Source organism: Bacillus sp. FSL W8-0102 (assembly GCF_038007225.1).
In the GTDB taxonomy this organism is placed as follows: domain Bacteria; phylum Bacillota; class Bacilli; order Bacillales; family DSM-4216; genus Bacillus_O; species Bacillus_O smithii.
Map to the genome: position 1 here is coordinate 1218530 of NZ_JBBOWT010000001.1, position 57671 is coordinate 1276200.

58 protein-coding genes, 1 tRNA gene, 1 pseudogene and 2 riboswitches (2 of these 62 running past the window's edge) are annotated in these 57671 nt (G+C 41.2%); of the genes and pseudogenes, 46 read left to right on the top strand and 14 right to left on the bottom strand.

Annotated features, from left to right (window positions below; translation table 11 throughout):
• Window positions 1-1223, top strand: partial view of a DEAD/DEAH box helicase gene (locus tag N1I87_RS05905; RefSeq protein WP_048623695.1) — the 3' portion only. The gene continues 88 nt to the left of window position 1, outside the view; the window shows 1223 of its 1311 coding nt (coding positions 89-1311); its start codon lies off the left edge, out of view; its stop codon occupies window positions 1221-1223.
• Window positions 1224-1306: 83 nt separating this feature from the next.
• Window positions 1307-2200 (top strand): deoxyribonuclease IV, encoded by an 894-nt coding sequence (locus N1I87_RS05910; protein ID WP_340395979.1) that lies wholly within the window; start codon window positions 1307-1309, stop codon window positions 2198-2200.
• A 112-nt stretch (window positions 2201-2312) separates the two neighbouring features.
• Here the strand turns inward: N1I87_RS05910 and N1I87_RS05915 are convergent, their stop codons facing one another.
• Window positions 2313-2573, bottom strand: a complete 261-nt coding sequence (locus N1I87_RS05915) for a DUF2624 domain-containing protein (protein WP_003355373.1) — start codon at window positions 2571-2573, stop codon at window positions 2313-2315.
• Window positions 2574-2885: 312 nt separating this feature from the next.
• Here N1I87_RS05915 and N1I87_RS05920 point away from each other — a divergent pair, with 312 nt between their 5' ends.
• The gene (locus tag N1I87_RS05920; protein ID WP_003355372.1) at window positions 2886-3308 is read left to right on the top strand and encodes a Fur family transcriptional regulator; all 423 of its coding nucleotides are present in this window, start codon (window positions 2886-2888) and stop codon (window positions 3306-3308) included.
• 54 nt (window positions 3309-3362) lie between these two features.
• Here the strand turns inward: N1I87_RS05920 and N1I87_RS05925 are convergent, their stop codons facing one another.
• The gene (locus N1I87_RS05925; RefSeq protein ID WP_270584035.1) at window positions 3363-3926 is read right to left on the bottom strand and encodes a 5' nucleotidase, NT5C type; all 564 of its coding nucleotides are present in this window, start codon (window positions 3924-3926) and stop codon (window positions 3363-3365) included.
• Window positions 3927-4178: 252 nt separating this feature from the next.
• Here N1I87_RS05925 and N1I87_RS05930 point away from each other — a divergent pair, with 252 nt between their 5' ends.
• Window positions 4179-4565, top strand: a complete 387-nt coding sequence (locus tag N1I87_RS05930; protein WP_003355370.1) for a DUF4190 domain-containing protein — start codon at window positions 4179-4181, stop codon at window positions 4563-4565.
• A 41-nt stretch (window positions 4566-4606) separates the two neighbouring features.
• Here the strand turns inward: N1I87_RS05930 and ispG are convergent, their stop codons facing one another.
• Entirely contained in the window at window positions 4607-5701 is a 1095-nt protein-coding gene (gene ispG / locus N1I87_RS05935) for a flavodoxin-dependent (E)-4-hydroxy-3-methylbut-2-enyl-diphosphate synthase (RefSeq protein WP_390895381.1), read from the bottom strand.
• 105 nt (window positions 5702-5806) lie between these two features.
• Window positions 5807-6130 carry a hypothetical protein gene (locus N1I87_RS05940; protein ID WP_341100987.1) on the bottom strand — a complete coding sequence of 108 codons (324 nt, stop codon included), beginning with the start codon at window positions 6128-6130 and terminating at the stop codon, window positions 5807-5809.
• A 279-nt stretch (window positions 6131-6409) separates the two neighbouring features.
• Between N1I87_RS05940 and N1I87_RS05945 the strand changes: the two genes are divergently transcribed.
• From N1I87_RS05945 to N1I87_RS05965, 5 genes are all read left to right on the top strand, one after another.
• A complete protein-coding gene (locus N1I87_RS05945; protein WP_003355366.1) occupies window positions 6410-6892 on the top strand; it encodes a DUF456 domain-containing protein in 483 nt (160 codons plus the stop codon).
• 52 nt (window positions 6893-6944) lie between these two features.
• Window positions 6945-7018, top strand: a tRNA-Ile gene (locus tag N1I87_RS05950).
• 345 nt (window positions 7019-7363) lie between these two features.
• Entirely contained in the window at window positions 7364-7972 is a 609-nt protein-coding gene (sodA, locus tag N1I87_RS05955) for a superoxide dismutase SodA (protein WP_003355365.1), read from the top strand.
• A 103-nt stretch (window positions 7973-8075) separates the two neighbouring features.
• On the top strand, window positions 8076-9290 hold the full coding sequence (locus N1I87_RS05960; RefSeq protein WP_341100993.1) for an MFS transporter: 1215 nt from the start codon (window positions 8076-8078) through the stop codon (window positions 9288-9290).
• Between the two features lie 353 nt (window positions 9291-9643).
• Entirely contained in the window at window positions 9644-11794 is a 2151-nt protein-coding gene (locus N1I87_RS05965; protein ID WP_341103291.1) for a peptidoglycan D,D-transpeptidase FtsI family protein, read from the top strand.
• 167 nt (window positions 11795-11961) lie between these two features.
• Here the strand turns inward: N1I87_RS05965 and N1I87_RS05970 are convergent, their stop codons facing one another.
• The gene (locus tag N1I87_RS05970) at window positions 11962-12450 is read right to left on the bottom strand and encodes an endolytic transglycosylase MltG (RefSeq protein ID WP_341100996.1); all 489 of its coding nucleotides are present in this window, start codon (window positions 12448-12450) and stop codon (window positions 11962-11964) included.
• 91 nt (window positions 12451-12541) lie between these two features.
• Window positions 12542-12916 (bottom strand): helix-turn-helix domain-containing protein, encoded by a 375-nt coding sequence (locus tag N1I87_RS05975; RefSeq protein WP_341100998.1) that lies wholly within the window; start codon window positions 12914-12916, stop codon window positions 12542-12544.
• 375 nt (window positions 12917-13291) lie between these two features.
• Between N1I87_RS05975 and N1I87_RS05980 the strand changes: the two genes are divergently transcribed.
• The 11 genes from N1I87_RS05980 to N1I87_RS06030 all read left to right on the top strand — a co-directional run bounded on the left by N1I87_RS05980 (window position 13292) and on the right by N1I87_RS06030 (window position 22816).
• Window positions 13292-14659: an ISLre2 family transposase gene (locus N1I87_RS05980; RefSeq protein WP_341101002.1), complete on the top strand. Its 1368-nt coding sequence runs from the start codon at window positions 13292-13294 to the stop codon at window positions 14657-14659.
• Window positions 14660-14884: 225 nt separating this feature from the next.
• A complete protein-coding gene (tnpA, locus tag N1I87_RS05985) occupies window positions 14885-15283 on the top strand; it encodes an IS200/IS605 family transposase (RefSeq protein WP_003352529.1) in 399 nt (132 codons plus the stop codon).
• Between the two features lie 11 nt (window positions 15284-15294).
• On the top strand, window positions 15295-16407 hold the full coding sequence (locus tag N1I87_RS05990) for an RNA-guided endonuclease InsQ/TnpB family protein (RefSeq protein WP_003353586.1): 1113 nt from the start codon (window positions 15295-15297) through the stop codon (window positions 16405-16407).
• Window positions 16408-16856: 449 nt separating this feature from the next.
• Window positions 16857-17315, top strand: coding sequence for a DUF4912 domain-containing protein (locus N1I87_RS05995; protein ID WP_341101006.1), 459 nt, complete (start codon window positions 16857-16859; stop codon window positions 17313-17315).
• Window positions 17316-17671: 356 nt separating this feature from the next.
• The gene (locus tag N1I87_RS06000) at window positions 17672-18790 is read left to right on the top strand and encodes a glycosyltransferase family 4 protein (protein WP_341101008.1); all 1119 of its coding nucleotides are present in this window, start codon (window positions 17672-17674) and stop codon (window positions 18788-18790) included.
• Between the two features lie 57 nt (window positions 18791-18847).
• On the top strand, window positions 18848-19444 hold the full coding sequence (locus N1I87_RS06005) for a hypothetical protein (protein ID WP_341101012.1): 597 nt from the start codon (window positions 18848-18850) through the stop codon (window positions 19442-19444).
• A gap of 49 nt (window positions 19445-19493) precedes the next feature.
• The gene (gene rpmG, locus N1I87_RS06010) at window positions 19494-19643 is read left to right on the top strand and encodes a 50S ribosomal protein L33 (RefSeq protein WP_003355353.1); all 150 of its coding nucleotides are present in this window, start codon (window positions 19494-19496) and stop codon (window positions 19641-19643) included.
• Between the two features lie 122 nt (window positions 19644-19765).
• Window positions 19766-20335: a 5-formyltetrahydrofolate cyclo-ligase gene (locus N1I87_RS06015; RefSeq protein WP_082142316.1), complete on the top strand. Its 570-nt coding sequence runs from the start codon at window positions 19766-19768 to the stop codon at window positions 20333-20335.
• Window positions 20322-21101, top strand: coding sequence for a DUF92 domain-containing protein (locus N1I87_RS06020; RefSeq protein ID WP_327823990.1), 780 nt, complete (start codon window positions 20322-20324; stop codon window positions 21099-21101). Before N1I87_RS06015 ends, N1I87_RS06020 begins: the two co-directional genes overlap by 14 nt.
• A gap of 217 nt (window positions 21102-21318) precedes the next feature.
• Window positions 21319-21513, top strand: coding sequence for a hypothetical protein (locus N1I87_RS06025; protein ID WP_003355350.1), 195 nt, complete (start codon window positions 21319-21321; stop codon window positions 21511-21513).
• Window positions 21514-21622: 109 nt separating this feature from the next.
• Entirely contained in the window at window positions 21623-22816 is a 1194-nt protein-coding gene (locus tag N1I87_RS06030) for a rhomboid family intramembrane serine protease (protein WP_341101016.1), read from the top strand.
• A gap of 59 nt (window positions 22817-22875) precedes the next feature.
• On the opposite strand, the gene N1I87_RS06035 is transcribed toward N1I87_RS06030, so the two are convergent.
• Window positions 22876-23748, bottom strand: a complete 873-nt coding sequence (locus N1I87_RS06035) for a hypothetical protein (RefSeq protein WP_341101018.1) — start codon at window positions 23746-23748, stop codon at window positions 22876-22878.
• A 289-nt stretch (window positions 23749-24037) separates the two neighbouring features.
• Here N1I87_RS06035 and N1I87_RS06040 point away from each other — a divergent pair, with 289 nt between their 5' ends.
• The 4 genes from N1I87_RS06040 (at window position 24038) to N1I87_RS06055 (ending at window position 28717) form a co-directional block, all read left to right on the top strand.
• Window positions 24038-24253 carry a YqgQ family protein gene (locus N1I87_RS06040; protein WP_048623687.1) on the top strand — a complete coding sequence of 72 codons (216 nt, stop codon included), beginning with the start codon at window positions 24038-24040 and terminating at the stop codon, window positions 24251-24253.
• Window positions 24250-25236: an ROK family glucokinase gene (locus N1I87_RS06045; protein WP_341101019.1), complete on the top strand. Its 987-nt coding sequence runs from the start codon at window positions 24250-24252 to the stop codon at window positions 25234-25236. The genes N1I87_RS06040 and N1I87_RS06045 overlap by 4 nt, the downstream gene beginning before the upstream one ends.
• Before the next feature lie 147 nt (window positions 25237-25383).
• Window positions 25384-27240: an LTA synthase family protein gene (locus tag N1I87_RS06050; protein WP_341101021.1), complete on the top strand. Its 1857-nt coding sequence runs from the start codon at window positions 25384-25386 to the stop codon at window positions 27238-27240.
• Window positions 27241-27529: 289 nt separating this feature from the next.
• Window positions 27530-28717, top strand: a complete 1188-nt coding sequence (locus N1I87_RS06055) for a M14 family metallopeptidase (protein WP_003355343.1) — start codon at window positions 27530-27532, stop codon at window positions 28715-28717.
• A gap of 132 nt (window positions 28718-28849) precedes the next feature.
• On the opposite strand, the gene N1I87_RS06060 is transcribed toward N1I87_RS06055, so the two are convergent.
• Entirely contained in the window at window positions 28850-29020 is a 171-nt protein-coding gene (locus N1I87_RS06060; protein WP_048623684.1) for a DUF2759 domain-containing protein, read from the bottom strand.
• A gap of 186 nt (window positions 29021-29206) precedes the next feature.
• Here N1I87_RS06060 and N1I87_RS06065 point away from each other — a divergent pair, with 186 nt between their 5' ends.
• The 5 genes from N1I87_RS06065 (at window position 29207) to N1I87_RS06085 (ending at window position 36546) form a co-directional block, all read left to right on the top strand.
• Window positions 29207-29842 (top strand): MBL fold metallo-hydrolase, encoded by a 636-nt coding sequence (locus tag N1I87_RS06065; RefSeq protein WP_341101023.1) that lies wholly within the window; start codon window positions 29207-29209, stop codon window positions 29840-29842.
• Between the two features lie 512 nt (window positions 29843-30354).
• Entirely contained in the window at window positions 30355-32781 is a 2427-nt protein-coding gene (nirB, locus tag N1I87_RS06070; RefSeq protein ID WP_341101025.1) for a nitrite reductase large subunit NirB, read from the top strand.
• Window positions 32782-32795: 14 nt separating this feature from the next.
• The gene (gene nirD / locus N1I87_RS06075) at window positions 32796-33119 is read left to right on the top strand and encodes a nitrite reductase small subunit NirD (RefSeq protein ID WP_340395967.1); all 324 of its coding nucleotides are present in this window, start codon (window positions 32796-32798) and stop codon (window positions 33117-33119) included.
• The gene (gene nasC, locus N1I87_RS06080; protein WP_003355338.1) at window positions 33116-35257 is read left to right on the top strand and encodes an assimilatory nitrate reductase catalytic subunit NasC; all 2142 of its coding nucleotides are present in this window, start codon (window positions 33116-33118) and stop codon (window positions 35255-35257) included. The genes nirD and nasC overlap by 4 nt, the downstream gene beginning before the upstream one ends.
• A 68-nt stretch (window positions 35258-35325) precedes the next feature.
• Complete coding sequence (locus N1I87_RS06085; protein WP_003355337.1) at window positions 35326-36546, top strand: nitrate/nitrite transporter; 1221 nt, start codon at window positions 35326-35328, stop codon at window positions 36544-36546.
• A 152-nt stretch (window positions 36547-36698) separates the two neighbouring features.
• Here the strand turns inward: N1I87_RS06085 and N1I87_RS06090 are convergent, their stop codons facing one another.
• Window positions 36699-36941, bottom strand: a complete 243-nt coding sequence (locus tag N1I87_RS06090; protein WP_327796981.1) for a DUF2626 domain-containing protein — start codon at window positions 36939-36941, stop codon at window positions 36699-36701.
• A 403-nt stretch (window positions 36942-37344) separates the two neighbouring features.
• Here N1I87_RS06090 and N1I87_RS17990 point away from each other — a divergent pair.
• The 4 genes and pseudogenes from N1I87_RS17990 (at window position 37345) to phnE (N1I87_RS06115) (ending at window position 41867) form a co-directional block, all read left to right on the top strand.
• Window positions 37345-39094 (top strand): annotated as a pseudogene (locus N1I87_RS17990) (hypothetical protein).
• A 387-nt stretch (window positions 39095-39481) separates the two neighbouring features.
• Window positions 39482-40252 (top strand): phosphonate ABC transporter ATP-binding protein, encoded by a 771-nt coding sequence (gene phnC, locus N1I87_RS06105; protein ID WP_341101037.1) that lies wholly within the window; start codon window positions 39482-39484, stop codon window positions 40250-40252.
• Window positions 40252-41037 (top strand): phosphonate ABC transporter, permease protein PhnE, encoded by a 786-nt coding sequence (gene phnE / locus N1I87_RS06110; RefSeq protein WP_341101040.1) that lies wholly within the window; start codon window positions 40252-40254, stop codon window positions 41035-41037. Before phnC ends, phnE (N1I87_RS06110) begins: the two co-directional genes overlap by 1 nt.
• Window positions 41038-41111: 74 nt before the next feature.
• A complete protein-coding gene (gene phnE, locus N1I87_RS06115) occupies window positions 41112-41867 on the top strand; it encodes a phosphonate ABC transporter, permease protein PhnE (RefSeq protein WP_341103293.1) in 756 nt (251 codons plus the stop codon).
• A gap of 139 nt (window positions 41868-42006) precedes the next feature.
• On the opposite strand, the gene N1I87_RS06120 is transcribed toward phnE (N1I87_RS06115), so the two are convergent.
• Both N1I87_RS06120 and N1I87_RS06125 read right to left on the bottom strand, forming a co-directional pair.
• A complete protein-coding gene (locus tag N1I87_RS06120) occupies window positions 42007-42252 on the bottom strand; it encodes a hypothetical protein (RefSeq protein ID WP_341101041.1) in 246 nt (81 codons plus the stop codon).
• A 547-nt stretch (window positions 42253-42799) separates the two neighbouring features.
• Entirely contained in the window at window positions 42800-43735 is a 936-nt protein-coding gene (locus tag N1I87_RS06125; protein ID WP_341101046.1) for a phosphate/phosphite/phosphonate ABC transporter substrate-binding protein, read from the bottom strand.
• A 123-nt stretch (window positions 43736-43858) separates the two neighbouring features.
• On the opposite strand from N1I87_RS06125, the gene N1I87_RS06130 reads away from it, so the two are divergent.
• The 9 genes from N1I87_RS06130 to N1I87_RS06170 all read left to right on the top strand — a co-directional run bounded on the left by N1I87_RS06130 (window position 43859) and on the right by N1I87_RS06170 (window position 51318).
• A complete protein-coding gene (locus tag N1I87_RS06130) occupies window positions 43859-45232 on the top strand; it encodes an IS1380-like element ISGsp2 family transposase (RefSeq protein WP_044899598.1) in 1374 nt (457 codons plus the stop codon).
• 589 nt (window positions 45233-45821) lie between these two features.
• Window positions 45822-47396: a bifunctional metallophosphatase/5'-nucleotidase gene (locus N1I87_RS06135; RefSeq protein ID WP_341101047.1), complete on the top strand. Its 1575-nt coding sequence runs from the start codon at window positions 45822-45824 to the stop codon at window positions 47394-47396.
• 107 nt (window positions 47397-47503) lie between these two features.
• Window positions 47504-48583 (top strand): competence type IV pilus ATPase ComGA, encoded by a 1080-nt coding sequence (gene comGA, locus N1I87_RS06140; RefSeq protein WP_341101048.1) that lies wholly within the window; start codon window positions 47504-47506, stop codon window positions 48581-48583.
• Window positions 48534-49583, top strand: coding sequence for a competence type IV pilus assembly protein ComGB (comGB, locus tag N1I87_RS06145; RefSeq protein ID WP_341103295.1), 1050 nt, complete (start codon window positions 48534-48536; stop codon window positions 49581-49583). The genes comGA and comGB overlap by 50 nt, the downstream gene beginning before the upstream one ends.
• Window positions 49584-49601: 18 nt before the next feature.
• Window positions 49602-49916, top strand: a complete 315-nt coding sequence (gene comGC / locus N1I87_RS06150) for a competence type IV pilus major pilin ComGC (RefSeq protein WP_003355330.1) — start codon at window positions 49602-49604, stop codon at window positions 49914-49916.
• 2 nt (window positions 49917-49918) lie between these two features.
• Window positions 49919-50356 carry a competence type IV pilus minor pilin ComGD gene (comGD, locus tag N1I87_RS06155; RefSeq protein WP_048623680.1) on the top strand — a complete coding sequence of 146 codons (438 nt, stop codon included), beginning with the start codon at window positions 49919-49921 and terminating at the stop codon, window positions 50354-50356.
• A 39-nt stretch (window positions 50357-50395) separates the two neighbouring features.
• Window positions 50396-50710 (top strand): prepilin-type N-terminal cleavage/methylation domain-containing protein, encoded by a 315-nt coding sequence (locus N1I87_RS06160; RefSeq protein WP_327796984.1) that lies wholly within the window; start codon window positions 50396-50398, stop codon window positions 50708-50710.
• Window positions 50711-50720: 10 nt separating this feature from the next.
• Entirely contained in the window at window positions 50721-51149 is a 429-nt protein-coding gene (gene comGF / locus N1I87_RS06165) for a competence type IV pilus minor pilin ComGF (protein WP_270583211.1), read from the top strand.
• On the top strand, window positions 51142-51318 hold the full coding sequence (locus N1I87_RS06170; protein ID WP_341101049.1) for a hypothetical protein: 177 nt from the start codon (window positions 51142-51144) through the stop codon (window positions 51316-51318). The genes comGF and N1I87_RS06170 overlap by 8 nt, the downstream gene beginning before the upstream one ends.
• A 229-nt stretch (window positions 51319-51547) precedes the next feature.
• Here the strand turns inward: N1I87_RS06170 and N1I87_RS06175 are convergent, their stop codons facing one another.
• Window positions 51548-53011 (bottom strand): transposase, encoded by a 1464-nt coding sequence (locus N1I87_RS06175; RefSeq protein ID WP_328192315.1) that lies wholly within the window; start codon window positions 53009-53011, stop codon window positions 51548-51550.
• A 352-nt stretch (window positions 53012-53363) separates the two neighbouring features.
• Between N1I87_RS06175 and comGG the strand changes: the two genes are divergently transcribed.
• From comGG to N1I87_RS18000, 3 genes are read left to right on the top strand one after another with little or no spacing between them, the layout of a single operon-like run.
• Window positions 53364-53567: a competence type IV pilus minor pilin ComGG gene (gene comGG / locus N1I87_RS17995; protein ID WP_445285710.1), complete on the top strand. Its 204-nt coding sequence runs from the start codon at window positions 53364-53366 to the stop codon at window positions 53565-53567.
• A gap of 14 nt (window positions 53568-53581) precedes the next feature.
• Window positions 53582-54082, top strand: coding sequence for a shikimate kinase (locus N1I87_RS06180; RefSeq protein WP_270583213.1), 501 nt, complete (start codon window positions 53582-53584; stop codon window positions 54080-54082).
• Between the two features lie 46 nt (window positions 54083-54128).
• A complete protein-coding gene (locus N1I87_RS18000) occupies window positions 54129-54305 on the top strand; it encodes a YqzE family protein (protein WP_082142312.1) in 177 nt (58 codons plus the stop codon).
• Between the two features lie 72 nt (window positions 54306-54377).
• On the opposite strand, the gene N1I87_RS06185 is transcribed toward N1I87_RS18000, so the two are convergent.
• Together N1I87_RS06185 and N1I87_RS06190 are read right to left on the bottom strand one after the other, a co-directional pair.
• Window positions 54378-55163 carry a YqhG family protein gene (locus tag N1I87_RS06185; RefSeq protein WP_003355322.1) on the bottom strand — a complete coding sequence of 262 codons (786 nt, stop codon included), beginning with the start codon at window positions 55161-55163 and terminating at the stop codon, window positions 54378-54380.
• Window positions 55132-56832 (bottom strand): DEAD/DEAH box helicase, encoded by a 1701-nt coding sequence (locus N1I87_RS06190; RefSeq protein WP_270583215.1) that lies wholly within the window; start codon window positions 56830-56832, stop codon window positions 55132-55134. Before N1I87_RS06190 ends, N1I87_RS06185 begins: the two co-directional genes overlap by 32 nt.
• Before the next feature lie 172 nt (window positions 56833-57004).
• Window positions 57005-57093: riboswitch (glycine riboswitch) on the top strand.
• 3 nt (window positions 57094-57096) lie between these two features.
• Window positions 57097-57169, top strand: a riboswitch (glycine riboswitch).
• A 65-nt stretch (window positions 57170-57234) separates the two neighbouring features.
• Here N1I87_RS06190 and gcvT point away from each other — a divergent pair.
• Window positions 57235-57671, top strand: the 5' portion of a protein-coding gene (gene gcvT / locus N1I87_RS06195; protein ID WP_270583216.1) for a glycine cleavage system aminomethyltransferase GcvT. 661 nt of this gene lie beyond the right edge of the window; 437 of the gene's 1098 nt are visible here — the first part of the coding sequence; its start codon is at window positions 57235-57237; its stop codon lies beyond the right edge, outside the window.

Below are 57671 nucleotides of genomic sequence, written 5' to 3' on the forward strand. Positions count from 1 at the left end.
TACAGGAAAAAATGATCCCTTTGATCTTGAAAGGGGAGAGTGCGGTCGGCCAGTCGCAAACGGGGACAGGGAAAACGCACTCCTATTTGCTGCCGATTTTGGAAAAAATTGATCCAGAAAAACAAGAGGTGCAAGCTGTCATAACGGCTCCGACGAGAGAATTGGCCAGTCAAATTCACCAAGAAATAGTATCGATTACGAAGTTTTCTGAGAAGACGATCACCGCCCGTTGCCTAATAGGCGGAACGGATAAACAAAAAGATATGGAAAAGTTAAAAAAACAGCCGCATCTTGTGGTTGGTACACCTGGAAGGATTCGTGATTTGATTACAGAGCAGGCTTTATCCGTTTATAAAGCTCAAATTCTTGTGGTGGATGAAGCGGATTTAATGTTGGACATGGGGTTTATAGTGGAAGTGGACCAAATTGCCAGCCGAATGGACAAAGATTTGCAAATGCTTGTTTTTTCTGCAACCATTCCGGAAAAATTAAAGCCTTTTATAAAAAAATATATGGAAAACCCGGAATACGTTCAAGTACAGCCTAAAAAAGCGTCGGCAGAGACAATCGAACATATTCTAGTCCCTCTGAAAAGTCGGGAAAAAATCGACTTGCTTTATCAGCTGCTGATTGCCTTTAACCCCTATCTGGCTTTGGTTTTTACCAATACGAAACAAATGGCAGATGAAGTGGCAGATGCGTTAGCAGCAAAAGGATTAAAAACGGGAAGAATTCATGGCGATTTAACTCCCCGCGAAAGAAAGAAAATGATGAAACAAATCCGCGACCTTGAGTTTCAATATATAGTGGCCACAGATTTGGCTGCTAGGGGTATTGATATTGAGGGAGTCAGCCATGTAATAAATTACGAATTGCCGCAAGATCTCGATTTTTATATTCACCGTTCAGGACGGACCGGTCGGGCGGGTTTTTCAGGAATATGTGCTTCGATTTATACCCCAAGCGATGAAGATATTTTAAATCGTTTGGAGAAAAGAGGAATTCGCTTCTTGCATCGTGATATTCAAAAGGACGCCATTATAGAAATTCCGGATCGGAACAGAAGGAAAAACCGGGAGAAGATGGCGGATGAAACAGAATTAAAAGCGAAAGCCCTCGTACGCAAGCCTAAAAAAGTGAAGCCGGGTTATAAGAAAAAAATCAGACAGGAAATAGAAAAATTAAAGCGAAGAGAAAAACGATTGAAAGCGAAAAAGAAATAAACCTTTTGTTCGATGACACGAAAGCAGCAACACCATTGGTGAACCGCTGCATTTAAAGGATAAGGAAAAGGGAGCTGAAACGGATGTTGAAAATAGGGTCTCATGTTTCAATGAGCGGGAAAAAAATGCTTCTAGCGGCGAGCGAGGAAGCTGTTTCCTATGGGGCGAACACGTTTATGATTTATACCGGTGCACCGCAAAATACGAGACGCAAGAAAATAGAAGATTTAAATATAGAAGCGGGCCGCAAGCATATGGAGGAACATGGAATTACGGAAATCATCGTCCATGCACCTTATATTATTAATATCGGTAATGCCAAAAACCCGGATACGTTTCAATTAGGTGTTGATTTTTTACGCAGCGAAATTGAAAGAACAGAAGCGATCGGAGCTAAACAAATTGTTCTCCATCCCGGCGCCCATGTCGGAGAAGGATCGGAAGTCGGCATTAAAAAAATTATTGAAGGCCTAAACGAAGTATTGACTCGTGAGCAAAATGTACAAATTGCGTTGGAGACGATGGCTGGAAAAGGTTCGGAATGCGGAAGGACATTTGAAGAATTGGCGATGATCATCGATGGTGTGGTTCATAATGACAAGCTTTCCGTATGCTTTGATACGTGTCATACACACGATGCAGGATACCCGATTGTCGAAGATTTCGATGGAGTGCTTGAGGAATTTGACCGAATCATCGGCATTGATCGTTTAAAGGTGCTGCATGTGAACGACAGCAAAAATGAAAGAGGGTCCCGTAAAGACCGCCATGAAAATATTGGCTTTGGTCATATAGGCTTCAAAGCTCTTCATTATATAATTTATCATCCACAATTAGAAGATGTGCCAAAAATTTTGGAAACGCCGTATGTAGGGGAAGATAAGAAAAACAAAAAACCACCGTATAAATTTGAAATCGAAATGATCCGTAGCCAAAAGTTCGATGAGAATCTTCTGCAAAAAATTGCAGACAGCTGATTAGAGAACAGAGAACTCCAAAGCCCTTTTCGATAAGCCGCAAGCGGGGAATATAAAGGCAAGGAAAAGGGCCAGGAGTTTTTCGCCTTTATCTTTGCTGTTTTCATCACCGTCATTCTGAGTTCATAAACAATATAAACAGCTCATTGATTTCTTTCGCTTTTTTCGGTCCGATGATTTTAGCGATTTCCTTGATTAGCTGAGTCCGCTGCTTATCATCAAACAAGTCGATTTTTTTTCCGCGCAAATGCGCCGCAATCGCATCTGCTTGTTCTTTCGTGATCGAAATTTTGAACTGTTTTCCCCATTTATAAAGTTCTGTTCCCGTCATGGTGCTGATTTTATGATTGATCATCGTTTGAATAAATTTCAACGCCCATCACTCCCTGATTCACTATATGCGTCAACTTGAAAATTGTGTCTATAAAAAGGGAATGGAACGGAGAATTTTCATTTTCGTTTACTTATTGGCGTTTTTCATGTATACTTCACTTATCTATAAATCGGAATCATTCTGAAAAATGAGAATGAAAATCGCCCTGAAAGCGATGATTAAAATCAAATAAAATTCGTTAAGCATATACGTTTAAAAATATTCATAGTTTTTTTCTGGCATTAGAACGGTTATTTATTTTGTCCATGAGCTCGGCAGCATACGGAAAATGACACAGTGGGGGTGCAATGTATGGAAGTAGCAGAAGCCATTTCGATTTTGAAAGAAAAAGGATTTAAACATACGGATAAAAGGGAGGATTTGCTTGCATTATTTGCCAAGCACGATAAGTATTTATCGGCCAAAGAAGTGTTGGAGATGATGAAAGGCCGTTATCCGGGCGTCAGCTTTGACACGATTTACCGGAACTTGGCTTTATTTGTCAAAATCGGAATATTAGAAGATACGGAACTAAACGGAGAAAAATTGTTTCGGTTTTCTTGTTCTGCCATGGAGCATCATCACCATTTTATTTGTCTATCTTGCGGAAAAACAAAGGAAATTCATATTTGCCCGATGAATTCGATTCAAGAAAATTTGGACGGATATGAAATTGCAGATCATAAATTTGAAGTGTATGGAACATGTCCAGAATGCAGAAACGGCGAAAAATAAGGATTTTTCCCTTATTCTTCGCCGTTTTTTTGATGGGTTCGTACGTACTCACTGTTAAAATAATCGTTTTACAATATCATTTGCTTCTTTCCATGAGTCGACCCGCATCACTCCTTTAGGGACCGGCTCCTGGTTGTAAGGGGTATTGAACAAAATAACCGGAATATCCAATTCTTTATGGATTGAAACAGCATTGTCATGCTTATCCTCAAAAAATATATCCACTTCATGTTTTTTAGCGGCTTCAATTTTGTGGTGAGTCCCGATCAATTCAATGTGATCATAGAGGATGTCGTTCTCTTCAAACCATTTTTTTGTAATATCGAACGCATGATCGCCTCTTGCGCTGATAAAGAACAGCTGAAAACGTTTTTTCCATTCTGTTAATACTTCTTTTGCTCCTTCTGCAATCGGGGAAAGTTTATATATGAGCGGTTCTTTTTCCGTGTACCATTTGTTAAAAATGTCTTCCGGGATATTTAATGCTTCTGTTAAATCATATTTTGTAATATCTTTTAAAGTGATGTTTAATTGGAAGTCTTGGTTGATAAAAGGAATTAAACTGTCAGGGGATGTTACTGTACCATCGATATCTATGCCAAACCGTTTTTTTTTCATTTCTCTCTGCTCCTTTGATTCATCCTGCTTTTTTCTGTTGTCGCTTTTCACGGTAATCCGTTGCAAATAAAAGTGTATCATACTTTATTTTTATAAGATACAAAAGGTTTTTCAAACCGAATAGGCAGGAAAGGTGATGTTGATTAAAATGTCTTTCCTTCAAGTTTATTACCAAAAGCACCAACCATTCACGGAAGTAATGAGATGTCTGTTCGGTAATATTATAAATGTTCCTGTAACATGGAACTTCAAATGAGCATCCATATTCCGTATGAAAAGCGGGGGATTGCATTGGACGAAGAAAAACAAGGTACAGAAGAAAACGAATATAAAAATACGGATCATAAAGAGGAAACGGCTGCAGAAATTGCCGCACCTGTAATAGATGATCGAGAGGATCATACAGTTCGTGAACGTGAACGGGATGGCGATGAGGAAAACTCCGGAAGTTATATCGGCATCGCCGCGCTGGTGCTTTCCATTATTTCTCTGTTTACTATGCCTATTTTATTTGGCGTTGCCGGCATCATCGTCGGTTTCATGGCCAGAAGAAGAGGGGCGGAGTCGCTTGGAATATGGGCGATCGGCATTGGAGCTGTTGCAGTCGTGATGGGACTTTTTGTCCTTCCGTTCTTTTAGCATTTTACAGAAAAAAGAGGCTGGCTTAAGCCGGCCTCTTTTTATGCATTTTGTTCTTGCTTTTGTTTTTGATAATATTCTTCTGCAATGGCATCGATTTCTTTTTTCAACTCTTCAACCATTGTTTCTTCAGGTACTTTTCGCACGATTTTTCCTTTTCGGAACAGCAGTCCTTCACCGCGTGCTCCCGCGATGCCTATATCTGCTTCTCTTGCTTCACCAGGACCATTGACGGCGCATCCAAGAACGGCCACTTTAATCGGGGCTTTAATTTTTTGAATATATTCCTCGATTTCGTTTGCAATGCTGATTAAATCAATTTCAATTCGGCCGCATGTCGGGCAGGAAATTAATGTCGCCGCATTGGAAGAAAGACCAAATACTTTTAATAATTCCCGGGCAACCTTTACTTCTTCAACAGGATCGGCGCTTAAAGAAACACGCAAGGTGTTTCCGATGCCTTTGCTAAGAATGGCTCCTAATCCAGCTGCGCTTTTGACGGTGCCGGCAAAAAGTGTTCCAGATTCCGTAATTCCTAGGTGAAGCGGATAATCAAACGTTCTTGCTGCCTTTTCATATGCTTCGATCGCTAAATTGACATCGGAAGCTTTTAAAGACACGATGATATCGTGAAAGTCGAGGTCTTCTAAAATGCGAATATGGTGCAGTGCACTTTCCACCATTCCATCAGCGGTAGGATATCCGTACTTTTCAAGAATTTTTTTCTCAAGACTTCCTGCGTTGACGCCGATTCGGATCGGGATCCCTCTTTCTTTGGCTGCTTTGACAACCGCTTCTACTTTTTCCCGTTTCCCAATATTGCCGGGATTAATCCGAATCTTGTCTGCTCCGCCTTCAATGGCTTTTAAAGCTAATCTATAGTCAAAATGAATATCCGCTACTAATGGGATATGGATTCTTTTCTTTATCTCGGGGATCGCATTTGCTGCTCGTTCATCCGGACATGCAACACGAACAATTTGGCAGCCGGCTTCTTCCAATTGATGAATTTGCCGTACTGTCGCTTCTACATCATGCGTTTTCGTGGTAGTCATGCTTTGAATAATCAATTCATTGCTACCGCCAATCGTTAAATTTCCCACTTTTACCGGCCGCGTTTTTGAACGATGTATAATTTCACCCAAGTGGATTCTCTCCTTTTGATATCATTAAATTAATAAGCTCTTTTCATTAAATAATTGTACCAGTCTTTGTTGAAATAGCAATAAATAAACTTAAGTTCACTCATATACGGGGAATTTATACGTTCTTCCAACCATAATGTCCTCCGGTTTCAGACCGTTGTTTAATGTTTCAAAGTCATGGATGACTTCGTCAATCGATACCGGCAAAGTTCCCTTTTGGATTCGTTCAGCGACCGACAGAACCGTATCTCCCGAGTGGATTTTGATTTCCTTATAAGGAATGGATGAATGGGCGGCAGGTGCTGATAATGAAAATGGGCTGGTTTTTGGTTGGCTTGACGGAAGAGTTCCAATTTTTAGATCATATCCTATGGCTATAATGACGACAACAAGAGCGAGTAACATTCCTAATCTTTTCATATTTGTCCCTCCGTAGTATACCTTATGACCGCTTTGTTCTTTTTATGAAGGGATAGAAAGAATGTTTTTCTGAAACCACGAATATTTTCTTTATGTTTTCTCTTTAAACTGCGTGTTTTTTTGTTGATCGGTGAAAAGGTTTTGAAGTATCGTCGTTTTCCGCTACAATAAATAAAGCATAATGATCTTTCTCTCATGTATGTTTTATTGGGGGCATAAAACTTTCTGTAAAGACATGAAATGAGAATGGTCGAAAGCAAAAAAAGGGAGGAGACTTTTTTGTCGATTCTTTTTTGGATCCTTATATGGATTTGCATCATCATTGCCTTTATCGGACTCATTTATCCGGTCATACCAGGAGTGCTATTTTTGATGGGCGCTTTCTTGCTGTATGGACTGTTTTTTTCATTTGAACCGTTTAGCTGGGTATTTTGGACGGTTCAAGGGATTTTGGTCGTTTTGCTGTTTCTTTCAGATTATATGGTCAATTACTTCGGGGTCCAAAAGGTTGGCGGTTCCAAAGCAGGAATTTGGGGAAGCACAATTGGGCTTATTCTCGGGCCTTTTGTCATTCCGGTATTCGGTATCGTGATCGGACCGTTTCTTGGCGCGTTGATTGGAGAATGGGTATTTCATCGGACTTCTTTTTCTCAAGCGGTGAGAATTGCTCTTGGTTCTGTTGTGGCCTTTTTTGCGTCCGTATTGACAAAAGGTATCATTCAGATCGCCATGATCGTGTATTTCTTCTGGCAGATTCATTGATGTCATTGACAGATCGATCATCAGGGTGTTATATTGTGGGGTGAAATGAGGAGGACCCTTAGCTCAGCTGGTTAGAGCAGACGGCTCATAACCGTCCGGTCGCAGGTTCGAGTCCTGCAGGGTCCATAGACTTTGTTTAGCCGCAAGTTCGTTGCGGTTTTTTTGTCAAAAAAATCGCAGCTTTAATTCAGGCGAGTATTGGGAATCCTATCATTGGTCCTTTCGCGAAGAAAGAATTTCAACAAAACAATCCAGCTTTAGATGAAAAGGAAAAAGGACAAATAGGGGGCGGGTACATTCCATTTTGGCAAGTGCTTGTCATATTTTTATGGGTAATGGCCAACACAAATTTTATGCAAACAAAAGCAAAAAAATTGAAAGTCCACACTATCTTTGGTAATGTAATAATTGGAAACGGTTGAATCACATGTTTCAAAATTTAAAAATGGATTACATAGGGAGGAATTAATCATGGCTTTTGAACTTCCAAAATTGCCTTATGCTTATGACGCTTTAGAACCACACATTGACGCGAAAACAATGGAAATTCATCATACGAAACACCATAACACTTACGTGACAAAATTAAACGATGCGTTGAAAGGAAATGATGAACTTCTCAGCAAATCTGTTGAAGAAGTGATTTCTAACCTAGATGCCGTTCCAGAAAATGTACGTACGGCTGTTCGCAATAACGGCGGTGGACATGCTAACCATTCTCTTTTCTGGACGATTCTTTCTCCAAACGGCGGCGGTGCTCCTTCAGGCGAATTGGCAGATGCTATCAACCAAAAATTTGGAAGCTTTGAGAAATTTAAAGAAGAATTTTCTGCTGCAGCAGCAAACCGTTTTGGTTCCGGCTGGGCTTGGCTCGTAGTGAACAACGGTGAATTAGAAGTAACGAGCACACCAAACCAAGATTCTCCATTAATGGAAGGTAAAACTCCTATTTTAGGATTAGACGTTTGGGAACATGCTTATTATTTGAATTATCAAAACCGTCGTCCAGACTATATCCAAGCATTCTGGAATGTAGTCAACTGGGATGAAGTAGCAAAACGCTACAGCGCTGCAAAATAATGATTGGATGACAAAGGCGAATCCTTTCAAAGGGATTCGCCTTTTCTTGTATAAGAGCCCCCTTTGTTTCAAAAGATAGGAGAGAGACAAAGGGGAGTTTTTTATGAGCAAACAGAACAAAAAATGGTTTGGTGATGTAGAATTAACAAAAGAATTGCTGATTTTATTAACGATCGGCGGATGCTATTCTTTAAGCGTGGCGCTTTCCAACACATTTGTAAACATTTATTTATGGAAACAGTCCGGAAAGTTTATGGATTTGGCGATTTATAATTTAATGGTGGTCATCTTTCAGCCATTAACGTTTATTCTCGCCGGGAAATGGGCCAAAAAAGTCGATCGAATCATGGTTTTGCGTATGGGAGTCAGTTTCTTGGCCCTTTTTTATTTATCTGTCCTTTTTTTTGGCGAACGGGCCCATGAATTTTTAGCTATTCTCGGCGCTTTGCTGGGAGTGGGATATGGTTTTTATTGGCTGGCGTACAATGTCTTAACGTTTGAGATTACGGAACCAGAAACCCGTGATTTTTTTAACGGATTTCTCGGAACGTTAAGTTCAGCCGGAGGGATGGTCGGTCCCGTTTTAGCCGGATCCATTATTTCACGGTTTGAGTCGTTTATCGGGTATTCCATTATCTTTGCCGTGTCGCTCGGCTTATTTACGATCGCTGTTCTTTTAAGTCTTATGCTGAAAAGAAGGCCGGCTCATGGTCAATATTTTTTGAAAAGGATATGGAAGGAGAGGAAAACGAATCAGAATTGGAACCGAATTACGATTGCTCATTTTTTCCAAGGTTTGCGGGAAGGCGTGTTCGTATTTGTTATTTCCGTTTTCGTCTTTATTTCGACGGGAAGTGAATTTTCGTTAGGTACCTATGGGTTGGTGAACTCAGGAATTTCTTTTATTGGCTATTCTTTAGCTTCGCGTCTGATCAAACAGGAATTTCGGAAGCCAGTGATACTGGCTGCAGGTGTGGTCCTATACTTGTCCCTTTTTTTGATTGTGTTTCATCCCACGTTCCCGAAACTTTTGATTTATGCAAGCATGATTGCCATCGCGTATCCCTTTCTACTTGTTCCGTATATTTCGATTACTTATGATGTGATCGGCCGTTCTTGGAAAGCAAGTGAAATGCGGGTCGAGTATATTGTGGTGAGAGAATTGTTTAACAATGCCGGCCGTATTTTTTCGGTTTTATGCTTTATATTCGCCATTCATTTTTTTCCTGAACAAAAAAGCATTCCGATCTTGTTGTTAATCGTTGGAGCTGGTCATACGCTGATTTATTTTTGTATTCGAAACATTCGCATCGAATAGTCAGTGCTCGTACTTAAGGACGGATCCTTCCATTTTCATTATGGAAAATACAATAAATAAGTCCATGAAAAGGAGGGGTCTGATCCAATTACGATATCTTGATTTATAATACACCATACATAACATAAATAGATGTAGATGTACGCACCAAAATGGACGTTTTCCGTTTTAATATTCGATTTTTCCATGATTTAAAAGAAAATCATCTATCATTTTACATGCTCTTTTTTATAGAAAAATGGCTTGGTTTTGTTTAAAATGATAAAGAGAAAAGAGTTATTGTAAAGAGAGGATTGTTCCCATTGAAAAAAGCAAAGAGAGCAAAAAGAACGCATGTACCTTTTCGGGTGAACATGTTGTTTTTTATTGTCTTTGTGTTGTTTTCTATTTTAATTTTTAGGTTAGGGGTTGTACAAATCGTTCAAGGGGAGGACTACGAAAGGAAGATTGAACGCACGGAGAATGTGACGGCCAATACAAGCGTTCCTCGCGGCATCATCTATGATCGAAATGGTCAACCGGTGGTGGAAAACCGCTCCAAATACGCCATTACGTATACAAGATCGAAAAATGCCGGTCCTAAAGAAATGCTGAAAACGGCCAAAAAATTGGCTGCTTTGATTCACATGGATACGGATAAAGTCACCGAAAGAGATAAAAAAGATTATTGGATCATGACTCATCCGAAAGAGGCGAAACAGAAGATTACGAAAGAAGAATGGAAAAAATATAAAGACAATCAATTGTCTGACGATCAATTATATCAATTGCAGCTGAAGAGAGTCACCAAAAAGGATTTAGCTTCCTTGACAAAACATGACTTAGAGGTATTGGCGATTTATAGTAAATTTAATTCTGGATATGCGATGACGCCGCAGATTGTGAAAAACAACGGAGTGACACCGAAGGAATATGCTTTGGTTAACGAGAATCTCGATTCTCTTCCTGGTGTGGATACAACCGTTGACTGGGACCGTTCCTATGCTTACGGGGAAACGTTAAAGTCGGTGCTGGGGAAAATTTCGTCTTCTAAAGAGGGGCTTCCTCAAGATATGCTTGATTATTATTTATCAAAAGATTACAGCCGTAATGACCGTGTTGGCAAAAGCTACATAGAATATCAGTATGAAGACGTTTTGCGCGGACAAAAAACAAAAATTAAAAATATAACAGACAAAGACGGCAACATCCTTGATTCCCAAGTTGTCAGCAAAGGGAAGCGGGGAGATGATCTTGTTCTGACAATCGATATGGATTTGCAAAAAGCGGTGGATGAGATCATTTCCCAAGAACTGTCAAGAGAAATTCCGGGAAGACGGTATTTGGACCGAGCTTTTGTCACTATGATGGATCCGCATACCGGTGAAATTTTGGCCATGGCCGGAAAAAAATACGAAATCGACAAAAAAACCGGTAAACCTGAACTTGTGGATTTTTCCCTTGGCAATATGACGACTTCCTATGCTATGGGGTCAGCTGTCAAAGGGGCCACATTATTAACAGGGTATATGACTGGTGCGATTCATCCGGGACAATACCTCGTGGATGAACCTTTAAAATTTAGAGGAACCCCCCCTAAGAGCTCATGGTTTAACCGCACCGGCGCCATGTCCATTAATGATTTATATGCTCTTAAGCGGTCTTCAAACGTTTATATGTTTAAAACGGCCATTGCCATCGGAAAAGGAACCTATCGTCCGAATCAAAGCCTTCAGATTGATATGAATGCCTTTAATGTCATGAGAAGCCATTACGCTCAATTTGGCTTAGGTGTGCCTACGGGTATCGATTTGCCGAATGAACAAGTCGGCTATAAAGGAAAGATCGATCCAGGTCGTCCTGGTTTGCTTTTGGACCTTGCGATCGGGCAATTTGATACGTATACGCCTCTGCAAATGGCACAATATGTTTCAACCATTGCCAACGGCGGCTATCGAATGGAGCCGCACATCGTAAAAGAAATTCGCGAACCAGTATCAGATTCCAAAAAGATTGGTCCAGTCATCAAAACGGTTGAACCAAAAGTGCTGAACAGAATTGATGCTAAAACCTCTTGGATTCAACATGTACAAGAGGGCTTTAGAGAAGTCATGCAGGATCCGCAGGGAACGGCTTACAGCGCTTTTCATGATGCGCCTTACAAACCGGCCGGGAAAACGGGGACGGCAGAAGGGGTATATGATGGACCAAAAAGCGAAGAATTTTTGAAAAGAGGTCAACAGCTGCCGATGGTTTGGAATTTGACGCTTGTTGGTTATGCTCCTTATGACAATCCGGAAGTTGCGTTTGCCGTCGTTGTGCCGTGGGTCTATGAAGGAAACGGAAGCTCGCAAATCAACTATCGTATTGGTCGTCGAATTTTGGACAAATATTTCGAACTAAAGAAAGAACGGGCGCAAAAACAATCTTCCGATGTCGTCGTGGACGAAATGCCAAAACAGGTCAACCAATCCAACGATAAGGCGAAGAGCAAAAGCTCCGATTCAAATAACAGCCAAGGATAATCGAAAAAGGGCCGAAACGAACAGTTGAGATGTTCGTCTCGGCCCTTTTATTATCACAAAAGCGATAAACGGGGATTGCGTGGATGAAGATCTTTTCTTGGCTCTTCTTATGTACAATATGGTCTATCTTATCGAAATCGGAAAAACACTGGATGGCTAAATATCGATTATTTTGACTTAGTAATGGTGTTGGCTATATCCTCCATCGTCATTTGCGAGTTTAATGAATACGTCCCGATTTGCAGTTTTTTGGAAAAGCCGTTTTGGTTCATGTACTCACTAAATTGATTGGCGCTATTGATGATTTTTTCTTGTTCCAAACGTTGGGCGATTTGATCTGGCGTCATTCCAGGCGATATCGTTAACCGGAACGAACGATTGGAATTAGTCATTTCTTTAGATGACTCATTCTTCGTCTTGCGAGATGTATCCGCCTGCTGTTTTTCGCGCTTCGAGCTATATGATTTTCGATTTATCGGCTGATTACTTGACTCTTTCGGGGAAGAAACCGTGTACCCCTGTTTTTTCAATGCGTGTATCATCTCTTGAGTGCTCATACTGGCTTCAGGTCGATAAAAAAACTGTACAAATAAAAATAAGGCCAATGCTGCTGAAAGCAATCCAAAAGCGAATGCACGTACTGTTTCTCTGCTCATTTCCATTCCTCGCTTTTTATTGTCTTGCGGGTTTTCGATTTTTTATTTTCAGAATCCGTTTCTAATCATCCGGATTCTTTGCATCCCGTCATCAAAAAATCATGTCCTTCTTATATTCATTGCTTTGATAGGGTTTTAAAATTTGTTTGATTTGGCTGAGAGAAAGGGAAGATTGTTTAGCGATTTGATCCATGCTCTTTCCTTGGAAATATAAGGATATCACTTGATTGCGAATGATTTCGTTCACTTTTTGACGGGAATTTTTCTCTTCGGAATAGGGATCTCCCATTAAAAGTTCCTCTTCCAAAACTTTCAGCTTCTTTTTCACCTGGTAATTTTCTTGAAGGAATTGAAGCGATATTTCTTCTAGCTGCTGTTCCATCGTTTTGAAACGACTTTTCATGAAGAAAGATAGAATGAATAAAAGGAGCGATGCGGCCAATAATCCCAAGATAAATCCATACATACTTTTCACCCCAAATCGATATAGATACTGTTAGTTATAGCATATTCCGCAAAATTCTTCCATACATCATTGTAGAATAAGAGTATCTAATAAACGAAGGGAAATTTAACGGATTTCCGAAAGAAGTCTCCCATCCTCAAGGAATGTGCAGGGCGTAGCCCAATGAGTAGGTGGGAGATGAGTGTGAGTAAAATGTTTGTGGGAGAAATTCTTAGAATTCCCCGATGAGGGGGTTGGGAACGTAGGTTCGCAATCCCCCTCATCGGGGCCACCAAGCAAAGTGCGGTAGGATCCCAAGCAGGAAACATGAAAAAAGGACTCTCTCCCTGGTAAGATGATCATTGTTCACACCATCAAACAGGAGGAGAGAGTCCTATGAATATTCAACAACATCTTACCACAAATTCGTTGACATGGAAAGAGATCGAACTTGATTTGTTTCGAGCCTTGCAAAACGCCTTCACCGAGCTGTTTACGGCTCTGTTGGAGGACATCGACCGACAATTGGCGGAAACCCGGGACAAGCGCCGGTACCACTTGAAAGACAAACGACGCACCACGATTCAAACCTTGTTTGGCGAAGTTACCTTTGAGCGAAACTACTATTTAGACCGAGAACAAAACCGTTACACGTTTTTGCTTGATTCCTTTTTAGCGTTTGATGGATCGCAGTCAATCAGCCCTTGTCTAGAAGAAACGGCGATGGGATTGGCTGTGGAGTGCTCTTCCTATCGCAAAGCGGCTCATACGCTTGCCCAGATGGTCGGGTATCCGGTGATGAGCCATGAGACGATCCGCCAGTTGGTGCTCGAGGCTGAAGTTCCGCTGCACTGCCCGGTTGACCAGCGATATGGACGGGTGCTGTTTGTGGAGGCCGATGGACTGTTTGTTTCTCGCCAAGGGAAGGGAAAACGGGCCAAGGAAGACAAGATCCTAACCGTTCACGAAGGGTGGAAGCGCAACGGCTCACGGATCGAATTTGTCAATCAGCGCCATTACGTCCATGAGGGCAAGGGGGAGGTGTGGGAAGGCTTCGAGGAATTTTTGATAAATGAATATGCCTATGATCCGTGTCGGGATCTTCTTGTCATCAACGGGGACGGCGCTCCATGGATTACCGCGTGCCGGGAGTATTTCAAGGGACGGGTCTGCTTCCAATTGGATCGATTCCACGTGGCGCGTGAGTTGCGCCAATGCCTCTCGGGCCATCCACGGTGGCAGGCGATTCGGCAAAAGCTGGCGAAGCAGGATGAAGAGAAGCTGCTTGTGGAACTGAACAGCGCCCTCGGCACGCTGGGGGACGAAGCGAAAGAACAACAGCTGGCTGCCTTGATCCACCGGATCGAATCGATGCCGGGATGCATCCGTGATTACCGGGAATGGCTGAAGGAGCAAGGAGTGGACACAACGGGCATGTATCCGATGGGGAGGGCTGAAAGCGTGATGAGCCAGCTGGCGTATCGGGTGAAATACCGCCGCAGTTGGACAGACAAGGGACTCAGGGCGTTTTTCAAGGCAATGATTGCCCGGATGGATGGGATTCGTCTTTTCGGACATCGTTTAGGAGAAGAATCGTCGCATCCGGCGGAGGAAACGGCATCCACCAAACAGACGATCGTGAACAAGGCGAAACAACGCATCCGCCGTCTTTGGCCGGAGATCACGCGGAATAACGTGCCATATTTACAGCAATCGTCCGGGACTCCGATCTATCATGCCCTGTCTGAATTCAAGGGATGGTAAAAAAAGGTATACATATTCGTCTGTCATGGCAAGGGATGAGAGTCCGAAAGCGCTTACGGATGAAATTCAAAAAAATGGTTCGCTAACCTATGACTTACATCTATTTTCAGCGAACCAAAAAAATTCCCACAAAGTCTTGACTGACTCGGGAGATGAATTTCGGTTGGCTTTAGCCAAAGGTTTTGATATAATCAGTCTTATATATAAAAAAGGATTGATATATCAATGAAATTGGATAGTAATAATCATTCAGTGTTCCTATTACATTATCATCTTGTATTAGTTGTAAAGTATCGCAGAGAAGTGTTCACCGATAAAATATCTGATTTTGCAAAAGATATGTTCATTGAGATCGGAAAAAAATACAACATTACTTTGACAGAGTGGAATCATGATAAGGATCATATCCACATCCTATTCAAAGCACATCCTAATTCTGAATTATCGAAGTTCATCAATACTTATAAGAGTGCAAGTTCTCGACTGATAAAGAAAAACTTTCCTCATATCCGAAAAAGACTATGGAAAGAGATGTTTTGGTCAAGAAGCTTTTGCCTGCTTACAACAGGCGGTGCACCAATAGAAGTCATAAAAAAATACATTGAAAATCAAGGTCAGAAGTGAGGTGATTTGATATGGCCAAACAAAACAAAGCCTTCAAATTTCGTTTGTATCCGAATAAAGAACAGAAAATCCAATTAGCCAAAACATTTGGTTGTGTTCGCTTTGTCTACAATAAGATGCTGGAAGAACGTAAGGAAACGTATGAGAAATTCAAAAACGATAAAGAAACGCTTAAACAACAAGCATTCCCGACACCAGCGAAATACAAAGATGAATTTCCATTCCTAAAAGAAGTGGATTCTTTAGCTTTAGCAAACGCACAGATCAATTTGCAAAATGCTTATAAGAACTTTTTTGAAGGTCGTGCGGAGTTTCCTAAATTCAAAAGCAAGAAAAATAAACAATCTTACACAACCAATATGGTCAACGGCAATATTAAGCTAGAAAATGGTCATATCAAACTACCAAAAATCAAAAAGCCAATGAAAATGAACCGACATAGAGAAATACCTGCTGATTATAAAATCAAATCTTGTACTATTTCTAAAACAAAGACAGGTAAATATTATATTTCGATTTTGACAGAATACGAGAAAGATATTCAGTCAGTAAAGATTCAAAAAGTAGTTGGCTTAGATTTTGCTATGGACGGTCTATATGTCGAGAGTGAACAGGGTGAGAAAGCCAATTACCCACGGTACTATCGACAAGCATTAGACAAACTGGCAAAAGCACAACGAATTCTTTCTCGCAGAAAAAAAGGTTCTGCACGTTGGGAAAAACAACGTTTGAAAGTAGCAAAGTTACAAGAGAAAATTGCCAATCAACGCAAGAATTTTCTTCACCATAAATCAAAAGAATTAGCATCAACCTATGACGCAGTTATCATTGAGGACTTAGACATGAAAGGAATGTCTCAAGCCCTCAATTTTGGAAAAAGTGTTCATGATAATGGCTGGGGTATGTTCACTACTTTCTTAGAATACAAGCTAAAAGAACAAGGGAAACAACTTGTAAAAATCGATAAGTGGTTCCCTTCTACTAAGAAATGTTCTTGTTGTGGCAAGGAAAAAGAAATGCCATTATCTAAACGTGTATATGAATGTTCTTGCGGTTTTGTATTAGATCGTGATCACAATTCAGCAATCAATATCAAAAATGAAGGATTACGCATATTAGCATAAAGAATAATAACTTTCGGAACGAGAGGGTAAGCTCGGTCAATTTCTTATCGTTAGATAGGATTACCCGAGAAGCCCCCACTTCAAGCGACCCGCAAGGGTGGTAAGTGGAGGGTAGTTCACAAAAGGTGCTTGAAAACACATTGGTGGACTCTTAATCTGTGTATAAAGGGAAAGAGTCGATAGGGAATGGTAGATGAGAGCAAAGGGGCCTGTGCAAAGAATCGTCATGATCCATGGAGTGGGTGGGTCTATGCAGAGAAAAGAGTTTTCTTAATTTATTTTGAAAAAATCAGTCGATCAGAATGGATAACAAGCGGTGCGGCAAATTTTGACAAAATGCGTTTATTGTGGAAAAGCGGCAGGGGTGATACCATGAAGATAACGAAAAATATACTGAATGCGAGAAATGGCAACGGAGGACCAAAAAGAAGCAAGAGAGGGCAGATGAAATGGTGCAAACAACTTGGAAGCCATTTGTGAATGAATTATCGGCGGCTCTTCTTCCGTTTCAAAAAGCGCTATGCTCATGGATCATAGATGAGCGATTTGTTGCGGCCGTGATGGAATTTTATCAAAAACCAGCTAACGAACATATTTGGGATTTGCGGCTGTATGACATAACGGGTATTTGTTTCGATGGCAATAATGCTTTTAGTGCCCAAACATTTAAAATAGCGAAAGATCATCATTATTGGATCATAAAAGGATTGCAATCAGGACATTCTTACATTTTTGAATTAGGGTTTTGGACCATTACCCATGAATTTTTTCCTCTTCTTCGTTCCAATGAAATTCATTGTTCTAGTGACGAAACAGGGGCAGAAAAACTTTCAGATGGGGTGATCAGCGAGGATAGACAACAGCCTAAATGGCGCGGACATATAAGCACCTATTCTTATTATGAATAATGGAGTGAGCTTTTGCTTTATTGGCAAAATAAGGGAAGCTTTTATTGCAATACAAAAATGAGCTCTGCGAATAACCTCCTTAATCTTCCCGATTCATCGGAAAAATGGTCCTCGAAATAAACAGAGCACAAATGGAAGAATCGACATCCGGAAAACAAAAGCTTATACGAAAGTATATGAAGGAGATACGAATTTATGATGAGAAGGGAAAAACGGGAAGGAAATGAATTTCTAATCTTTGTCCTTTGTCATTTTTGGAAAAATGTTTCGCCCATTTTCTTGCCGGGAGTTTTGCAGCTGTGACCGACTCTTGCCGACTTGCCGTTTTGATGTTTTCATGGGAGTTTCCCCCGCATTTGGCAGGAGGGCTTGCGAGACATGTGGAGGGGTTGTCATCGACGCTTTCAGACGAAGGTGTTGAGATTCATCTCATCACTGCTGAAAGCGAGGGAATGCCCGTATATGAACGAAAAAACGGCATCCATATTTACCGATCAGGTCCCCTTCATCCAAATGAACCCCAATTTCTGAAGTGGGTCGCCGATTTAAATAGTTGTATGATTCGCAAGGCAGGAGACATTCTCGCCCATCATGAAATACATCTCATCCATGCTCACGATTGGCTGGTAGCAGGCGCAGCGCTTTCGTGCAAACGAATTTTTGGTCTTCCTCTTATCACAACGGTTCATTCCACTGAATATGGTCGAAGCGGAAACAGGATGTCCGATATACAGCGAATCATTCATGAAAAGGAATGCGAATTGATGTTGCAGAGCGACCGCTTGATTGTCTGCAGCGCACCAATGAAAAAAGAAGTCCAACAAATCTTGACTCACCACCCGCCGTTATCCGTTATTGCCAACGGCATCGATACAGAAAAAGATAAAGAATGGTCATCTTCGTGTTTGAGTGGACGCTTTCAATGGCTGAAAGACAAGACGTATTTCTTTTCAATTGGAAGAATGGTATGGGAAAAAGGATTTCAGACTATCATCGAAGCGGCGCCGATGATGAACTCGACTGATCTTTGTTTCATCATTGCCGGAAAGGGACCATTGTTGGAACGATTTCGCCAACAGGTAAAAGAACGCGGTTTGGAAGATAACGTTTATTTTGTCGGATATGTAACGGAAGAAGAGCGCATTGCGTTATTAAACCATTGTACGCTTACGATTTTTCCCAGCCTTTATGAACCGTTTGGCATCGCTGCCTTGGAAGCAATGGCCGCCAAGAAATTGGTCGTGTCCGCCAACACCGGAGGACTCGAGACGTTTATCAAGCACCAGCATTCCGGGATACTTTTCGAAGCAGGAAATCCCGAAAGTTTAACGAAAGAAATCGTCTCTGTATTGAATCATCCAAGTATGATAGATAAACTGGCGCGGCAAGGCTATCATACGGCAAAACACTTATACAGCTGGGAAGAAGCCGCAAAGAAAACGAAAAAGCTATATGAGTCCATATGGACCGTTTAATAGAATCGAAGACGAGGGGACTGTTTTATAAAACAATAAAGAATAGGGTGTGAAGAGATGAAAAAAAAGCAGCGACTCGTAAAAAATGACATGGGTAGCACTCATTTTCATTGCTATTGTTTGGTGAATAGTCGAAAATTTTCGAATAGTGATAACGACATTTTCTTTGAAATCGAAGAAAATAACGGTTATGACGGAAAAAAGCTTGATTTTCGCATAGAAAGCAAATCTCCGAAAAATAATGAGATTCAAATCATCTTTGTATTGGCGACGTCGCCAATGGCTGAAAAATCCCAAACAATCGGCTATCTTTCGCCCATAGACGGAACGGTTTGGAGCTTTGAACAGAAAAAGAGATGTATGTTATCGGCCGAAGCAACGAATGGAACGGTGCTGAAAAGCGTTTACCCGGTCAATGAACGAAAAACATTTATGAAGTGGTTTGAAGAGCTTCCATACGGAACCGTTCATTATCATCCATTTGTTTTCGGGCGGCATGCTGTCATCTTGTCCTTTCGCTTTCACCTTTGTGAAGGAGAATCGGGCAGAGGAACCATCTTGCTGTTTGAACAGGAATATGAGGAAAATCAATATTCCAAGAAGGATCTGCGGGAAAAACAGACTAGCATTTCGAAAAAAAAGATGATATTATAGAAAAGTCGTATGGAAAACGAGACTTGCTTTGAGGTTTGGAGGGAAAAAAATGCGCGTAAACATCACTTTAGCATGCACGGAATGCGGTGATCGTAATTATATTTCTACGAAAAATAAGCGTAACAATGCTGATCGTCTTGAGCTTAAAAAATATTGCCCAAGAGAAAAACGCGTTACTTTGCACCGCGAAACAAAGTAAACAGCAGGCTGTTCCCTGCTGTTTTTTTTGTGCATGTCGACTGCGGCTGTTTCCGTTTTTTTAATATAATTAATAGAGACAGGTATTAGAAGAACGAAGGCGGTTAAAAGGAGGAGGATGTTTTGGACAAGAAGGAATGGAGAAAGAAGATGAAAAATACGTTGTCATCTCTTTCTAAACAAGAATATGAGCAATATTCTTATCGTATTTCTAAGTCATTGTTTTCAACAAAAGAGTGGCAGGAGGCTGCTGTCGTCGGTGTAACGGTTTCCATCGCTCCGGAAGTGGATACATGGCAGGTGATCCGTGAAGCATGGAATCAAAAAAAGACAGTGGCCGTTCCTAAATGTCTTCCCGATGAAAAAAGGCTCCAGTTTCATACATTAACTTCTTTTCTGGAGTTGGAAACTGTTTATTACGGGTTATTTGAACCGATTCCGGAACGAACGGAAAAAATGGATCCGGCAGATATCGATCTTCTCCTTGTACCGGGCCTTGCTTTTATGAATAATGGCTATCGATTAGGCTTCGGCGGCGGCTACTATGATCGATTTTTAAAACTATATAAAAAGCAAACGGCGTCGCTGGCCTTCTCTAGTCAAATCGTTTCGCAGCTGCCTGTGGAATCTCATGACATTCCTGTTCAAAAAATCATCACGGAAGAAAGGATCATTGAATGTGACAGCATTTGATTGTTTCGTGATGACTGTGATTGTTCTCGTTAGTTTGGCGGGCGTTTATGGAAATGCCTTATCTGTTTCAGGTGGTATCGCGGCCATTATTACGGGTTTGACGATTTATTGGGCTGCCGATTGGAAAGGGCTCGTCGTGCTGGGTGCGTTCTTTTTCTCTTCAAGCCTCTTGTCTAAGTGGAAATCGAAAGTGAAAGAGCCATCGGAAGAACGTTTAGCGAAAGGATCCAGGCGAGATTGGCAGCAAGTATTGGCTAACGGGGGACCGGCTGTCCTTTTTCTAATCATTTACCATTTCGAAAGAGACATACAATGGCTTTGGGCCTTTATCGCTGCCATTGCTGCGGCCAATGCTGATACATGGGCTTCAGAAATCGGGATTGTCGGTAAAAAGAAACCGATTTCCGTAAAAACATGGAAACAAGTCGAAAAAGGTGTGTCTGGTGCGGTGTCTTTAGTGGGAACAGCGGGGGCTGTCGGTGGCGCGGCGTGGATTGCTGTCATTGCATACTTACTATATTTGCCCTCCCTTTTAAGCGTGATCGGTTTCGCCGCAGCAGGCTTTTTCGGAAATGTAATCGATACGTTTTTGGGTGCTTATTTCCAGAGCGAATATGAATGTCCGAATTGCGGGATTCATACTGAAAAACGTTTTCATTGCGGGAAGAACACCATCCTTAAGAAAGGGCATCCTGTGTTTAACAATGAAACCGTCAACTTTCTTTCAAGCTTATTAGGCGGCTTGTTGGCATGGATGATGATCTAAATGATTCCTTTTTGTCTTTGCCACTAAGAGATTTTATCCCTAGAAATCTTGAATGAGCGTGCTGAATTAAAGTAGTTACCGGCTTTTGAAATTTGCTCCATTCATAATCTCACGAAATGGCGCCGGCCAATCTGTTTTTCTTTATATGAGGAAATCATTCCTTCAATCGGAATAATTGCGACCAATGTATCGCAAATTAATCCTAGGAGGGATGAATATGAGAACAAACTGGACAAAATGGATCGGCTTCGGAGTACTGGCCGTTGTTATATACCGCTACCGTTATCGGCTGGTCAATCTTGCGCTGGGAAGCATGATTCTTAGAAGGGTTGCCGTCCAACTATTCATGCGCATTCCAGGCGTCCAAAACAGAATCATGCGTGTACTGACTCCTGTTACGAGTTATAAATGAATGGAAAATGGATCCTTCAAAATTCTTTACAATTGGATTGTGACTTCGCTATAGTAGAGTCATAATAGATGCGCTCTTTTTGCGCAGTGGCTCAAAGGAATGTGATTTCATGAGTTTTCGCGAAGACTATATTTTTTGGCGCCTTGCTTATTTTTTGTTGATGGAACAAGATTATCGGCTCATGGTAATATCCGATGACCGCCGGGAGATGTGGTTGGAAAATACGGCAATAAAACGAGCTCCAGTTGTCCGGTTGCTTCGCCATGAACTTGACTGGAGCAATTGGCTGCAAAGGGACATTCAGCTGACGGCAGCAAACGGGGAGAAGATCCGCAAGCGTTTCATGAGAAGAAGGCTCAATGTTGTCAGTATGTATGTATCCAAATACCCACCGGTCGATGATTATGAACATTTGCTGAAAGCACCTTATACTCCGCTCGAGACTTCTCAAACAAACGTCACCCCAATATTGTTCGCTCAAGGTCTTGAAGAAGAAGCATTTGATCAGTTGAATACGCTGTTTCAAAATGGAGCTCGACACTGGCATTTTCGTGATGCTTATGAGGAAAGCGAAGTTCGATCCCTTGAACAGCTTGTTTTGACTGGAGCTGTTCAAAAAGAAGAAAAGGATCGAAATTTACTTGAGTATGGCAACCCTTTTTTCACCTACCTTTTTATCGCTGTTCAAGTCGCCGTGTTTCTCTTGCTGGAGATAAACGGCGGGAGTACGAATACGGATACGTTGATTCGATTTGGCGCTAAGTTCAACCCGCTTATTCTCGATGGGGAGTGGTGGCGCTTTTTTACCCCGATTTTTCTTCATATCGGCGTTCTGCATTTGCTGATGAATACGATGGCATTGTATTATCTTGGAACAATGGTCGAGAAAATATTCGGAAGATGGCGGTTTTTATGGATTTATTTGTTTTCCGGTTTTCTCGGTTCGGTTGCCAGTTTTGTCTTTACTCCCAATCTGTCCGCAGGGGCGAGCGGTGCTATATTTGGTTGTTTCGGCGCTCTTTTATTTTTCGGATTTGTAAATCGTAGTTTGTTTTTTCGGACAATAGGGATGAACGTGATTGTGGTCATAATCATCAATTTAATTTTCGGGTTTACTGTGCCCGGAATAGATAATTCGGGACATATCGGCGGATTAATCGGCGGATTTTTAGCTGCCGGTGTTTCCTATGTTCCGAGTCAACGCAACTGGAGCCTTCAGGCGACGTTTTTCCTCCTTTCTTTCCTGCTGACCGTTTTTCTTTTATGGGCAGGATATCATGGCGGATTTTTTCGGATAGCTTAAATTTGGTTTATCATGCCGGTTAAACCCATATCAGCGATAGGCAAAGGAACTATAAAAGATTAAGGGATGATTTGTTTTAATGCGACGATCTCTCCGTCTTTCGTTTCAAAAACGACGTAAAGGACATTTCCTGTTTTAGAGAGAAGAATAAGCGGAATGGTGCTATCGATAGGATCCTCGATAGTGCCATTTTCTTTTTTTATTCCAAGAAAATAATTTTTGTAAAGCCCTTCCCATAAACGGCCGATAATCGTCTTCGATTGAGGCAAAGACAAGTTAGGAAGTTTCATATGACCGTAGGCGGCTAAGTCCGTTAACGGAATTTGGATAAAAGCATTCGGCTGTAGATGGTATTTTTGATAGGCTCTGGAGGCGATCTTCTCCAATTGTTTATTGGTATGTTCGGTTAAAGTTTTGGACCATTTGATTTCGATTGGGTTTCCAGGCGTCCGAAAAGAAAGTAACGGGGTTTCGGCGGAATCAATGACAAACAATTGATCCGAAGACATTTCTTGGGCGCTTTTGATCTCACTCTGGTTCTGATGCAGTTCAGCATAGTGAAAAGAAATAGCTTGTAGGAAAGCGGATCCGTTTCCGATGTAATCATCGCGGACCGTGATTTTTTGCGTTTGTTCTTTCCATTTGTTTAAAGTTCCTCGCAAGCGTCCGTTAACAAATAATAGGCTGATATCTTGACGCAAATAGGCCTTTTGGGAAAGAGAGGACTGAATTTCCCAGGAAACTTTGTAAGCTTGATTAACATGTCCTGTTTTGAATTGAAGCTTCGTATAGGCAGAAGGAAAATCTGCAGTGGGATGGAGAGGAAAATACATAATGCTTTCTTCTGTTTGATTCATGTTGCGAATAATAAAAAAAATAATGGCAGAACATAGGATGGCGGCCAATCCCAGATATGTCCCTTTTTTTATCACTTCGGATACCTTCTTTCTTGTTTGTCCATTACAATGTATGATCATTCTTCTTTTTTATGTCTCTCTTTTCATTTTTACGAGTCTCGCACATAAACAACGGTTGTTCCAATCATTATTTAGGTCGTGGAGGGTATGATTTGTACATGGCAGATGGAAATTTGGGAAAAACTGATACTAATGTTTTCCTTCGGTTACAGTCGTCCCTGTACGGTTTTTCTTGTTCTTTTTGGAATCGTCCCCTATACTATTCTTGGAATAAAGTTGTCGTAAGGAAAGCTGGTGGGGAATTTTGAAAACGATTTATGATGTTCAACAGCTTTTAAAACAATTTGGTACCATTATATATATCGGGGACAGACTGGCGGATTTGGAATTGATGGAAATGGAGTTAAAGGAACTGTATAAATCGCAGCTAGTGGATACAAAAGACTTTCAATCCGCCATTTTGCTGCTTCGTCATGAAATTCAAAAAGAAAAAGAGAAAAGAGAGGGTTTAGGCGGATGATGGCGAAAGAAAAATGGATTGCAGCCGTTGACTTAGGAGGAACATCGGTTAAACTGGCTTTTTTGAATATGGATGGGGAGATTTTAGATCATTGGTCAATCCCAACGGATCGATCGTCTAAAGGTCGAAACATTGTTCCGGATATCGCGAAATCGATTTTTGAAACACTTCAGGCTAAACAGGAAACGAAAGACAGGCTCTTAGGGATTGGACTCGGCGCACCCGGTCCGATTGATTATTCTACCGGACGAATTTATAAAACCGTCAACCTGGGTTGGGAAGACGATTATCCGCTAAAACAAGAATTGGAAAAAGAAACGGGTTTGCCTGTTGTGGTTGAAAATGATGCCAACTGTGCTGCTCTGGGGGAAATGTGGAAAGGAGCAGGCAACGGGGCTGCAAATCTTGTTTGTGTCACTCTAGGCACAGGGGTTGGCGGTGGAGTCATTGCCAATGGAGATATTGTTCGGGGAGCAAAAGGCGCCGCCGGAGAAATTGGCCATATCGTCGTGGAAATCGAAGACGGATTTTCATGCAATTGCGGAAAAAAAGGATGCTTGGAAACCGTGGCTTCAGCGACAGGCATCGTTCGATTAGCCAAAGTGGAGCTGGAGCGGGCGGAGAGCGGTTCCATTTTAAAAGAAAAATTCAATGCCAATCAAGATATAAGTGCAAAAGATGTATTTGAAGCGGCTGATGGCGGCGATGATTTGGCAAAACGTATCGTGGATCGAGTTGCCTTCTATTTGGGCTTTGCACTTGCCAATATAGGCAATAGTTTAAATCCGGACTATATTGTGGTAGGCGGTGGCGTATCCAATGCCGGAAGCACTCTTTTGGACCCTGTCCGAAAATATTTTAAACAGTATGCATTCCCGCCTGTCGGCGAATCCACAAAGATTGAACGTGCATCACTTGGGAATAGCGCGGGTGTAATCGGGGCAGGCTGGCTTGTGAAGAAAGAATTCAGCCGTGAACAATAGGCACTGTGAAACGGTCTTTCCGGTCAGCGGATGGAAAAATCATTTTGAAGAAAACTTGAATATCTTGCTCTATCTGTTGAGGGATTTTCCGCTGTTGGTAGAGTTGTATCGCATTTTTGGCTTTTGATCAAGCAAGGGGTGAAGAACATGAAATGGCTGGTCGGAAGGAAGCTTCCGCTGACATGGGCGGCCGTTTTGCTCTTATGGATAAAGACGTTTATCGTTTATCTGGCAAATTTTCATATTGATACAGAAAATACTCTGCAAAACTGGATTTTATGGATGAATCCCCTTAGCTTTCTTTTGTTTGTTTTAGGGTTGGGGCAATTATGGAAAAAAGCCGAAAATCAAATGACTTATGTCGTGGCGATCAGTTTGATTTTGTCTTTGCTCTTATATGCAAACGTTGTCTTTTATCGCTTTTTTAACGATTACCTTACATTGCCGTTGTTATTTCAAACCAATAATTTTGGAGATTTAGGCAATAGCGCATGGGAAGAATTTCAATGGTACGACTTCTTCTTTTTTACAGACGTTCTTTTGCTGTTTCTCATCGTAAAAAGGAAGCCTTCCTTTATCTCTTTTCAACCGTTTTCTACTATCTCGCGCCGTGCCTATTTTTATGTAGCGGCGTCTCTGTTGTGTCTAAATTTAGGCTTGGCAGAGACGGAAAGGCCGCAGCTGTTGACGAGAACATTTGATCGAGAAGCGCTTGTAAAAAACATCGGAATTTACTATTACGACATTTATGATATTTTGCTTCAGTCAAAATCTTCTGCCCAACGCGCTTTAGCAGACAGCAGTGAATTGTCTGATATTGAAAATTATATCCATGCGAATGATGCCAAACCAAGTGACAAATGGTTCGGCATTGCACAAGGAAAAAACGTCATCGTCATTTCCATGGAATCGATGCAAAACTTTGTCATAAACCATAAAGTCAATGGACAGGAGATTACTCCGTTTTTAAATCGCTTGATCAAAAATAGTCTGTATTTTGACAACTTTTATCATCAAACGGGTCAAGGGAAAACATCCGATTCTGAATTTTTGCTGGAAAATTCATTGTACCCTTTAGGCAGAGGAGCTGTCTTCTTTACGAATTCAGGGAATACATACTACTCAATGGCTAAAAAGTTGAAAAATTCAGGATATTATACAGCTGCCATGCATGCCAATAACAAATCTTTCTGGAATCGGGATATCATGTATCCGGCGCTTGGATATGATCGTTTTTACAGTGCCGACGATTACCATATAACGCCGGAAAATGTCATCAATTGGGGGTTGAAAGACATTCCTTTTTTTGATCAGTCCGCGAAGTTTTTGGAAGAATTACCCAACCCTTTTTATGCAAAGTTGATTACGTTAACGAACCACCATCCGTTTTATTACAGTCCTGAAGATCAGAAGATTAGTGAATTCACATCTAATGATGGGACCGTCAACCGCTATTTTGTTACGGCTCGATATACGGATGAAGCGGTGGAACGTTTTTTGGAAAAATTGAAAAAGAACGGTTTGTACGATCGTTCGATCATTGTTCTGTATGGGGACCACTACGGAATTTCTCAAAACCACAATGAGGCGATGAGCCAATATTTAGGGAGGAAAATTACTCCATTAGAAGCGGTTAAACTGCAAAAAGTGCCATGCATTATCCATATCCCAGGAATGAAAAAAGGAATGACCATTCATGAAGTGGCGGGTCAAATCGATTTGCGCCCGACCATTTTACATTTGCTTGGGATCGAAACAAAACACGACATTCAATTCGGTCATGATCTTTTGTCGCGCGATCACCCGGATTTCGTTGCTTTTAGGGATGGGAGCTTGGTGACCGATCATTATGTCTATACTCGAAATCAATGCTACGAGCAAGAAAGCGGCAAATTATTGGACCGCCAAGTTTGTAGTCGATTCAGCAAAACAGCACAAACGGAGTTAAGTTATTCCGATCGGATTATTTATGGCGATTTGCTGCGTTTTTATAAGGACAAATAGAAATCAAAATTGGTCCGATTGAAAACATGAGCCATACGATTGGTTATACAGTTCAGTAGTTTTTTCATTTTCCATCAAATCTCTGTTTGACCTTTTCAACAAATTTCTGCCATATCCTTCTTCTTTCATTCGATGTCTTGAAATTTGCACACGTATTTATAAAAAAGATGATTTTTTCCCGACAAAGAACAGCCGTTAGCCCCAAAAGCCGATCTTTTTTCTTTCCGGCATAACCAAATGAAGCGGTTCATACATGTGATAAGAGGCGATTCGAAGGGAGAATGCCATTATGGATATAACGGTGCGAAAAGGGGATACGTTTTTCCGCTACAGCCGATTATTCAGCATTCCTGAGCAGCTGATCGCTGATTCCAATCCCGGTATGGACCCTCAATGCTTGAAAATCGGGGAAAAAGTAAAGATTCCGGGGTTTGTGGCAAAACGTTATCGTATGAAAAAAGGAGATACATTTTGGAAAATGGCAATCGAAAGATGTTTGTCTCCTACTGCTTTGCAAACAGTCAACCCCGACATGGACCCCCAGCATTTACTTCCGGGAAATGAAATTTTCTTGCCGAAACGAGTGCTAAACTTGGAAACATCCTTGGATCAACCGTATGACTCCAAACGATTAGAAGAGGAAATCAACAGGATTGCGGCTATTTATCCGTTTGTTCGTGTTCAAAAAATCGGAGAAAGCGTGGATCAAAAACCGATATGGGAACTAAAGATTGGAAAAGGAAATAAAAAAATTCATATGAACGGTTCTTTTCACGCGAATGAATGGATCACAACGGTTGTGTTGATCACTTTTTTCAAACATTTCTTGCTGTCTTTGACCAACCACTGTTTTTTCCACGGAATTCAAGCTTACTCTCTCTACCCGCATATTACATTGTCCGTTGTACCGATGGTGAACCCGGATGGCGTCGATTTAGTATTAAATGGGCCTCCGGAATCCAAGCGTGAACAATTGATGAAATGGAATGGGGGGAGCAAGGAATTTTCGAAATGGAAAGCGAATATTCAAGGGGTGGATTTGAACAATCAGTTTCCGGCAAATTGGGAGATTGAAAAAAAACGCAAAAAGCCAAAATCTCCTGCGCCGCGGGACTATCCCGGAAAACAGCCATTAACAGAACCGGAAGCTGCAGCGATGGCTGAACTGGCGAAAAATGAAAAGTTTGACAGAGTGATTGCTTTGCATACTCAAGGCAAAGAGATTTATTGGGGGTATGAAGGAAAAGAACCGAAAGAAGCAGAAGTTTTGGCCAAATGGTTTTCCAGAATGAGCGGCTATAAGTCGGTGAGGTACGTGGATAGTCATGCCGGATTTAAAGATTGGTTTATTCAAGAATTTGGAAAATCAGGATTTACGATCGAACTGGGTAAAGGCTTGAACCCGTTGCCTCTTTCGCAATGGAAGGAAATTTATCGAGACGTATCAGGAATATTGTTGTGTGCACTGCTCGGATAATAGGAGATTACGGGACAGTGCATCGATTGCATCATTTTGAACAGGCGTTTGGTTTATCTGTCGCTTGCAACCGGAGAAAGTAAAAAAAGAAAAAGAACAAAAAACCTCGCTTAACAACAGCGAGGTCCACTTTTATACCCCGGGATAACCGCTGTGAAGAACCGTCATAACCGTAAACCAGCCAAATACGCCTAAAGTCGCCAGCCCAAACACAATTCCCAGAATGTTTTTGTTTTTGAGAGCGCTCACAGTTCCGAATAACGCAAGCAAGGTAATAAGAGAGAAGATAATGACCAGACCCATGATTGAATCTCCTTTCCTGTTTATATATGGTATATCTTTCAAAACCAGGAAGCAAATTGTATTTTACCATCATTTTATAGTGTTTTCATCTCTTTGTCGAGTTGAAATAAAATGTTTTGTCACAGGGATGATTCTCTTTATTTGTGATACGATTACTAATGGAAAAGCGAAAAGGAGGAGAAACGTATGAAATGGAGCAGAATGCCGCTTGGACCTCTGCAAACGAATTGCTATATTTTATGGAACGATGACAAAGATTGTATCATTTTCGATCCCGGCGATGAAGGTGATAAGCTGTGCCGTTGGATTGATCAACAGGAGTTGAAGCCGCTGGCAATATTATTGACGCATGCTCATTTTGATCATATTGGTGCGGTTGATCAAGTAAGAGAAACGTATCGGATTCCTGTATATGTCCATGAGAATGAAGCTAAATGGCTTTTGGATCCGACATTGAACGGCTCTCAGCTTTTTTTAAGAGATAAAGCCGTTCGAGTAAAGCCGGCTGATGTGATTTTAACGGTGGAAAAAGAACTGACGCTTGGATCTTTTCGTTTTCAGCTTTTGGAAACCCCCGGCCACTCACCGGGAAGCCTATCTTATTATTCGCAGGAATTGGAAGCTGTTTTTTGTGGAGATACGCTGTTCAATGGCAGTATTGGTCGGACAGACCTCCCTGGCGGAAACCATGAAGATCTTTTGAAAAGCATCCATGAACGTCTCCTCACTCTTCCTGAAGAAACCGTTGTATTACCTGGACACGGTCCGGAAACCTCCATCGAAAACGAAATGGATATGAATCCTTTTTTAAATGGATTTTGATCCCATCAGTCACTTACTATGATGCCAGTTGAACGAACAAATATTCAATAAAAGCGAAAAACCCTTCTCAGGTCCGAGAAGGGTTTTTGTGGGATGTTCTTTTCGCAATGGGAGGGGATTTTTGTTACTTTTTACGATAAATCAAGATTTTTATTGTGTCAATATTTTAAAAGAGGAGCCGTTCCAGCAGCAGTATGTTAGAACTCGATTTAGATTTTCAAATGCCCCATTTTGATTGATGTCTTACACCGTTGAATGGCTTCCATTGGTTCATTTTGTGTTATTATATCTTACATACATTTATGAAAAAGAAGATCTTATTCTTTTCCGTGTTATTTTTCTTAACACTATATTGATAATTTTCTGAATATTATTTATAATAAATATAACAAATATATGTTATATAGGTGAACTGTCGTTGAAAATGGATCGTTTGGAAGAACGTTCTTCTTCGATGTTTTTGTTTTTTTGGACATGGAAAAAGTCATCTTGTCGAAATTGGGGGGCGTTTTATGAAGAAAAAATTGGTATTAATCGGAAATGGTATGGCCGGTGTTCGCTGTATAGAGGAAATTTTAAAGATTGATGAAAACGCATTTGATATTACGATATTTGGAAAGGAACCTTATCCGAATTATAATCGAATATTATTGTCATCCGTGCTGCAAGGGAAAACAAGTTTAGACGATATTACCCTTAACGATTGGGATTGGTATGAGAAGCACCAAATTTGTTTGAATTCAGGAGAAGAAGTCACAGCGATAGATCCGGATCGGCATATCATCATGACAGACAAAGGAAGAGAAACGGAGTATGATCAATTGATTATTGCGACAGGTTCAAAACCTATTATTCTTCCTATACCTGGAGCAGAAAAAGAGGGGGTGATGGGGTTCCGCGATATTCAAGATTGTGAAAAGATGATCGAAAGTGCGAAAAGCTATAAAAGGGCTGTTGTGATCGGTGGAGGATTGCTTGGATTAGAAGCCGCTAGAGGTTTGCTGAATTTAGGGATGAAGGTGGATGTTGTTCATATTGGAAAACACCTAATGGATCGCCAGTTGGACCCGGCTGCATCCCGATTTCTGCAGCAGCAATTAGAGGATCAAGGGATGAATTTCCTTTTAGAAAAAAATACGGTTGAAATTATGGGTTCGGAGAGGGTGAACGGAATCCGCTTCAGCGATGGAATGGAATTAGAGACAGATTTGGTGGTCATGGCAGTTGGAATTCAGCCTAATATAGAATTGGCTAAAAAATGCGGTTTGCATGTCAACCGCGGCATTCTTGTCGACGATTACTTGCGAACCAATATTCCTAATATTTATGCGGTAGGAGAATGCGCTGAGCACCGCGGTGTTGTTTACGGTCTGGTGGCGCCTCTTTATGAACAAGGAAAAGTTTTGGCTGAGACAATTTGTCATCAAAAAGGGAAAGGATACAATGGATCCGTCTTATCGACTCAATTGAAAGTTTCAGGAGTTGATGTATTTTCCGCAGGGATCATTGCCGATTCTGACAATACCAAGTCAATCAAAATATATGATGAGTATCGAGGAATTTACAAAAAAGTAGTTATTCGCGACAAGAGAATAGTAGGAGCTATATTAGTCGGTGACACGAATGAAAGCCGAAAACTGATGGAATGGATTAGAAAAGAGGAGACGGTTCCGGAAACGTTTCAATTATCGCTATGGTCTTCTGAATCAGGAGCTCTCAATGAAAACACCGCCTCGGTTATGAAGGACGATGAGATTGTTTGCGGCTGCAATGGGGTGTCAAAAAGAACGATTTGCAAAGCGATTGTGGAGCAGGGCTTAACGACAGTTGAACAAGTAAAGAATTGTACAAATGCTTCTCGTTCGTGCGGCGGCTGCAAAGGCTTGGTAGAAGAACTTTTAGAATATACGCTGGGAGAAAAATTCGAGAAAAGCACGTTGAAAGAAACGGTTTGTGGATGTACAACATTAAGCCGTGATGAAGTGATCGCTGAAATCAAAAGAAAGCAGCTAAGAAGCGTTAAGGAAGTTATGGATGAATTGGGATGGAAAAATAAAGAAGGCTGCTCCAAATGCCGTCCAGCCTTGAACTATTATTTAGGAATGCTTTATCCAACCGTACACAACGACGAAAAGGATTCACGCTTCGTAAATGAGCGTTTGCATGCGAACATTCAAGCGGATGGTACTTATTCAGTGGTTCCGAGAATTTATGGGGGTGTAACGACGGCGGAACAATTAAGGAAAATAGCGTATGTGGCGGAAAAATACAATGTTCCCTTGATCAAATTAACAGGGGGGCAACGAATTGATTTATTGGGGATTGAAAAAGAAAATCTGCCTAAAATATGGGAAGAGCTGGATATGCCATCTGGATACGCGTATGCAAAAGCGCTCCGCACAGTAAAAACATGTGTCGGCAAACAATTTTGCCGTTTTGGAACTCAAGATTCCATCCAGCTCGGGATCCGATTAGAAAAGAAACTTGAGCGCCTCTCGACTCCTCATAAAGTAAAAATGTCTGTGTCGGCTTGTCCGCGCAATTGTGCGGAATCCGGTATAAAAGATATCGGCATAGTCGGCGTTGATGGCGGCTGGGAAATTTACGTAGGTGGAAACGGCGGAACTCATTTGCGATCGGGTGATTTGTTTTGTACGGTGGAAACCGAGGAAGAAGTGATCGAAATGTCAAGTGCCATTCTTCAATATTATCGTGAGACCGCTCGTTATTTAGAAAGAACATCTAAATGGGTTGAACGTCTAGGGATTGAGAAAATTCGTGAAGCGATCTTTGATGTTGATTTTCGAAAACAACTGCTTCAGCGCCTTGAGGAGGCATTAGCTGCAACGACAGATCCGTGGAAGGAAATTGTGGAGAATAAAGGAATACAGAGTCAATTATTTGGAAACATAACGACCAAAATTCCGGCAAATCATTAGGAGGAGATGAAAATATGCGAATTAAAATAGGATCTGTTCGCCATGTTCCGGAGAGGCTGGGAAAGACCGTTGCCATTCAAAATACGAAGATCGCGTTGTTCCGTACAACAGATGGCCGTGTATATGCGATAGAGAATCGTTGTCCGCATAAAGGTGGGGATCTCTCACAAGGCATACTTTGTGAAGAAATTGTCTATTGTCCTTACCATGATTGGAAAATATCCGTCAAGGATGGAATTGTGCAAGCTCCTGATCAAGGATGTGTCAAAACGTTTCCAGTCGAGATCGAAAACGGAACGATATATATACAGTTTGACGAATTAGGTGAGTCTCAATGACGAAAGTATTAGGAAATGGTTTGCGTTTTGAAGAACAGGATTCTTCAGCCAATTTGTTGCATTCACAGTGCCCGTTTTGCAGCGTTCAATGTACAATGCAGATTTTGGAGAAGACCGAAGGCGAAAGAAAAACGTATAAAGTGGCGCCGACCCAAAACTCGACCTCCAATGGACGTCTTTGTATCAAAGGGTTAAATGCGCATCAGCATGCTTACCATCCGGAGCGTCTGCAGTATCCGCTTTTAAAAGCGGATGGAAAATTTGTCCGTGTCAGTTGGAAAGAAGCGTTGGAGTTCATTAAAGAAAATTTTTTCAATATTCAGAAAGGGAATGGCTGTGACTCTATTGGAGTTTACGGGAGCGGATCACTGACCAATGAGGAAGCTTATTTGCTCGGTAAATTCGCCCGTGTGGCCTTAAAGACAAAATACATTGATTACAACGGCCGCTTTTGCATGTCCGCAGCAGCGTCCGCCATGAATGATGCGTTTGGAATGGATCGTGGACTTACAAACAAGATCACGGAAATCCCCTATACTAGCTGCATCATTTTGGCGGGAACCAATATAGCCGAGTGTCAGCCGACCATCTGGCCGTATTTTCATCAAGCGAAACAAAACGGAGCTTTTATCATAGTGATTGATCCGAGGGAAACAGCCACGAGTAAGTTGGCCGATTTGCACCTAAAAGTGAAACCGGGAACAGATGCAGCATTAGCAAACGGATTTTTAAAAGTCATTTTTGAGGAAGGATATGTGGATCAAGTTTTTGTCGATCAGAAAACGGAAGGATTTGCAGAACTGAAAGCCCATATGAACCATATTCAATTGGAGGAAATCGAGGCGTTAACAGATATTCCGGCAGAAAAGATACGATTGGCAGCTAGACAATATGCGACAGCGCCAACAGGAATGATTTTTACCGCTCGAGGAGTTGAACAGCAAACAAACGGATATTTGACTGTAAGAAATTTTATTAATCTCGTCCTGGTGACTGGAAAAATTGGCAAATTTGGATGTGGATTTGGAGCCATTACCGGACAAGCAAATGGCCAAGGAGGACGGGAACATGGGCAAAAAGCAGATCAACTTCCCGGATATCGTTCGATTGTTCATCCTGAACATCGAAAATATATAGCGAAAGTATGGGGAATAGATGAAAAGGATTTGCCGGGAAAAGGGGTATCCGCCTTCGAGATGATGCAAAAAATAGCCAAAAAAGAAATTTTGGGACTATTTGTGATGGGTTCAAATCCTGTCATGTCCAATCCCAACGCCTTATTCGTTGAGAAAGCATTGAAATCCTTACAATGTCTTATTGTGGTAGACACCTTTCTATCAGAGACAGCGCAGTTGGCTGATTTAGTGTTGCCATCTTCTGGCTATTTGGAAGACGAGGGGACGATGACCAATTTTGAAGGGAGAGTTACATGGCGGCCAGCAAAAAAAGAACTTCCCAATGAAGTCAAACATGATTGGCAAATTCTTTGTGAAATAGCCAAAGTCTTAGGGAAAGGAACCTATTTTTCCTTTTCTTCACCGGAAGAAATTTTTGAAGAGCTGCGGCTGGCGAGTAAAGGAGGAAAAGCCGATTATTACGGAATTACGTATGACCGCCTCCGGAGAGAAAGAGTATACTGGCCTTGTCCTTCCATCGGTCATCCAGGAACGGGAAGACTGTTTGAACAAGCATTCGCCCATCCGGATGGAAAAGCAAGACTGATGGCTGTCGAAAACAAATATCCAAAGGAATCCATATCTGAAAACTACCCGCTCTATTTAACAACCGGAAGAGTGCTTCCGCATTATTTAACGGGGGTGCAGACACGGAGAAGTCCGGCTTTGGCAGCCCGCTATACGGAATCATTTATTGAAATACATCCAAAGACAGCAAAAAAATATAAAATTGAACCGAATGTTTTAGTAAAAATAGAATCAGCAAGGGGCTCGGCTGTAGCGCGCAGCAAATATTCCTTAAAAATTCGCGAAGATACAGTATTTGTGCCTATTCATTGGGGCCGAAAGCAAAATATTAATCAAATTACAACGGATGATCTTGATCCTGTTTGCAAAATGCCCGGTTTTAAAGTTTGTGCTGTCAAGATTCGCCCAATGGTAAATTTGGAAAAAAGTGTATAAAAAGGTCTAATGGCAAGAATGGTGGCATTTTACGGGTTGGGAAAAAGGTTTTCAAAGGGGGAACGAAAATGACCGTCAAACATTTTTTTAAAATTGGTCATGTACCTACGTTAGTTTCGTCATTTTTGTACTTTGACATTAGTTTTATGATTTGGGTGATCTTAGGGTCTACAGGCACATTTATAGCAGAACACTTGGGGTTGACTTCCGCTGAAAAGGGTATGATGGTCGCCATACCCGTGTTGGGCGGCGCTTTGCTCCGTATTCCGATGGGGCTTCTGGCTGACCGTTGGGGAGGAAAGAAAATAGGGATCATCGGAATGATTTTAACGATGGTTCCCTTGTTTTGGGGGTGGTTACTGGCAGATGGCTTGAATGAAATTTATGCATTAGGTTTTTTATTAGGGATTGCCGGCGCAAGTTTTGCGGTTGCCCTTCCGTTAGCAAGCCGATGGTATCCAAAGGAATATAGGGGGCTAGCCATGGGCATTGCTGGAGCAGGAAATAGCGGTACGGTGTTGGCGACTTTATTTGGTCCAAGATTGGCAGAAGCGTATGGATGGAATGCAGTCTTTGGTTTGGCCCTTATCCCGCTTTTCATCGTATTGGTCATTTTCTGTTTGTTTGCGAAGGACTGCCCAACGGCTGTCAGGCCAACCAAAATCGTTGAGTATCAACGCGTGTTCAAAAGGAAGGAAACATGGCTATTCAGTTTTTTTTACAGCCTTTCTTTTGGTGGATTTGTTGGATTGACTAGTTATTTATCTATATTTTTCTTGGATCAATACGGAGTGGATAAAGTAACAGCAGGTGATTTTGTCACGTTCATCGTGTTAGCTGGGAGTTGCGCTCGGCCGATTGGCGGATATTTAGGAGACAGGTATAGCGGGCTTTCATTGATTTTTTGGTTATTCATCGGGGCTTTCGCTGCCCTCTTTTTGGTCGGTATTCTTCCACCGCTGTCTGTTTCGCTTCCTTTATTGCTTTTGACATTCCTATTTTTAGGCGCAGCCAATGGAGCAGTCTTTCAAGCGATTTCCGAGTATTTTATGAAAGAAGTGGGATTAGTGACAGGAATCGTTGGTGCGGCTGGTGGATTAGGGGGATTCTTCTTGCCTAATATTCTAGGGATGTTTAAACAATGGACCAACTCTTATACGTACGGATTTTGGCTCATTTCCGCAACGATTTTAACAGCCGTTTATTTAGTTGCAAAACTCCAAAAAGAAAGTGCACGTAATCGCCGCCAAAATGATGAACAAATCAAAACAGCCACCATTCCCAAATAGTTGTTTCTTCGATTGAAAGCTCTTGCTGCCTCAAAGGCAGCGAGAGCTTTTCGTTGTTTTTAAGGTGTGTATCTAAGGAGTGCAGAATTAAATGTTAGACCGGTCGAAAGCTTAGGATAGCGTAGCCATGTCTTGATCGTATGGTGCGTGTATTACTGTCCGCCGCCTAATGGCATCATGAAGTTCGTCCAATACGTGAAGCCTGCAAAGAAAATCGTCAAATAAGCCCCAAAGACATACATATACATACGTTCCGATAGTTTCAAATATCCTAGTAGATAAAAAAACCCTGTCTGAGCCAAGAAAATGAGCGAGGTGATTTTCATGTCTCCCAAGTAAAACATGATCGTAAAGATGGCGGTCCAAAAACCAAGTACACGAAACATTCGATCCACAATGCATCCCTCCTTTGTCCCTCTCATTATTAAAAACATTATAATGGAAAGGACATCCAAATGTAAATAACGCTTTCATTAACAAATATGTCAAATTTCGTGGGGGCTTTTTTCGCCTCATGGGACTTCCTTTTGATATTGTTATTTTCTCTATTGCAGCTCTTCTTTAGTTTTTTGCGATTCATTTTCGAATATTCCTTTAAACATCCCTTTCTTTTTTGGTTAATCCTCATCCAATTCTTAACCTTTTATTCATAATATATTAACAAAATATTTGCAATATTCAGTTATAATTTTCTATGTTAACGAAAAAAAAAGGACGATACTATCAATTATAGGGATGCCATTATTCTACAAATCATACAAAATTGTGTCGTTTCACCAATCATTTGGGAGGGTGCATATGAAAAACATACGAAGGTTATTTTTGAAAATTTTTCTTGCAGTTCTGTTCATTGGAATTGGCTTCCCGATTGCTGGCTTGAACCAGGTTAAAGCCGAGGGACCATTAGATCCGGCTCCTCAAATATACCCGACTGCGCCAAATAGCAAGAAAGTATTATTCGATAACACTCATGGACAAACAGCAGGTGCTGCGGATTGGGTGATTGATGGAGCATTTTCTGATTTTGCCAATGCGATTGCAAAAGAAGGGTATTTTTTCAAGAACTTCGAAAAACAACTCCCATTACCTATGATGATTTAAAAAACTTCGATGTGTTTGTCGTTCCGGAAGCGAACATACCGTATAAAACATCCGAACAAGATGCCATGATCCAGTATGTTCAAAATGGCGGAAGCATTTTCTTTATTTCCGATCATTACAATGCGGATCGAAACAAAAACCGCTGGGACGCTTCAGAAGTATTCAATGGCTATCGCCGTGGTGCATTTGATAATCCTAAGAAAGGAATGTCTGTAGAGGAAGCTGCATCTGAGGCAATGAAAGATGTTCAATGTTCTGATTGGTTAGCGGAACATTTCGGAGTTCGCTTCCGTTATAATGCGATAGGTGATGTGAATGCTACAACGGTTGTTGATCCAAGTGATTCTTTCGGAATTACAGAAGGGGTTCATTCCCTTGCTGTCCATGCCGGGTCTACATTAGCTATTCTCGATCCTGAAAAAGCAAAAGGTTTAGTATACCTTCCTAAATTAACACCAAATGATAAGTGGAATTATGCCGTAGATCAAGGTGTTTATTTTAGAGGCGGTATTGAAGAAGGTCCATTTGTAGCCATTTCGAAAGTTGGAAAAGGGAAAGCTGCATTTATCGGGGATTCTTCATCAGTAGAAGATGCGTCGCCAAAATATTTAAATGAAGAAACAGGGACAACGAAAAAGACTTATGACGGTTTTAAAGAACAAGATGATTCCAAAATTTTAACCCATTTAGTGAATTGGTTATCGGTGAAAGAATCCTATCCATCATTCAAGGATCAAGGAATTACGTTAGACAAACCATCGCCTTTTTTAAACATAGAAATACCGAGTCAATCTACCGAACCAAAACCCGAACCATGGGCACCTCCTGCTACTGATTATAAATGGTATGATCCTAGCACATTTAAAGAAGGTTCTTACGGTTTCACAAAAACATCAGATGCAAAACCAGCCTATTCTTTTCAACATCAAGATGTTCTGCCAAATGCAGAGGAATTCCAAATTCGTGTCTCTATAGACCATCTTTTACCCGGACAAACGGTAAGTGGATTGAACGCTGGGATCTTTCTTGTTGGCGGAGAGCAAGTGGCTCAGTTCCGAAATCAAGACGGCACTTGGCCGGGCATGTATGGCTATAGTTCTTCGTTCAGTGTTACTGCAGATGCGTCAGGACACGCGGCAAAAGTGTTAACGGTAAAAATAAAACCAGGTACTGAAGGGCCAGCTAAACTTCGTTTACGAAATGGAAAAACAAATTTGATCACGCAAGATGTCACCATTGGGAATGTTGAAAGTATTCCACTATCAGAAAATAGGTCTGACATTCCTGAAAAAATTCAATAGAAGAGACCCGTAATATAGAGAAAGGAACGGCAGTAAAACCAGGAGGAATTGTAACAATTGAGCCCATGTGTTTCTGGTTGAATAGAATTCAGCAGAAATTAAGTGTTCCAAAGGAAAGACCATATTTTCCTTTGGAAATAAGGTGAAAAGGACCGCACCTGCAACGTTTTTTCAAAACTGAATTTTAATTCACGACCCCGATTGAATGTGAGAAAATCAGCTAGTCAAATTCAAAAGATGCTGCAAGCAATGAATGATCTCGGTCTTCATAATCTATTTACATTTAGGGAGAGGTAAAATCTTTTTCTCCAGAATAATCATTTCAAATCAGGCCATGAATCCATCGTTTACGAAGAGATTGTCAGAACGAAAGACGATCGAGTTGGCTTGTGTGCGTCGTGGAGGAGGAAAAAGGAAATCTCCTATTTCCTAAATCTTCTTCATATGACGAAGAGATTCAATTTTAAACGATAGCCTAAAGAATGATTCTTTATGCATAATATCTATTCCTATGAAGGAAGTTGGGTTGCTTCATGATTGAGTTTAAAAATGTTCAAAAAATTTATCCAAATGGGACGGTTGGTCTACAAAAGATTAATTTGAAAATACATAAAGGGGAATTTGTCGTCATTGTGGGCTTGTCAGGTGCTGGTAAATCAACGCTGTTACGGTCCATTAATCGATTGCATGAGATTACAGAAGGTGAAATTTTCATAGATGGTCAGTCGATCACAAAAGCCCGTGGCAAAGAGCTTCTTCGTATTCGTCGAGATATCGGGATGATTTTTCAAAACTTTAATTTAGTAAAAAGGTCATCGGTTCTTCGCAATGTTCTTTCAGGGCGTGTAGGCTACCACTCGACCATCAGAACGATTCTAGATCTTTGGCCAAAAAAGGACATTGCGTTGGCTATGGATGCTTTAAATCGTGTGAATATGAGCGAAAAGGCGTATTCACGCGCCGATGAACTTTCCGGCGGCCAGCAGCAGCGGGTCTCGATTGCAAGGGCGCTCGCCCAAGAAGCAAAGATTATTCTTGCAGATGAACCAGTCGCTTCTCTTGACCCTCTAACGACGCTTCAAGTGATGGATGATTTAAAACGTGTTAATCAAGAACTTGGAATTACAACCATTGTAAACCTTCACTTTATTGATCTAGCACGTAAATATGCCACGCGCATTATCGGTATTCGTGCAGGTGAAATAGTATTTGATGGTCCAGTAGAAGAGGCTACGGATGAAGTTTTTGCAGAAATTTATGGCCGTCCTATTCATAAGGACGAGTTGTTAGGGGCGTCAAAGTAATGGAAATAGATGTTATCAAAAAAAGGCGCATTGGTCGCATGAAAATCATTTTGTCTATCATTTTGCTTATTCTACTTTTATGGGGCAGCGGATATCGGACAAATATCTCTTTGTATGACTTTTTTGTTGGGATACCGAATATTTGGTCAACGTTGCTGGATATGTTTCCGCCTGATTGGGGCTATTTTCATTATGTGATCGGTCCGATGCTGGAAACGATTCGTATTGCCATTATTGGGACTACTATTGGAGGCCTTTTATCCATTCCGATCGTTTTATTATCATCAAGGAATGTTACCAGATCGCCGCTTTTATTTTATACAGCACGTTTTATTCTCAATCTCATTCGAACAATACCAGAATTGTTGCTGGCAGCATTGTTTGTTCCCATTTTTGGGATAGGCCCTATTGCAGGTATTTTTGCCATTACCATATTTTCGCTCGGTGTTATAGCGAAACTTGCATATGAAGCAGTAGAGGCGATTGATCCCGGTCCGCTCGAAGCGATGACAGCGGTGGGGGCAAACAAAATTCAATGGATTTTCTTTGGCGTTGTGCCTCAAGTGGCCGCCAATTATATGTCTTATTTTCTTTATTCATTTGAAATTAATATAAGAGCAGCTGTTATTCTTGGTTATGTTGGTGCAGGCGGAATTGGGCTTATTCTAAATAATGTACTTGCCTCCTATCAATACAGTCGCGCGTTGTCCATAATTCTTTCCACACTGGTTGTTGTCACCATGATTGACACGATCAGCAATAAAATTCGGGAGAAATTGCTATGAGCAGGGAATCGAATCATAAAAGAGATGTCGCTATTGCAAAAGACATACAGAGACAATTGCTTAAAAAGCGTATCATGAAATGGACAAGCCTTTTTGTCGTCATATTCCTTTACATCTGGGCATTTAAAGGGATGAAGGATTTCCATATTGGTAAAAATGCGGTAAAGTCTATGAAGGCGATATTAGGAGGATTTATTCATCCAGACTGGGATTATATTATAGAACCCGGCGGTGAGGATTTAATTCACGCATTGATGGATACGCTGGCCATTGCGGTACTTGGTACGTTTATTTCCGCCGTTCTTTCTGTTCCTTTTGCCTTTTGGGCTGCTCGAAATATGAGTAAACACAAGTGGGTTTCAAGTACTGGTAAATTTGTGCTGGCTACTATTCGGGTATTTCCTGAACTCATTATGGCGATCATTTTTGTCTCAGCTGTTGGTCTAGGTCCTTTTGCTGGTATTCTTGCTTTGGGATTTCATTCTGTCGGGATGCTCGGAAAACTGTTTGCGGAAGCAATCGAAAACAAGGATTTAAGCTCTCGTGAGGCATTGATTGCCTCTGGCGCAAACAAAATTCAAACGTTTTGGCTTGCAGTCATTCCTCAAGTATTGCCAGAATTCTTATCTTACACATTGTATCGATTTGAGATTAGTGTTCGTGCCGCCACCATTCTTGGCATTGTCGGTGCTGGAGGGATTGGTGCTCCTCTCATCTTTGCTTTGCAAGGTCATACTTGGGACCGCGTCGGGATCATATTCATTGGGATTGTCGTGATGGTCACCATGATTGATTATATTTCAGGGGCCATTCGAAAACGCCTCGTATAATAAAAGTCTTTTTGTATAGAGAAGGAGATTTTCTGGCCCTCACTGAATGGAGATATTATATATGAAGAATGTCGTATTCTAAAAGGCTGGACGATTTTCAGAATTACCCGCTGCTATTGTTTTTTCTTTTAACAAATATTTATGGGGAACTCCAAATCATCCCAACGACAAATACCCATAGAATATAAATAATAACTGTGAGCAAGTTAGCCCATATTGCTATATGGTTCATTACTAGGCTTTTTTTGTCCTTACGCTTTCCGACGTAACCTATAAAACTACCTATTATCCATAAAGCAATAAAAAGGTATCCATTTGGATTTTGAGCAAAAACGATCATTAAAATGGTGATGATCCAAAGACCTAATGAAAAGTATTTATACAAAAATGTTCCCCTTTTTTACGATTTAATATTATGTTATTTTACGTAATAAAAAAGATGTTGGAAATGAATTCCACATCTTTTTTGCATTTGTCCTTGTCTTAATAGAAAAAATCCACGAAGTTGAAAATACGCATTGCCACGATCATGTCCCGGAAAGGAAACTGCTCTAATAATGCCGTGATAGAATCGTTTTATTCCTCATTAAGGACAGAAACGTTCCATTCAAAAGATAAATCATATCTCACTCGCTTTAGTGTCAAAACATAGTTCAAATGACTGTCCATTATAAGTCAAATTCGAATTCAGGCAAAATGAAACTACCTTGCCCTTGTTGAATTCAGGAAACTGGCCAGCATAGTTGTTTTTCTATGGATCAAACAAGTGGTTCATTCCAAAACAGAGTGGGGATGGGATTCGATAGTGATCGCAATAACCTTAATGAAACCATCTAGATTCAACTTGCAGCAAAGCCATTTTATGATTGGTGAGACAAGGAAAAGGGCGCCAAAGTATGTAGACGCCCTTTTAACCAATTTTAATTTGCACATTACTTTCCAATTTCCTTGATTTTTTCGTTGTATTCACGAACAATATCAAAGTTTGCGTCCTTGGAAGGTATGTATCCAACATGGGAATAAATATTAAGAATAATCTTTTGGCCTTCTGGGTCTTTTCCAATTGCTACAAAAGCATCGGAGATTTTTTTCTTCCATTTCACTGACATGTCAGGTCGGACACTGATCGTATCGTTCGGGATTTTTTCTGTTTTAAAGAGAATTCGTGTTTGATCCCATATATCTGGATATTCTTTAGCAACAATATTTCTTGCATCAAGGAAGACCGCTGCCGCGTCTACATCTCCGTTCATTAAGGCGGAAATAGCTTTATCGTGGCCTTGAACTTGAATTCCAGTTACATCTTTTTGCGCATCAATACCATGTTCTTTCATATAAATAGCCGGCCATACATAACCCGCAGATGAAGTTGGTGATTGCCAAGCGACTTTTTTCCCTTTTAAGTCTTTGACGTCTTTGATGTTGGAATCTTTTTTTACTAGCATGATAGCGTAATAGTAATCCACAAGTTCATTTGTATTTTTTCCGTTTTCGGGGATGACGCCATAGCGTTGTGCTTGCAAAAGAACGTCCGCGGCCCCCTGTTTATGGGCGATGACATAATCGGTTGGCGGCAAGAATCCGAGATCAAGTTGCTTTGATTTTAAAGCTTGAACGACCGCATTGTAATCTGTGGTTACGGTCACTTTTACAGGGATGCTAAGTTTCTTGGACAGTAAATCTGCAAGAGGTTTCGCACGTGCTTCCAGCGTTTCTGCATTTTGTGAAGGTACGAACCCAATGGTTAATTCCTTTGGAACATACCCGTTGCCACTTTCGGAATGGGTTACTTTATCGCTGCCACAACCAGAAAGTACGCCAATCATCAACGCAAAAGCAGCGACAAAAATGGTTAAACGTTTGATCATGATTCGACCTCCTAATTCAAAATAATACCTGAATCCGTGACAAAACATCTTTACAATGGTCGCAAACCGTTGATACGATAAGGAAAAACGACGTTGACGATTCTTCATCAAGTAGGTGATGTGATGAAAGATTTCCCGATTCGGTTTGTATTGACAGATGAAGCGATTACCCCAAGTGCTGGGCTTGCTCTCGTTGGCTACTTACTCCATCGAACGAAACTGGATAAACGGGTAAACGCACTTCGGCTTCCAACGGTTCGTCGAGAAGTGCACATTTCCCATAGCGATGTCATTCGCTCGATGATTGGCTTGCTTGCCACAGGAAAAACGGATTTCGATCATATCGAAGCGTATCGTCAGGACGATATCTTTTCGGCATCGATGGGGATTCAGCACGTGCCTTCCTCTCCAACCTTGCGACAACGACTCGATCAGCTCGCTTGTCTTCCGATGACCGAAACGATTCTTTGGGAGGAGTCCATACGTCTGTTGATTCAACGACATGCCACTTTGTCCCCTTGTTGGACCAAAGGAAAGACGACATGGCTTCCCCTTGATATAGATGGTTCCCCATTTGACAACTCCGATACGAAAAAAGAAGGAGTCAGTCGAACGTATAAAGGATTTGACGGTTTTACACCGTTGTTTGCGTATGCAGGGAAGGAAGGGTATCTCGTTCATGCCGAGTTGCGTCCAGGGAAACAACATGTGCAAGACAACATGCCCTCGTTTTTAGTCACCGCTATCCGTCGAGCTCGTCAACTGACTTCATCTCGTCTGCTTGTTCGCATGGATGCAGGAAACGATGCAGAAGCGAATGTGCACGTATGCCTAAAGGAAGACGTGGACTTTGTCATCAAGCGAAACTTACGCCGAGAATCGAAAGCGCTTTGGTTCCAGATCGCTTCGCAAAAGGGCAAACGTGTCGATGATGGACAAAGCGAAGGAGTACAAACCTATGAGCTATGCCTTCCACAGAAGGCAGCGATCGATGGAAACACGTATACGTACGTTCAAGTCACCCAAGTAACGGAACGGACGATGGAACGCAATGGACAGCTGATGCTCGTTCCTGATTATGAAGTGGAAAGCTATTGGGTGCGGCTCAAAGGATACGAGCATGTTCGAATGAGCGATGTGCTCGCGTTGTATCATGACCATGCGACATGCGAACAGTTTCATAGCGAACTGAAGAGCGACTTAGATTTAGAGCGGCTTCCATCTGGGAAGATGAAAACGAATGCGCTCGTGTTGGTCATGGGAGCCTTCGTTTACAATCTTCTTCGTCTGATTGGACAAGATCTATTAAGCGATCCGAGACATCCGTTGCACCACAAAGTGAAACGCCGCCGCATCAAGACGATTATTCAGACGGTGATCACGATGGCAGGGCGACTCGTCCGTCGATCACGACAGATCTGGATGAAACTGACGCGAAGGAGTGGCTATAGCGAGCCCCTACTGAACGTCTATCAGAAATGGAGAGAGGCAAGATAACGAACGAATGTTCGGGCACTAATGTCCAACGTCACTCCCTGTGCTTTTTTGTCTATTTTTTTGGTTCGTATACCTAAAAAAGAGATTTGTTCCATTTTCGGAAATAGAGATGACATAGGTCATAAGCATAAAAAGGGTTTTATGGATTATCAATCCATCAAAATTACAACAAAATCAAAGTCGATTTCAATTCATCACGGATTCAGGTAATAATATTTCTACCATAATATAGCATTAAAATTAATCTCTCTGATTAATATATTGTAAATATTCAGTCAATTTTATGTGAAAATCATGTGATGGATGTATAATGAAAGCGCTCCTATTCGATCTTTTCTCTTTTTTCAATCTACTTTCTCCTTGCTAATAGACATATTTAAAACGGTAACGAATGAAGTCCACTTGCGAATCGTTTTTTGAGCCAATTTCGTTTTTATAATTGAATGTGTACGAAAACAGCTAATTGTATATTCTCTGCTGAATCTTTTCAAACTGTGCTTAAATTGTCATGAAGATATTCCCACTGTGAAAAAGGGTTTGATATACTGAAGAAAATGAAATTTCTGACTATAAGAGAAAGGGTTATAATATGCAAACGGTAGAAATAGTCATATTGGAAACAAGCGATCTACATGGAAACATATTGCCGATCAACTACGGGACTAACGAAATGGCAGAGAAAGGGTTGGCGAAAGTGGCTGCCCTGATAAAAAAAGAAAGAGAAAAAAATCCTGATGCTGTGTTAATCGATGGCGGAGACGTCATTCAAGGAACCCCTCTGACTTACCATCATGCACGTTTTCAAAGTCATGAACCTAACCCGATGATCAAAATTTTAAATCAATTAGAGTATGATGCCGGGGTCATCGGCAATCATGAGTTCAATTACGGATTGGAATTTTTGAACAAGGCTGTAGATGAATCTGCCTATCCATGGCTTTCTGCAAATATCATAGACAAAGAAACTGAAAAACCTTATTTCGGCAAACCTTATATCATAAAAACCGTTTCTCAAGGAATTCGAATAGGCATTCTAGGAGTAACGACACCATACATACCTAACTGGGAAAAGAAAGAACATATCAAGGGGCTTCGCTTTGATGATGCGGCAGAGACGGCCAAGAAGTGGGTCCGCTTTTTGAAAGAACAGGAAAAGGCTGATCTTGTCGTGGTGGCTTATCATGGCGGATTTGAACGTGATCTTGACACAGGTGAGGCAACCGAAACGTTTACCGGCGAAAATCAAGCGTATCAAATATGTATGGAAGTTCCGGGCATCGATGTGCTTCTCACGGGTCATCAGCATCGCAAGCTCGCTGGAAAAAACATTAATGGCGTAACGATTCTTCAACCGGGATGTAATGGGATTGCTCTTGGAAAAGTAACGGTGGAAATGGAAAAGACAGACGATGGATGCCGCATAAAAGGCAAACATTCAGAACTTCTTTCCGTGAACGGGGTGGAGCCAGATCAAGAAGTGATAAGATTGGCAGAACCCTATGAACAAGCTGTTCAAAAATGGCTTGATCAACCGATTGGGTATGTTCAAGGGGATATGACCGTTTCTGATCCAATGGAAATTCGATTAAAAGATCACCCTCTCATTGAATTTATTAACCATGTTCAAATGGATGCCGCCGGCGTAGATATCTCCAACACGGCTTTGTTTGATAATCAATCTCCGGGATTCTCATCCATTGTGACGATGCGCAGTGTGGTCGCCAACTACATTTATCCGAATACATTAGTTGTATTGCGGGTGAAGGGTAAGGTCATAAAAGACGCGTTGGAAAAATCAGCGAGTTATTTTGAACGGCTTGCCGACGGATCTATTCAGGTAAGCGATGCATTTACGACGCCCAAGCCTCAGCATTATAACTACGATATGTGGGAAGGCATCGAGTATATCATTGATCTTCGCAAGCCTGTCGGACAACGTGTGACCCACTTGAATTATAAGGGTCAGCCGCTTCGTGCAGACCAACAAGTAGATGTCGTGATGAATCATTATCGCGCTGGCGGAGGCGGTGACTATTGGATGTATAAAAACCAGCCCGTTGTGAAGGAGATTCCGATCGATGTCCCCGAGTTAATTGCCAATTATTTTTTAAAACACAAAGTCATTGAGGCAGTCGTCGATGAAAATTGGAAAGTGATTTATTAGTGATAGACAAAAAACATCGAAAAATTTTAAATATTTTTGAAGGATTTTTGCGGAAATAGTCGAATAGAAAAAAGGAAAGCGGGATAAGAAAGGTGGTGCGAACGTTTTTGTCCTATGAAAGAAATGTGGAACAACTAGTGGAAGACGCGCTTTCCTTGTTTGCAACAGATATTCATTTTGAGCCCAAAACACATGGATATCAAGTTCAATTACGCACTCACGGATTGTTGACGCCTTTTCTGAAGCTGACAGTCAAGGAAGGAGAACGGCTGATTTCCCAATTCAAATATATGGCCTCGATGGATATCAGCGAAAAAAGAAAGCCTCAGAGCGGTTCCCTTCTATTAGAAACGAAGAAAGGAAAAATCGCTCTCCGCGTTTCCACTCTTCCGAGCGTGCTTCAGAGAGAAAGTTTGGCCATTCGGCTTTCACCGCAAAAATCCTCCATGGATGTTTATCGTCTGTCTCTCTTTCCAAACTCCGTAAAAAAGCTTTTATCTCTTCTCCGTTATTCCCACGGTCTAATGATTTTCACCGGTCCAACCGGCAGCGGCAAAACTACTACACTCTATTCTCTTGTTTCCCATAGTACTCGTCATTTTAACCAGAAAGTGATTACGTTGGAGGACCCTGTGGAGCGCCAGAATGACGGCTGGCTCCAACTTCAAGTGAACGAGAAAGCGGGTCTGACATATTCAGCGGGGCTTAAGGCTATTCTCCGCCATGATCCCGATATTGTCATTGTCGGAGAAATACGTGATGAAGAAACCGCCCGCATCACTATGAGAGCGGCGTTAACCGGTCATTTAGTTTTGACCACGATGCATACAAAGGATGCCAAAGGAGCTATTTATCGGTTGCTTGAATTTGGCATTGAATGGCATGATATTCAACAGACGCTTGTGGCGGTTTCGGCTCAAAGGCTTGTACGGCTTTTATGCCCTTTTTGCGGGGAATCTTGTTCTCCCTATTGTCCTAGTCAGTTTCGTCAAAAGCGCGCTACCATTTATGAGATCATCAGCGGTGCAGTACTGCAAGAAGTTTTAAAGGAAGCCGTTGGAAAGGAAGGACGATACACTTATCCAACGCTGAAACAACTCATACGAAAGGGGATCGGTCTTGGATTTCTTGCGAATGATGAATTGGATCGCTGGGTTTTGGAAGAGGAAACACCGAAAAAGATATGAAGGTGATTTTATCTACAGGCTTGGAGAAATGTTGAATGAAGGATTCAACATTGGAGATTCGTTGGAATTTCTGTTTATGAATCTGTATAAGCGCGATCAGAGCACACTACAGATGACAACTTCGCAGTTGAAGAATGGAGCCCCGCTTTCTCAAATTCTTCAGCAATTAGAGTTTTCTTCTATGGTTTGTTTGCAGGTGTATTTTGCTGAAAGGCATGGAAAGCTTGCGGATACTTTACTATATGCCGGAAACCAACTGAGAAAAGGAAACAAAACGAAGGAAAAGATGTTGAAATTGCTTCAGTACCCGGCTTTTCTCCTTTTCCTTCTCTTGATCATACTCTTCTTTTTGGATCAATGGATTTTGCCGCGGTTTAAAGTTCTTTATTCCTCCGTTGGTTTCACTGCAAGCGGAAGCGCCCGCTTTTTTATGCTATTTCTTCAAACCGCTCCTTCACTCATATTTTTTATAACCATTGTTGGAATGACAGCCGTTTTCCTGTTTCTAGCTTATTATTCCAAACAATCCCCGGGGAGAAAAGGAAAACTTCTATTAAAACTCCCATTTGTCCGCGATTATTTTACCCTTTATTTCACTCAAATATTTTCCAAAGAATTTTCCCAATTGCTTTCCACCGGTTTTGCCGTTAATGAGATTCTCCAAATTTTTCACAAACAGACGGTTTATCCTTTTTTTGCCTATATTGCAAATGAAATTAATCAAGAACTGAAGCAAGGCAGCTCATTTGCGGATGTGGTGAAAGATCTTCCTTTCTTTGATTCTCATCTGGCAGCAATGATCCGGCACGGGGAAAAATGTGGTCATTTGGAGCAAGAATTAAAGTATTTCAGTCATTTTTGCGAACAACAACTGGAAAAAAAGATTCGGAAAGCCTTAGCGATTTTGCAGCCTGCCATTTTTATCATTGTCGGACTGTCTGTCATTTCGATTTATCTTTCTGTGATGCTTCCCGTTTTTCAAATGATTGAGTCCATATAAAGACAAGGAGGAGAAACAATGTTCAAAAAACAAGATGGCTTTACACTTATCGAGATGATGATCGTTTTGCTGATCATTTCGATCTTGCTGTTTATTACGATTCCCAATGTGGTCAAGCAAAGCAGCAGCATTCATAACAAAGGCTGTGAGGCGTTTCAACACATGGTTGAAGGACAAGTTCAATCGTATCGGATGGATCATCAAACGTTGCCATCTTCTGTGGATGATTTAGTAAGCGGGGGCTATTTGCGGCAAGGAGAAACGTCTTGTCCAAATGGAGATAAAATAGACATCGGTTCTAATGGCGAAGTGATTGTAAAGAGAGGCAGTTAATTTTGAAGTGGAATTCTCGCGGATATACGTTGTTGGAAGCCTTGCTCGTTTTGATGATGATTTCCGCCATGTTGTTGATTACAGTGATTCCGTATCCAAAGATGCAAAAACAATTAGACAAACAAATGTTTATCACTCAGCTGCGAGCGGATATGGAAAGAGCGCAGATGTACGCATTGTCTCACCAAAAATCTGTATTTTTACGTTTTTATTCCTCGGAAAAATACGTTGCGTCTCTTTCTTCGCAAGAAATATTGTTTACCCGAAAAGTTCCGGAAGGATTTGAGTTTTTAAGGGGCGGGATGGACAGTATTACGTTTCTTCCCACCGGAAATACAAATCAGTTTGGCACCATTGCGATTAAATATGACCATCAAATCATTCAGTTCACCTTCTATATAGGAAAAGGAAGAATCAATGTCAAGGAAGAGTCACTATAAACATTCAAAATAAAGATATGGGATTGAAAAGGAGAAAGCATGATATCGAAGAATGAAAAAGGTTTTACCTTGTTAGAAAGTTTATTGTCTTTAACCATCGTCGTGTTGTTGGCACAATGGTTGTTTCCACTGATGTTTCACATGGCAATCAAGCTGGAAAGCGGTTCGAAAGAAGGGACAGGGATGAGACTTTTGTACGAAGAGTTGCAGGAACATTTCGTCCAAATAAACGGGAATGCCCAAAGAAAGGAGGGGAATACCGATTATCAGCTCTATTGGGGAGAAAACGAAAAAAGTAAACAATTTGCTTGTGTACAAACGAGCGAAACGAAAAGGTGTCTGGAAGAACAGTAACGGTTTTACCATGATTGAAACATTACTTGCTTTTACTGTCTTTTTAGGGGTTGCCTCGCTGTTTCCTCTTTTTTATCAATCTTTGTATGAGTTTGACCGAACGATTCAACAAGGAAATAAAGAAGAATGGGATCTTTTCCTTATTCAATTGCGTCGAGAATTGCAATCCTCTTCTCAATGGAAACCGGATGAATCGCGACTAACCTTTTCAAACGCCGAAGGGACGGTGTTAATTGAAAAATATCAAACGGTTTTGCGAAGAAGAGTGAATCAAACGGGACATGAAGTGATGCTTCAAAATGTGGATAATGCTCGTTTTTATTGGAAAGAAGGGTGTCTGAGACTCGACGTTCAATTTACGGATGGCGAGAGGAGAGAGGCGCGATTTTTCCCGCTATCGGCGCTCGCTGTAAAAAAAGGGGAGGAGAATGATGAATGAAAAAGGAGCTGTTTATCCGTATGTGCTTGTGTTTTTCATCATCTTACAGGCAGCCGTTGTATGGGGCACCGGTATTTATTTGTCCCGCTATCAAACATTGAAGGAATTGACCAATTATTATGAGACAAAGGTGATGGAAACACTTGCTTTAGAGCCTCTGCCAAAATAAAAATATACCCTTGAGCGAGGCTCTGGAAAATTAATTATCCCGATTTTTTTTGCCTTTTCATCCAGATTTTCAATTTACATCCAGATTTTTAATTCAATAGAAGTAAAACGGTCATTTTTCTTCAAAAAAAGGGCATACGTATCCCGCCTTCACAAAATGGTTTTTTTCACTACCCTTTGTGGAAAGAAAACGTTCATTTGAGTTATTCACATATCCACCTGTGAATAACTTAATTTGCTCTTTGCAGCCGATTGCGTGTCCATCCACAATTGGCCTTTCCTGTCTGATGGTACGCCATATTTGCCATGATATGCATAGATATCATGCATCGATCTACATGAGCTTCAACTGCCTGCTTCCCACGCTTGTGAACACGACGGAGACTGTATCCGTCTTTTAGAATGCCAAAGATTCTTTCGATGATCGTCCTGGCACTATATAACACTTCAAATGTGCGACCATGTTGCGGCAACTCGACATCTACTTGAGGCGTTTGATCAAAGTCTATCCTAAATACTCTTCCTTGTGCTGCCCCATTACAACATTCCGCGTGATTCGCTAGCGGGCAGGTGAGACCTTCTTGCTTGGCATTTGGATGAAATACAGGACAAGTGTAAATATATTGCCCCTTTTCCCGATCAGATCCTCTAAGTTCCATTTTATGTCCACTGATACAGATGGGAGTGCCGTACCGGTTGATTTTTTCAATCCCTCGGGCGGTAGTTGGTTTATCTTTACGGTTCCGTGGATTGATCGGTGCCACCAATTTCGCCTGTAATACATCCTTTGTCACTTTTTGATTTTCCGGCGTTTGGTAGATTCCATCTGCCAGGATAAAGCTCAACTGCTCAGCCATCTCGGGGTGCTCTGCCTTAAACGTTTCCAATGTCGGTTCTAATGTTTTCCCATCGGGTGTATTTCCTTTAAATACTTCCCGCGTCAAAGGCAAACCGGATCTCACCCCGCATACCATTGATAATTTATGCGCAATATAGGAGACTGCATTACTTTTACGCATTACCCCTACATTGTCGTCCGTAAGGACTCTGGGGCAATCGCAATTACCCTCACAAGAACACGTCTTCCTTGTTTTATTCAAGGTTGCTTCTGCCTCTATATGCGATGTATCCACGGCGGCTGCTTCCTCATTCGTTTCAACCACGCCTTCCCCTTTATTATATTCAACAACCAATAGCCGGGCTTTTTCCCAAAGACCATTTGTTGTCATGATTTGATCAAAACGAGCAAAGGAACGGTAGCTCGGAATTTTCTCCGTAAATCCACACATGGTGGCAAATAGCGGGTTTGATTTCACTTGCAAATAGACACTCTCCACCATCACTTCAATATACTGTAAAGAGGCCAGTTCAAAAGCACGAAAAAAGGGCATGAAAGGATGCGGTTTTCTCCCAGTGGAAGGGAGATGAAATAATGAAGACGCAGACTTGTCTTCTTCCTCCGTTATTGAAAATAGTGCCGGTTGTATTTCATTAGAAGGATCATGTGCTCTTTCATTTTTTAGGTGCAAATATAAAAGGGTGTAGTATTCTCGTTCAATCGGCTTAAAAATCTCCCATGGGAAACACATGGCTGGAATGACAAATGGTATATCGGCATAGTCTTGCCAATTGTGGGGAATCAAATTTTGTTGTATTGAAAAGTCTCTGGTTTGTGTTAGAATAGAAATAGTCATGAAATCACTCCCTGGATATTTGGGCGTACTTATATCTTAACAAAGGAGTGGCTTTCATGGCTCTTTTTTTTTCAAAAAAAATCATCCTTTTCCGTTTTACAATATTTACCACAGGAATGAGTAGCCTAATCTATTGAAACTCGCCCAAAGCCTCAAAAAGTGATAAAATTCTGGCACTTATAATAAGCAAATTTATCCTATTAAAATCAAAAACTCACAATTTCTTTTTATATTTGTCATAATGTTCCTACAAACGTCTTTTTTCTTTAGTGGAATAAATCAACGAACTTTAATTGTCTGACTGCTTACAGTTTCAGGGGATATAGCATTTTGGCAAGGGCTCTTAAAGAAAATTTTAGCCAACGCCCCGGATATCGAGAGCGGTCCAAAGACGTATCCATATTCTGCAGGGAAAGTCGAATATACGACTAAGCCGTACGAGGATCCGCAATATGTGATTTTGCAATTGACCACGATCAAAGGAAATGGGGCTAGTTTTACATCCAGCTTCCTATATAATAAAAATAACGGAAAAATAGAGAAAGCGTTGAATTAAAGGGGAAGATAAAGATGAAACCGGTATTTCTCATCGGGTTTATGGGAGCAGGGAAAACGACCATCGGCCAAGCACTAAGTGCCCGCCTAAACAAGCCCGTTTACGATACGGACCAAATGATAGAAAGAAAATACGGCAAAAGTATATCCCAAATATTTGAATTATACGGAGAACAAGAGTTTCGAAAAATGGAAACCGCTCTGCTCAAAGAAATAACAGAGAAAAGCGGCATTATAACGACAGGGGGCGGCATTATTTTAACGAATGAAAACCGGGAATGGATGAAAAAAACCGGTGATGTCATTTTTCTTCAATGCGATTTTTCTTTTTTGTGGGAGAGGCTGGAAGGAGATCATACACGTCCTCTAGTTTATCATCGAAAAAAAGATGAAGTGGAGTCATTGTATAAAAACCGCCTGCCTCTCTATCTGGAGAGCGCGACGATAACGATTGATACCACCGATAAAACGGTGGAAGAAACGGTCGATGAAATTATCCGTCGTTTAAATGGTTGATGGATTGGGCAAAATGAAGCCAAAAGGGAAAAGGCAGGTGTTTTGAATGACGGCGAATGATTTGGTGAAAGATATCGTCAAAACTTTCGTTGCTTACTTGAACCAGCCTCCATCAAAAAGAACTGAACGGCGCCGAACCAAAAAGCAATATCGCCCTCCGTTTCTATACCGATGGTTTGGGCAGATTCCATACGAACTCCTTTCTATATTAAAAAGGAAATAGAAAAGGAAAAATGAAAGCTGGTTTCCGGTAAGGGGACCGGCTTGATTGTTTTTCTTTACAAGAAACAACCTGTCAGCGCTGCCTTAAATAAAATATTCCTCCGTTAATGATATCAATGTTAATGCGTGGTTCGTATTGTTCGCGAAGCGCTTCTTTTTCAATCTGATAAGCATCCGGTTTTTCTTCTGTTTCTTCATAAAAATGATCGAGCAGCGCTAAATCCTCTTCCCATCTCTCAATAGCTCGAGCAGCCCATTCATGGCTCTCTTTCGATATTTTTTGCTCAATAAATCTTCTAATCCGATGGATTCCGCTCACTGGACTGATCATAGGGGTTAGGGTGAATGAGAAATCCGGGATTTTCGGTGTCATGGACAATGTTTTGACATAGTCGAAAAAATGTTCTTGTATTTGGCCATAAATTAAATTGATTCCGTACGATCCAAAGATCTCCTTTTTTCGGTCTGCCTGATAAGAAATTTTTACATTTAAGCAAACCCATGGATGAAGGGGAATATGGCCGTGTGGTTTCTCTTCAGATTGTTCATATAAGCGAATAAATCCAGCTAATTTTTTCGTACATTGAAAAATTTGATGCAGTCGGGGGGAGCCGTAATGAATGATTTCTCCCTTTTCATTCGGCGCTTCGTTTTGATCCGTAATAAGCGCCAATTTCATTGGATTGGGGGCACCGCCGGTTTTTTCAATATAATGCCAATAAAAAGGCCGATTCATTAATTCTTTATCCATTTCTTTCGTTAATTGAACATGGAGGAATCCTTTTTTGTTTTCTAATATCGGGCATTTATTTGCTGTGAAAAAACGTTCAAGATATTGATGGATTTGCTTGTTTTCCATGCTTCCACTCCTCTTTTCCCATCGTTTGGGCCCATTGAATCATAGATGATAAATTGTCCATTTTTATTTTCATTTCCCCTTCGGATTTGGAATGGAGGAAGATGTCAGCGAATAATTCTTCTAGATTTCCCGCTTCAAAATGGGTCAAAATTTCATCTAACTCACCGACAACTTGTTCAAACAAACGGATTTTTTCGTATAGCAATTTTAAAATATGCTCTTCGACCGTTCCTTTAATGGCAAAATTATAAATATGGACATCTTTGGTCTGTCCCAGCCGATGAACCCGGCCGATCCGCTGTTCCAAACGCATCGGATTCCATGGCAAATCAAAATTTATAATGTGATGGCAAAATTGCAAGTTGATTCCTTCCCCGCCTGCTTCCGTGGCGATCAATACTTGAGCGTGGTTTTGAAATAATTCTTTCATCCAATCTTTTTTGCCCCTTTTGAACCCGCCCCGGAAAGGAACAGAGGTGATACCGTGCTGTTTTAAAAACCATTGAAGATACATTTGAGTGGCTCTGTATTCCGTAAAAATAATGACTTTGTCATTGATGTTTTGTATGAGTTCAAGTGCTTTCTCTGCTTTGGCATTCGATTGGACTTCGTTGACAGCTTGAAGCAGCTCATTCATTTTTTCTGCGAAATAAGGAGAGAGGCCTTCATTTTTCTCCAGCATGTTTTTGATTGTGAAAAAGACCGCTTCTCTGCTGCTGCAAGCTTCTCTTTGAAGCGTCAATATGGAAATGGCGCTTTGCACAAAGTGGTCGTATTCTTCTTTTATGGTGGACAGCTGATCGTACAGCTTTCTTTCTGAATTAGAAAACTCAATCAAGATCGTTTGCACCTTACGTTTTGTCCATTCTATCCCTGTATCTTTTCTTCTGTTTCGGATCATGACCTTTTTCACCAATTCTCGTAAATGCACGCTGTTCTGTACAGAACGTTTATCTTTTTTAAAGCGCTCGAAAAAGGCGCTTTCATTCCCTAAATGTCCCGGTTTCAACAAAGATACGAGATGAAAGAGTTCATCGATTCGATTTTGAACGGGGGTTGCTGTTAGCAACAGGCAAAATTTTTTCTTTAAGTTTTGTACAAATTCATAGTTTTTGGTCTTGGGATTTTTAAGTTTATGGGCTTCATCGATAATGACGAAATCATAGTTTTGTTCGTAAATGATCGAGCGATGCGGATCGCGTTTGGCCGTATCAATGGAGGTCACAACGACATCGCACTGTTCCCATACATAACTTTTTTTTTGGGCAACGGCCGGAATCAGAAATTTGGTGTTCAATTCATGTGTCCATTGCGATACGAGTGAAGCGGGAACGAGAATAAGCACTTTTTTGGCGAGACCTCGAATCATATATTCTTTTAAAACCAGACCGGCCTCAATCGTTTTCCCCAGCCCCACTTCATCTGCCAATATAGCTTTTCCGTTCATTTCTTCAATTACTTGCTGCGCTGCCTCAAGTTGATGAGGAAGAGGGGTAAGATGAGGCAAAAATTTAGGAGCGACCAAGCCTGTAAAGTCAGGAATAATCATATCTTTTTCCATTTCAACGGCTAATTGAAATAGATCCCAATGTCCCCATGGACCGTCCTGTTCGAGTTTGGATGCGAATTCTTGTGGCCATTGTTCATCAAATAGAATTTTTAATTCCATAAAAGTCATCTCCTTTCAAAAAAAGATTGCTGGAATAGCCTCCTTAATGGTAGGATAAAACCAAAGAAAGTTTTGAAAGTTTTTTATTCCAAAACTAGTCCGACAAGTATGCTAGGGATCATTTCCGTTTTGATTTTCCTAGTATGCCCAAATTTCAATTAAATATCGGCGAATGAAAACAGGGGGAGAGACTGCTTTATGCAGCGCCGAAGGAGCAAGCAAAAGTGCGAATCTCTCAGGCAAAAGAACTCCTGTTGGACGCACCTCTGGAGAGTGTTCCATTTGGAGCCACCAAAGAAGACAACATTTTTGGAAACTTTCAGGTTTAAGGACAGAGAACTCAACTAAACGGGAGTTCTCTGTCTTTTTCTGTTTCACGATCAATGAAGTAGGGGGAGAGATATGGAACGTTTAAAAAGGACGGCCCTTTTCCACTTGTACAAAGAATATGGGGCTAAAACGATTGATTTTGGCGGATGGGAGATGCCTGTGCAGTTTACAAGTATAAAGGAAGAACATAGTGCGGTAAGGGAAAGAGCCGGATTATTCGATGTGTCCCATATGGGGGAAATTGTCGTAAAAGGGGATGACAGCGAAAAGTTTCTTCAAAAAATGGTAACGAACGATGTTTCCCGTTTAAAGTCAGGCAGGGCCATGTATACAGCCATGTGTTACGAGAACGGCGGGACAGTGGATGATCTCCTGATTTACAAGCTGGATGAAAAAGAATATTTGCTGGTTGTCAATGCTGCCAATACGGAAAGTGATTTTCAATGGCTGCAGGGCCATCTGGAAGGAGACGTAACGATCGAAAATGAATCGGAGCATTGGGGACAGCT

Bases quoted from the DNA above. Each gene is read 5' to 3' on its own strand.
- N1I87_RS05910 (WP_340395979.1), top strand. From the start codon at position 1,307: ATGTTGAAAATAGGGTCTCATGTTTCAATGAGCGGGAAAAAAATGCTT.
- N1I87_RS05920 (WP_003355372.1), top strand. From the start codon at position 2,886: ATGGAAGTAGCAGAAGCCATTTCGATTTTGAAAGAAAAAGGATTTAAA.
- N1I87_RS05925 (WP_270584035.1), bottom strand. From the start codon at position 3,926: ATGAAAAAAAAACGGTTTGGCATAGATATCGATGGTACAGTAACATCC.
- N1I87_RS05930 (WP_003355370.1), top strand. From the start codon at position 4,179: ATGAGCATCCATATTCCGTATGAAAAGCGGGGGATTGCATTGGACGAA.
- N1I87_RS05940 (WP_341100987.1), bottom strand. From the start codon at position 6,130: ATGAAAAGATTAGGAATGTTACTCGCTCTTGTTGTCGTCATTATAGCC.
- sodA (WP_003355365.1), top strand. From the start codon at position 7,364: ATGGCTTTTGAACTTCCAAAATTGCCTTATGCTTATGACGCTTTAGAA.
- N1I87_RS05960 (WP_341100993.1), top strand. From the start codon at position 8,076: ATGAGCAAACAGAACAAAAAATGGTTTGGTGATGTAGAATTAACAAAA.
- N1I87_RS05965 (WP_341103291.1), top strand. From the start codon at position 9,644: ATGTTGTTTTTTATTGTCTTTGTGTTGTTTTCTATTTTAATTTTTAGG.
- N1I87_RS05970 (WP_341100996.1), bottom strand. From the start codon at position 12,450: ATGAGCAGAGAAACAGTACGTGCATTCGCTTTTGGATTGCTTTCAGCA.
- N1I87_RS05975 (WP_341100998.1), bottom strand. From the start codon at position 12,916: ATGTATGGATTTATCTTGGGATTATTGGCCGCATCGCTCCTTTTATTC.
- N1I87_RS05980 (WP_341101002.1), top strand. From the start codon at position 13,292: ATGAATATTCAACAACATCTTACCACAAATTCGTTGACATGGAAAGAG.
- tnpA (WP_003352529.1), top strand. From the start codon at position 14,885: ATGAAATTGGATAGTAATAATCATTCAGTGTTCCTATTACATTATCAT.
- N1I87_RS05990 (WP_003353586.1), top strand. From the start codon at position 15,295: ATGGCCAAACAAAACAAAGCCTTCAAATTTCGTTTGTATCCGAATAAA.
- N1I87_RS05995 (WP_341101006.1), top strand. From the start codon at position 16,857: ATGGTGCAAACAACTTGGAAGCCATTTGTGAATGAATTATCGGCGGCT.
- N1I87_RS06005 (WP_341101012.1), top strand. From the start codon at position 18,848: ATGAAAAAAAAGCAGCGACTCGTAAAAAATGACATGGGTAGCACTCAT.
- rpmG (WP_003355353.1), top strand. From the start codon at position 19,494: ATGCGCGTAAACATCACTTTAGCATGCACGGAATGCGGTGATCGTAAT.
- N1I87_RS06025 (WP_003355350.1), top strand. From the start codon at position 21,319: ATGAGAACAAACTGGACAAAATGGATCGGCTTCGGAGTACTGGCCGTT.
- N1I87_RS06030 (WP_341101016.1), top strand. From the start codon at position 21,623: ATGAGTTTTCGCGAAGACTATATTTTTTGGCGCCTTGCTTATTTTTTG.
- N1I87_RS06045 (WP_341101019.1), top strand. From the start codon at position 24,250: ATGATGGCGAAAGAAAAATGGATTGCAGCCGTTGACTTAGGAGGAACA.
- N1I87_RS06050 (WP_341101021.1), top strand. From the start codon at position 25,384: ATGAAATGGCTGGTCGGAAGGAAGCTTCCGCTGACATGGGCGGCCGTT.
- N1I87_RS06055 (WP_003355343.1), top strand. From the start codon at position 27,530: ATGGATATAACGGTGCGAAAAGGGGATACGTTTTTCCGCTACAGCCGA.
- N1I87_RS06060 (WP_048623684.1), bottom strand. From the start codon at position 29,020: ATGGGTCTGGTCATTATCTTCTCTCTTATTACCTTGCTTGCGTTATTC.
- N1I87_RS06065 (WP_341101023.1), top strand. From the start codon at position 29,207: ATGAAATGGAGCAGAATGCCGCTTGGACCTCTGCAAACGAATTGCTAT.
- nirB (WP_341101025.1), top strand. From the start codon at position 30,355: ATGAAGAAAAAATTGGTATTAATCGGAAATGGTATGGCCGGTGTTCGC.
- nirD (WP_340395967.1), top strand. From the start codon at position 32,796: ATGCGAATTAAAATAGGATCTGTTCGCCATGTTCCGGAGAGGCTGGGA.
- nasC (WP_003355338.1), top strand. From the start codon at position 33,116: ATGACGAAAGTATTAGGAAATGGTTTGCGTTTTGAAGAACAGGATTCT.
- N1I87_RS06085 (WP_003355337.1), top strand. From the start codon at position 35,326: ATGACCGTCAAACATTTTTTTAAAATTGGTCATGTACCTACGTTAGTT.
- phnC (WP_341101037.1), top strand. From the start codon at position 39,482: ATGATTGAGTTTAAAAATGTTCAAAAAATTTATCCAAATGGGACGGTT.
- phnE (WP_341101040.1), top strand. From the start codon at position 40,252: ATGGAAATAGATGTTATCAAAAAAAGGCGCATTGGTCGCATGAAAATC.
- phnE (WP_341103293.1), top strand. From the start codon at position 41,112: ATGAAATGGACAAGCCTTTTTGTCGTCATATTCCTTTACATCTGGGCA.
- N1I87_RS06125 (WP_341101046.1), bottom strand. From the start codon at position 43,735: ATGATCAAACGTTTAACCATTTTTGTCGCTGCTTTTGCGTTGATGATT.
- N1I87_RS06130 (WP_044899598.1), top strand. From the start codon at position 43,859: ATGAAAGATTTCCCGATTCGGTTTGTATTGACAGATGAAGCGATTACC.
- N1I87_RS06135 (WP_341101047.1), top strand. From the start codon at position 45,822: ATGCAAACGGTAGAAATAGTCATATTGGAAACAAGCGATCTACATGGA.
- comGB (WP_341103295.1), top strand. From the start codon at position 48,534: ATGAATTGGATCGCTGGGTTTTGGAAGAGGAAACACCGAAAAAGATAT.
- comGC (WP_003355330.1), top strand. From the start codon at position 49,602: ATGTTCAAAAAACAAGATGGCTTTACACTTATCGAGATGATGATCGTT.
- N1I87_RS06160 (WP_327796984.1), top strand. From the start codon at position 50,396: ATGATATCGAAGAATGAAAAAGGTTTTACCTTGTTAGAAAGTTTATTG.
- comGF (WP_270583211.1), top strand. From the start codon at position 50,721: ATGATTGAAACATTACTTGCTTTTACTGTCTTTTTAGGGGTTGCCTCG.
- N1I87_RS06170 (WP_341101049.1), top strand. From the start codon at position 51,142: ATGAATGAAAAAGGAGCTGTTTATCCGTATGTGCTTGTGTTTTTCATC.
- N1I87_RS06175 (WP_328192315.1), bottom strand. From the start codon at position 53,011: ATGACTATTTCTATTCTAACACAAACCAGAGACTTTTCAATACAACAA.
- N1I87_RS06180 (WP_270583213.1), top strand. From the start codon at position 53,582: ATGAAACCGGTATTTCTCATCGGGTTTATGGGAGCAGGGAAAACGACC.
- N1I87_RS18000 (WP_082142312.1), top strand. From the start codon at position 54,129: ATGACGGCGAATGATTTGGTGAAAGATATCGTCAAAACTTTCGTTGCT.
- N1I87_RS06185 (WP_003355322.1), bottom strand. From the start codon at position 55,163: ATGGAAAACAAGCAAATCCATCAATATCTTGAACGTTTTTTCACAGCA.
- N1I87_RS06190 (WP_270583215.1), bottom strand. From the start codon at position 56,832: ATGGAATTAAAAATTCTATTTGATGAACAATGGCCACAAGAATTCGCA.